This is a genomic window from Burkholderia stagnalis, assembly GCF_039848545.1.
Classification (GTDB): domain Bacteria; phylum Pseudomonadota; class Gammaproteobacteria; order Burkholderiales; family Burkholderiaceae; genus Burkholderia; species Burkholderia stagnalis.
In genome coordinates this window covers 797,750-855,420 of sequence record NZ_CP156686.1, presented here as the reverse complement: position 1 = coordinate 855,420, position 57,671 = coordinate 797,750, and the positions used below count along the sequence as shown (strand labels likewise).

Below are 57,671 nucleotides of genomic sequence, written 5' to 3'. Positions count from 1 at the left end.
CGATCGACGGCGGTCATACCTGGAGCACCAGCTTCAGCGCCGTCGAAGGCCTGAACGACGTCCAAGTCCGGCAGACCGATATCGCCAGCAACACGTCCGATCCGACTTCGTTCAGCTTCACGCTCGACACGTCGGCCGCCGCGCCCGGTGTGGCGCTCGCCACCGATTCGGGCAGCAGTGCCTCCGACCACGTCACCAATGTCGGCACGCTGAACCTGACGGGTGTCGAAACCGGCGCGACCGTTGAATACTCGACCGACGGCGGTCATACCTGGAGCACCAGTTTCAGCGCCGTCGAAGGCCTGAACGACGTGCAGGTCCGCCAGACCGATATCGCCGGCAACACGTCCGATCCGACGTCGTTCAGCTTTACGCTCGATACGTCGGCTGCTGCCCCCGGTGTCGCCCTGACCACCGACTCCGGCAGCAGCGCGTCTGATCACGTCACCAATGTCGGCACGCTGAACCTGACGGGCGTCGAAACCGGTGCCACCGTCGAATATTCGACCGATAGCGGTCATACCTGGAATACCAGCTTCAGTGCGGTCGAAGGCGTGAACGACGTACAGGTCCGGCAAACCGACATCGCCGGCAACACGTCCGATCCGACTTCGTTCGGCTTTACGCTCGATACGTCGGCTGCCGCACCGGGCGTGGCCCTGACTACCGATTCCGGCAGCAGCGCGTCCGACCACGTCACCAACGTCGGCACGCTGAACCTGTCCGGTGTCGAAACCGGCGCGGTCGTCGAATATTCGACCGATGGCGGCCACACCTGGAGCACCAGTTTCAATGCAACCGAAGGCCTGAACGACGTGCAGGTCCGCCAGACCGACATCGCCGGCAATACGTCGTCGGCGACGTCGTTCAGCTTCACGCTCGATACCTCGGCGGCTGCGCCGGGTGTCGCGCTGACGGTCGATTCGGGCAGCAGTGCGTCCGACCACATCACCAACGTCGGCACGCTGAACCTGTCCGGTGTCGAAACCGGCGCGGTCGTCGAATATTCGACCGATGGCGGCCACACCTGGAGCACCAGTTTCAATGCAACCGAAGGCCTGAACGACGTGCAGGTCCGGCAGACCGACATCGCCGGCAATACGTCGTCGGCGACGTCGTTCAGCTTCACGCTCGATACCTCGGCGGCTGCGCCGGGTGTCGCGCTGACGGTCGATTCGGGCAGCAGTGCGTCCGACCACATCACCAACGTCGGCACGCTGAACCTGTCCGGTGTCAAAACCGGCGCGGTCGTCGAATATTCGACCGATGGCGGCCACACCTGGAATACCAGCTTCTGCGCCGTCGAAGGCCTGAACGACGTGCAGGTCCGGCAGACCGACATCGCCGGCAATACGTCGTCGGCGACGTCGTTCAGCTTCACGCTCGATACCTCGGCGGCTGCGCCGGGTGTCGCGCTGACGGTCGATTCGGGCAGCAGTGCGTCCGACCACATCACCAACGTCGGCACGCTGAACCTGTCCGGTGTCGAAACCGGCGCGGTCGTCGAATATTCGACCGATGGCGGCCACACCTGGAGCACCAGTTTCAATGCAACCGAAGGCCTGAACGACGTGCAGGTCCGCCAGACCGACATCGCCGGCAACACATCCGATCCGACGTCGTTCAGCTTCACGCTCGACACGTCGGCCGCCGCACCGGGCGTGGCGCTCACCACCGATTCCGGCAGCAGCGCGTCCGATCACATCACCAATGTCGGCACGCTGAACCTGACCGGTGTCGAAACCGGCGCGACCGTCGAATACTCGATCGACGGTGGTCATACCTGGAGCACCAGCTTCAGCGCAACCGAAGGCGTGAACGACGTGCAGGTCCGGCAGACTGATATCGCCGGCAACACGTCCAACCCGACCTCGTTCAGCTTCACGCTCGATACGTCGGCTGCCGCACCCGGTGTCGCACTCACCACCGATTCCGGCAGCAGTGCCTCCGACCACGTCACCAACGTCGGTACGTTGAACCTCACCGGTATCGAAACCGGCGCCACCGTGCAATACAGCGTCGATAACGGTTCGCATTGGAACACCAGCTTCAGCGCGGTCGAAGGATTGAACAATGTGCAGGTCCGGCAGATCGACGTCGCCGGCAATACGTCGTCGGCGACCTCCTTCAGCTTCACGCTCGATACCTCGGCGGCCGCACCCGGTGTCGCCCTGACCACCGACTCCGGCAGCAGTGCGTCCGACCACGTCACTAACGTCGGCACGCTGAACCTCACCGGCATCGAAACCGGCGCCACCGTGCAGTACAGCGTCGATAACGGTGCGCACTGGAGCACCAGTTTCGGTGCCCTGGAGGGCACGAACAACGTGCAGGTCCGGCAGATCGATGTCGCGGGCAATACGTCGGCGGCAACGTCGTTCGGCTTCACGCTCGACACGTCGGCGGCTGCGCCCGGTGTCGCGCTGACCACCGATTCCGGCAGCAGCGCATCCGATCACGTCACCAACGTCGGCACGTTGAGCCTCACCGGCGTCGAGAATGGCGCCACCGTGCAGTACAGCGTCGATAATGGCGGCCATTGGAACACCAGCTTCAGCGCGGTCGAAGGCACAAACAACGTGCAGGTTCGCCAGATCGACGTCGCCGGCAATACCTCGTCGGCGACGTCGTTCAGCTTCACGCTCGATACGTCGGTGGCCGCACCCGGTGTCGCGCTGACCACCGACTCCGGCAGCAGCGCATCCGATCACATCACCAACGTCGGCACGCTGAACCTCACCGGCATCGAAACCGGCGCCACCGTGCAGTACAGCGTCGACAATGGCGGCCATTGGAACACCAGCTTCAGCGCCGTCGAAGGCACGAACAACGTGCAGGTTCGCCAGATCGACGTCGCCGGCAATACCTCGTCGGCGACGTCGTTCAGCTTCACGCTCGACACCTCGGCCGCCGCGCCCGGTGTCGCGCTGACCACCGATTCCGGCAGCAGCGCGTCCGACCACGTCACCAACGTCGGCACGCTGAACCTCACCGGTGTCGAAACCGGCGCCACCGTGCAATACAGCGTCGATAACGGTTCGCATTGGAACACCAGCTTCAGCGCGGTCGAAGGATTGAACAACGTCCAGGTCCGCCAGATCGACGTCGCCGGCAATACGTCGTCGGCGACCTCCTTCAGCTTCACGCTCGACACCTCGGCCGCCGCGCCCGGCGTCGCGCTGACCACCGATTCGGGCAGCAGTGCCTCCGACCACGTCACCAACGTCGGCACACTGAACCTCACCGGCATCGAAACCGGCGCCACCGTGCAATACAGCGTCGACAACGGTGCACACTGGAGCACCAGCTTCGGTGCCCTGGAGGGCACGAACAACGTCCAGGTCCGCCAGATCGACGTGGCAGGCAATACCTCGTCGGCGACGTCGTTCGGCTTCACGCTCGATACGTCGGCTGCCGCACCCGGTGTCGCGCTGACCACCGACTCCGGCAGCAGCGCCTCCGACCACGTCACCAACGTCGGCACGCTGAACCTGTCCGGTGTCGAAACCGGCGCGACCGTGCAGTACAGCGTCGACAATGGCGGCCATTGGAACACCAGTTTCAGCGCCGTCGCAGGCGCGAACAACGTCCAGGTCCGCCAGATCGACGTCGCCGGCAATACGTCGTCGGCGACCTCCTTCAGCTTCACGCTCGACACGTCGGCGGCCGCCCCCGGCGTCGCGCTCACCACCGATTCCGGCAGCAGCGCATCCGATCACATCACCAACGTCGGCACGCTGAACCTCACCGGCATCGAAACCGGCGCCACCGTGCAATACAGCGTCGACAATGGCGGCCATTGGAACACCAGCTTCAGCGCCGTCGAAGGCACGAACAACGTCCAGGTCCGCCAGATCGACGTCGCCGGCAATACCTCGTCGGCGACGTCGTTCAGCTTCACGCTCGATACGTCGGCGGCCGCACCCGGTGTCGCCCTGACCACCGACTCCGGCAGCAGCGCCTCCGACCACGTCACCAACGTCGGCACGCTGAACCTCACCGGCATCGAAACCGGCGCCACCGTGCAATACAGCGTCGACAATGGCGGCCATTGGAACACCAGCTTCAGCGCCGTCGAAGGCACGAACAACGTCCAGGTCCGCCAGATCGACGTGGCGGGCAACATCTCGAACGCGACCAGCTTCAATTTCACGCTCGACACCACCGCCCCGTCCACGCTGTCGTGGCAATACAGCGGGAACACGCTCACAGCCACCACCGACACATCGAACGTCTGGAAAGTGACGGTCCACGACAACACCACCAACGCCGACTACAGCGCAACGCAGCAAAACGCCGGCACCTGGACCTTCACGCAACAGAGCCTCAACCTCAACAAGGACTCCCTCACCGTGACCGAGTGGGACACGGCAGGCAACACGCGATCCTCGACGCACGCGGCGCCCGCCGGCGTCGCCGGATCCGAGATCAATCTGGCGCTGGCCGATCCGTCGGGCCATGCGTCCGACCTCGCGGTGACGATCGCCGGCATCCCGTCCGGCTGGACGCTGAACGCCGGCACCGACCTCGGCAACGGCGCATGGCTCGTCCCGACGAGCGATCTCGGCGCACTCACCGTCACGCCGCCCGCTTCCTTCACGGGCGCCACGGTGCTCACCGTGACCGAAACCTGGACCGCCGCGGACGGCAGCCACCAGGCCGTCACGGTCGCCGACAACGTCGAAGCGTTCGCGGCCAACGCGCCGATCTTCGCGTGGTCGGGCGACGATCAGCTCACGGGATCCGCCGGTCACGACCTGTTCGTGTTCGCGCAGCCGATCGGCCACGACACGCTGCACAATCTCGACCTCGCCGCCGACAAGATCGACCTCGTCGGCTTCACCGGCATCACGAGCTTCAGCGACGTCCAGGCGCACATGACGGACGACGCCAACGGCAACGCGGTGATTGCACTGGGCGACGGCGCGACCATCACGGTGACGGGCGTTCACGCCACCGACCTCACCAGCGACAATTTCGTGTTCGACCAGGAGGCGGTCACGACCAACGCCGGCGTCATGACGGTCAACGACGGCGCGATGCTTCCCGTCGGCGGCACGATCGACAACACGGGCACGATCGCGCTCGGATCGACGGGCGACCTGACCCGGTTCGAGGTGCTCGTCAAGAGCGCGACGCTGGAAGGCGGCGGACACGTGACGCTGTCGGACGACAGCCACAACGTCATCTTCGGCAGCACGCCGGACGCGACGCTCGTCAACGTCGACAACACGATCGCCGGGGCCGGCCAGCTCGGCGCCGGCCAGCTGACGCTCGTCAACGAAGGGACGATCGTCGCCAGCGGCGCCAACGCGCTCGTGATCGACACGGGCGCCCACGCCGTCGTCAATACGGGCACGCTCGAGGCAACGGGCAGCGGCGGCCTCGTGATCGACAGCGCCGTGGCGAACACGGGCAACCTGTGGGCCAACAACGGCAACCTGACGATCCACGGCGACGTGACGGGCGCCGGCAGCGCGACGATCAGCGGCGCCGCGACCCTGGAGTTCGGCGGCGCGTCCGCGGAAAACACGACGTTCGCCGACGGCGCCGCCGGCACGCTCAAGCTGGACCAGTCCGCCGGCTTCACCGGCACGGTCAGCGGCTTCGGCGCGGCCGATACGCTCGATCTCGCGGATGTCCTGTTCAACGACCACACGACGCTCAGCTTCACGGCCAACGACACCGGAACGGGCGGCACGCTGACCGTCAGCGACGGCGCCCACACGGCGCAGGTTGCGCTGCAGGGCAACCTGTCGGCCGGCGGCTTCCAGCTTTCGCACGATCAAGGCAGCGGCACCGTCGTCACTTACACCCCGCCGCCGCTGCCCCACGTCCAGGAGGTCTAGCCGGCCGGAACGCCCCGCGAGCGACGCGTGCACGCGCGATCGAATGCAGCACGCCGTCGCTCGCGGCGGCAGGTCCGACGCATCCTGCGCAGCGCACCGACGCGAATATCTTCACGGGAAATCCGTCGAATGGACTAAGCTGCCAGAAGGCGCAACGTGATTCCGGCGAGCTGCGCCGGCCGCATGATTCCGAGCATCGCGAAATATCCGATCGTGCCTGAGCCGTGCTGCTTGCTGGCAGCCGTCAGGCGACAGGCGACAGGAAACCGAGTCGATGAACCGAAACTGCCCGCTGCTAGCCGTGCTCGCACTCGCGTCGGCGCTTGCCGCCGCCTCGTCGCTCGCCGCCGCGCAAAGTCTCCAGGAAGCAGTCGAGCAAGCGATCAGAACCAACCCCGAAGTCCGCGCCACCACGTATAACCGCGAAGCGGCCGATCAGGGCCTGAAGCAGGCGCGGGCCGGCTACTGGCCGCGCGTGGACGTCGACGCGTCGATCGGCAAGGAGCAGCGCGACGATGTGGAGACCCGCCTGCTCGGCCTGAACCGGACCACGTTCACGCATCGCAACGCCAACGTGACGTTGTCGCAGATGCTGTTCGACGGCTTCGCGGTCAGGAGCGAAGTGGCGCGTCAGCAGGCGCGCATCGACTCGTCCGCCAATCGCGTCGCCTCCACGTCGGAGGACGTGGCGCTGCGCGTGGTGGGCGCCTATCTCGAAGTGCTGCGCCGCCGGGAGACGACGGCCGCCGCCGAGGACAACCTCGAATCCCATCGCCGGATCCACGACCAGATCAAGCTGCGCAGCGACCGCGGCGTCGGGCGCCGCGCCGACCTTTACCAGGCGGAAAGCCGGCTGGCGCTGGCCCAGGACAACTTGCGCACCGAGCAAAGCAGCCTGAAGGATGCCGAAGTGGCTTACGCCCGTCTCGTAGGCTCGGCGCCGGATGCGCTCGTCAAGCCGGTGGCGCCGGAAGGCGCGCTGCCGCCGACCGAACGCCTCGCGCTGGACGCGGCGCTGGCGAACCACCCGTCGCTCGCCGGCGCCGAGGCGGACGTGGCCCAGGCACGCGCGCGGTACGACGGCGCCAAGGCCGCGCTGTGGCCGCGCCTCGACCTGGAGCTCAGCGCGAGCCACGACCGCGACGGCGTGCTCGGGCCGACCAACGACCGCCGCGTGATGCTGCGTCTTCGCTACAACCTGTTCCAAGGGGGCGCCGACAAGGCGCGCATCGGCGAAGCGCACGCGCAGATCCGCGAAGCGGAAGAGGAACGCAACCGCACGCGCCTCGAAATCCAGGAAAGCGTTTCGCATGCGTACAACGCGTACCTCACCGCGCGCGACCGGATGGTCGTGCTCAAGCAGTACGTCGATTCCAGTGCGGCGACGCGCGAAGCGTACATGCTGCAGTTCGGCATCGGGCAGCGCTCGCTGCTCGATCTGCTCAATGCCGAGAACGAGTATTACAGCGCGCGCATCGATTACATCGGCGGCCAGTATGCGGAAGCCGCGAGCGCCTACCGGGTGTTCGCCGGCATGGGACAGTTGCTCGACACGCTGCACGTCGGGCGGCCGGCCGAGGCGTGGGGAGCAGGCAGCGCGCGGCCGGCGGTCGCCTTCAATCGCGGCGCCCAGGACACCGGGAAATGACACTCGCCCGGGCGGCGCGGCTGACCGGACCCGGCGCGCTCATCGGATGAAGGCCTCGGGCATTCGGCCCGCGCGCGCCGCCCGTCACAGCATGCTGCGCGGCCGCACCATCGTGCCGTCGACGAAACGCCGCGCGCGGAACGCGGCGAGGTCGAGCGACGGCGCGCCGGTGTCGACCCATTCGGCGAGCAGCCGGCCGACGATCGGCCCCATCGCGAAGCCGTGACCGCAGAAGCCGGTCGCGATCGCGAGCCCGGCGGGCGTGCCCGGCGCGTCGATCACCGGAATGCCGTCGGGCAGCACGTCGATCAGGCCGGCCCACGCCTCGACGACCTGCGCATCCTTCAGCGCCGGAAAGATCGCCTTCAGCTTCGCGAGCGCGCGCGGCGCGTGCGCGCGGTTCGGCTGCGGCTGCGGATCGCGCGGCTCGATCGGGCCGGGCCCGCCGCCGATGCGCGCGACCAGGTCGCGCCATGCTGCACCATTCAGGTGCAGCCGGAATTTCTCGCGCTGCGACCAGAATTCCGGCCAGAACACGCTCAGCCCACGCAGGTGGCCGAGCGTCAGGTCGACGTCCACCTGCATGTCGTCGGCCAGATTGATCGCGCCGTTGCTGCGCTGGCGGATGCCGAGGCCGTGCCCCCAGATCGTCGACGCGGACACGGGCGGCAGCACGTTGGTGCGCATGCAGGTGCCGCGCACGGCCTGCTGCGGCAGCCGGATCCCGAGCGCGTCGAGCAGCCGGAAGCTCGCCGCGCCGGCCGCGCAGATCACGCGCGACGTGCGGATCGCGCCGCGCTCGGTCATGACGCCGACGACCGCGCCGCCGGCCGTCTCGATCGCCGTCACGCCGCAGCCCTCGAAGAACCGCGCGCCGGCTTCGCGCGCACGCGCGGCGAACGCGGCGGCCACGCGCCGCGGCTCGGCCTGGCCGTCGCTCGCGGTGTAGAGGCCGCCGAGCGCGGGCGCGGCGAGGCCGTTCACGTGCTCGCCGATCTGCGCGGGCGTCAGCGTGCGCGTGTCGAGCCCGTGGTCGCGTGCGACATTCAGCCACGCCTGGAACGACGCCCAGTCCGCTTCGTTGTCCGCAATATAGAGACAGCCGCCCTGACGCCATTCGAGATCGAAACCGAGGGCGGCCTCTAATCCTTCCCAGATCCGCATGCCGGCCATCATCAGCGGCACCTCGGCCGCCTCGCGCCCCTGCTGGCGCACGAAGCCCCACGCGCGCGTGGACTGCTGCCCGGCGAGCCGGGACTTGTCGAGCACGACGGCCTTCAGGCCGCGCAAACCCAGGTAGTACGCGGCTGCGCAGCCCATGATGCCGGCGCCGGCGATCACCACGTCGGCCTCGGCCGGAAAGGCCGCGTCGGCATGCGTAAGCGTGTCGTGAAGCGGGTACGTTGTCGTCATTATTTCTTGTTGGTGAGTAATGCGCGAAACTCGGGATCGCGCCCCGTAACGTTGCGAAACACCTTTCACACAATCGCACCTATCGCAACGAGGAACCGATGCCATTTTGCGGTAAAGTTATCTTTTCCGCGCGTGGCCGGTCGGCTCGCCACCGGACATCGCAACCGATTGTCCGCCGAGTTCCGCCGCAAGGCGTCGTCCTGAACGTCATTCGACCCGATCCGTTCCCGTAGCATGACCACTGAAGCAATCACCACGGATTCCCTCGCGGTTGCCGAGCGCGTGCGCGAGCTGATGACTCGCAACGGCATCGGCAAGCGGCAGCAGACCACCGAGCTGTGCCGTATCCTCGACCTCAGCTTTTCCCAGGGCCACCGCAAGCTGCGCGGCAGCAGCCCGTGGACCCTCTCGCAGATCAAGAAGGTTGCCGAAGCGTACGGCGAGCCCGCCGCGCAGCTGTTCGGCGCGCAGACGCTCGACCCCGGCATGGTCGGCGCGTATTCGCAGGAAGCCGTGCTGTACGCGGGGGTCGCCGAGATCCCGTGCACCGCCTGGATCGGCGCGCCGCTCGAGGCAGGCGCGCGCCCCGAGTTCGTCGCGTACGAGCAGAACGGCCGCTGGCGCGTGCTGCGCCATAGCGGCGTGCTCTACCAGAACGCGTACGACGTGCACAAGATCGAGATCTACCCGCGCCGCGCGGAGAACGACAAGCTGCTCGTCGCCGTGATCGACCCCGATCGCGTCAGCGCAACCGAGCTGTGCCGCTATCTCGAACGGCAGGGTTTTGCGACGGCCGCATTCGACGGCCTCGCCGCCTTCGTCGACGCGCTGCAGGGCCAGGCGTTCGACGCCGTCGTCACCGAATGGCTGTTCGACGACTGCACGGCCGCCACCGCGATCAAGGCGGTGCGCACGTCCGACAACCCGGGCGCGCCGATCTTCGTGCTGACCGGCGACCTGCTCACCGGCCGCGCGAGCGAGGCCGACATCAGCGAAGCGATCCGCGCGTTCGACGCGGTCTGCTACGAAAAGCCCGCACGCATGGCGATCCTCAGCGCGGATCTCGCGAAACGGCTCGCGCGCGGCTGAGCGCCGCGCGCCGCCACGCCTCCACCGCCGGCCCGACTGCCGGCGCGCACGCCGCGGCCACGGCCGCGCACGGGTTCCTCAGTACAATAGCCGCACCCGTTCACGCCCGCCGGCATCCGCCGCGCCCGACGCCATGGCCCGCCTCATCCCCGACGACTGGAAAAGCCTCGCCGCCACCGGTGCGGCCGAACGCGAGCGCGAGACGCTCGCCGCCCTCGAACACGCGCTGCCGGACGACTACACCGTGTACCACGGCGTGCACTGGACCCGCGCCGACCAGGGCTTCTCGGTGTTCGGCGAAGCGGCGTTCGTGGTCGTCAGCCCGGCCGGGCGCATCCTGCTGATCGAACAGAAGGCCGGCTTCCTGCGCGAGACGCCGAAGGGGCTCGTCAAGGTCTACCTGCAGACCGAGCGCAACGTGCCGATCCAGCTCGCGCGCACCCAGGAAACGCTGCACCGCCGCCTGACGGCCGCGCTCGGCGCGGGCGTCTACGGCGTGGATGCGCTGCTCTACTGCCCCGACTACGCGGTCCGCCAGGCCGCGATCGCGGGCGTGCCCGCCGAGCGCATCGTCGACGCGGCGCGCAAGGCGCAGCTCGCGCAGGTGATCCTGCAACTGCTGCCCGCCGACGAGCCGCGCTTTGCGAACGCACCGAAGATCCACCATTTCCTCGCCGACGAACTGGCGCTCGCCCCCGATACGAGCGCGCTCGTCGGGCAGGCCGGCACGCTCGTCACGCGGCTGTCCGGCGGCCTCGCCGCGTGGGCGCGCCAGCTCGAGTTCACGCCGTTCCGGCTGCGCGTGACGGGCACCGCGGGCTCGGGCAAGACGCAGCTCGCGGTGCAGGCGATGCGCGACGCTGTCGCCGCGGGCCGGCGCGTGCTCTACGTGTGTTTCAACCGGCCGCTTGCCGACTACATCGCGCGCATCGCGCCGCCCGGCGCGAAGATCGCGAACTACCACCAGCTGTGCGACTGGGTCGTGCGCGACAGCGGCCATACGCCCGATTTCCAGGCGCCCGACGCGTTCGAGCGGCTCGCGGCGCGCTTCGCCGACACGCCGGTGCCCGAGCGCTGGCGCTTCGACGTGCTGATCGTCGACGAGGGGCAGGATTTTCATCCGTCGTGGGCGGTGGCGCTGGAGCGGCTGCTTGCGCCGGACGGCGCGTGGTGGTGGCTCGAGGATCCGTTGCAGAACCTCTACATGCGCGAGCCGGTCGCGCTGCCGGGCTGGGTCACGCTGAAGGCGCTCACGAACTACCGCAGCCCGCGCGACCTGCTCGACTTCGTGCGCGACGTGGTCGGCCGCGTGGAGCCGCTCGCCGCCGAGCTGCGCTCGGGCAGCCCGTTCGACGGCTCGGATCTCGCGGTGTCCGCGTACGGCGATGCCGACACGCCGCCCGCCGCACTCGCCGACGCCTGCATCGACGCGACCAAGCGCGCGATCACGCACGCGCTGTCGCTCGGGTTCCGCAAGCAGGACATCGCGGTGCTGTCGTATCGCGGCCGCGAAAGCTCGGCGCTCGCGGCGCTCGACCAGCTCGGGCCGCACCGGGTCAAGCGCTTCACCGGCAAGTACGACCTGTTCGGCAACCCGGAATACGTCGACGGCGACGTGCTGCTCGATTCGATCTACCGCTTCAAGGGCCAGTCGGCGCCGTGCGTGATTCTCACCGAGATCGACTTCGACACGCTCGACGCGCGCGCGGCCCGCAAGCTGTTCGTCGGCGCGACCCGCGCGACGATGAAGCTGCTGCTCGTCGCGTCGTCGCGCGCGGCCGGGCAGCTCACGGCGGCGTAACCCGAACGTCCATCCGCCCGGGCCGGTTCCCGCCTGCCCGCGTCAGGCGACGCGGAACGCGCCCACCGCGCGGCGCAGCACGTCGGCCTGCTCCTCGAGCGACGCGGCGGCTGCCGCGGCTTCCTCGACGAGCGCCGCGTTCTGCTGCGACACCTGATCCATCTGCGACACCGCGCGGTTCACTTGCTCGATGCCGTCGCGCTGCTCGTTCGACGCCGCCGCGATCTCGGTCATGATGCTCGTCACGCGCGCGATCGCCTGCTGGATGTCCTGCATCGTCGAGCCGGCCACGCCGACGAGCCGCGAGCCGTTCGCGACGCGCTCGACCGATTCGCCGATCAGCGTGCGGATTTCCTTCGCCGCGGACGCCGAGCGCTGCGCGAGCGTGCGCACCTCGCCCGCGACCACCGCGAAGCCGCGGCCCTGCTCGCCCGCGCGCGCGGCTTCGACGGCCGCGTTCAGCGCGAGGATGTTGGTCTGGAACGCGATGCCCTCGATCGTGCCGATGATGTCGGCGACCTTCTGCGAGCTCTGGTCGATCTCGTTCATCGTGTCGACGACCTCGCCGACCACCGCCGCGCCCTTCGACGCAATGTCGGACGCACTGTCCGCACAGGCCTGCGCCTGGGCCGCGTTGTCGGCGTTCTGCTTCACCGTCGCCGTCAGCTGCTCCATGCTCGCGGCCGTCTGCTCGAGCGCGGCGGCCTGCTCCTCGGTGCGCTGCGACAGGTCGGTGTTGCCCGCGGCGATCTGGTGCGTCGCGGTGACGATCGCCTCGGAACCCTGCGTGACCTGGCGCACCGTGTCAACCAGGCTGCGCTGCATGCCCGTCACGCCCTTCACCAGTTCGGCCATCTCGTCCTGCGACGACCAGCGGACTTCCGACGTGAGGTCGCCGCCCGACAGGCGGCGGAAGTGCCCGAGCAGCCGCTCGACCGGCTGCGAGATCGCGAAATGCAGGCCGATCGCGCAGCCCAGGCACGCGGCGAGGCCGAACGCGATGCCGGCGACCGCGCCGGCGCGCAGCCAGTTGTAATAGGTCTGCGCGGTGTCGAACACTTCCTTGCCGCGCGCGGCCTGGAAATCGTCGAGCGCATTGGTGGCCTGCGTGAGCGCGACCGACAGCGGCGGCGCGACCGTCATCAGCAGCCGGTCGGCCTCGTCGCGGCGGCCGCTGCGGATCGCGTCGGCCATCGGCTTGAGCGCCTGCCCGACCAGCGCCTGGCGCGCGGCGTCCATGCGGCTCGCGAGCGCGGTCTCGTCGCCGTCGTGCGGCATCGCCGCGTACGTGCGCCACTCGGCGTCCGCCTTCGACAGGTAGCCTTCCGCCTTGCTCACGAGATCCGGCACGTCCGGCGCCTCGGGGTGCAGCATCGCGCGGTCGAGCGTCGTGCGCACGAACGTCAGGTTCAGGGTCGCCGCGGCGAGCGCGTTCTTCGCCGCCAGCTGCCGCGAATAGGCCTCCTCGAGCGCGCGGTTCGAGCTCTGCATGCCGGCGAGGCCGATCAGCCCCGAGACGACGAGCAGGCCCGCAACCAGGCCGAGCGTGGAGAAGATCCGCGTCCGGATCGAGAAACGGGAAAACAGGGCATTCAGGTTCATGACGGAACGTGGGCGGTATGAAAAAAGCCGCGGCAAACGGCGCGCGGCACGCTGTATTACGGTTTGCCTGCAAAAAACTTGAGTCCGTCCCTGCTTTTTTGCGTGATCCACGTCAATTTCCGCGTACATCAACCTCCTGTTACGCCTACAACAATTCGAGCATCGGCAGAAATTGACCAGGCAACTTCAAGCCTCTATATTTCCGGACAATTCACTGCCTAAGCAGGCATCTTCCATGCAAACCGAAACCGTTTCGCGCCCGCCGGCCGTCGACGCAGCCCGCCGCGATGCCCCCGTCGGGCTGATCGTCGCCGCGCTGCTGCTCGTGATGCTGCTGTCCGCGCTCGACCAGACCATCGTGTCCACCGCGCTGCCGACGATCGTCGGCGAACTCGGCGGGCTCGACCAGCTGTCTTGGGTCGTCACCGCGTATCTGCTGTCGTCCACCGTCGTGCTGCCGCTGTACGGCAAGCTCGGCGACCTGTACGGCCGCAAGATCGTGCTGCAGGCGGCGATCGTGCTGTTCCTCGCGGGCTCGGCGCTGTGCGGCGTCGCGCAGGACATGACGCAGCTGATCCTGCTGCGCGCGGTGCAGGGGCTCGGCGGCCGCGGCCTGATGGTCGTCACGATGGCCGCGATCGGCGACCTGATCCCGCCCGACGCGCGCGGCCGCTACCAGGGGATGTTCGGCGGCGTGTACGGGCTCGCGACGATCGTCGGGCCGCTGCTCGGCGGCTTCCTGGTCGAGCACCTGTCGTGGCGCTGGATCTTCACCATCAACCTGCCGCTCGGCGCGGTCGCGCTCGCGGTGATCGGCATCGCGTTCAAGCCGCACACCGCGCATGTGAAGCACCGGATCGACTACATGGGCGCCGCGTTCCTCGCGACCGCCCTCACCTGCATCGTCCTGTTTACGAGCGAAGGCGGCTCGCTGCTGCCGTGGTCGTCGCCGCAGTTGTGGATGATGCTCGCGCTCGGCGTCGTGGCGGTCGGCGGCTTCGTGTACGAGGAGCGGCTCGCCGCCGAACCGATCATGCCGCTCGCGCTGTTCCGCCACCGCACCTTCGTGCTGTGCAGCCTGATCGGCTTCGTCGTCGGCATCGCGCTGTTCGGCTCCGTCACGTTCATTCCGCTGTACCTGCAGGTCGTGAAGGGCTCGACGCCGTCGCAGGCCGGCATGCAGCTGCTGCCGATGATGGGCGGGATGCTCGCGATGTCGGTCGTGAGCGGCCGCCTGATCTCGCGGTTCGGCAAGTACCGCGTGTTCCCGATCGCGGGCACGCTGGCCGGCGGCATCGCGATGGCGCTGCTGGCGACGCTGACGCTCGACACGCCGCTGCACACGATGTACGGCTACATGGCGCTGCTCGGCATCGGGCTCGGCATGGTGATGCCGGTGCTCACGCTCGCGGTGCAGAACACGATCGCGTTCCGCCACATGGGCGTCGCGACGTCCGGCGTCACGCTGTTCCGCTCGATCGGCGGCTCGCTCGGCGTCGCGGCGTTCGGCGCGCTGTTCTCGAACGGCCTGCAGTCGCGGCTCGTGCAGGCGCTGCCGGCGGGCAACGAGCTGCCGCGCGCACTCAGCCCGGCCGCCGTGCACCAGTTGCCGGACGCGGTGCGGCATGCGTACCTGGATGCGTTCGCGGGGTCGCTGCACGTCGTGTATCTGGCGGCGGCGAGCACGATCGCGATCGCGTTCGTGCTCGCGTGGTTCGTCGAGGACGCGCCGCTGCGCAAGGGCGCTTGACGGCGCAGGCGGGCGGCGACTCGACCGGCCCGCCGCCTGACGGACCCTGCACAGCTCCCCATCCCATTGCGGCCTGCCTCCGGGTCACGGCACCAGCACCACCGCCCCCGTCGTCGCGCGCGCTTCCAGCATCCGGTGCGCATCGGCTACTCGATCGAGCGGCAGCCGCGCGCCGATCTCGACGTGCATCCCGCCCGCCAGCCGCTCAAGGGTCACGCGCGCGGCTTCCCGGTAGCCGCCGACGTCGCGCGCGATGAACCCGAGCACGCTCGGCCGGGCCAGCGCGATCGAGCGCGCCGGCCCGAGCTCGTCGAGATCGATCGTCTGCCGCGCGCCGACCGCGGCCACCTGCCCGATGCTCGCCACCATCCCGTACGGCTTGACCGCGCCGAGCGTGCGGGTCAGCACATCGCCGCCGATCCCGTCGATCGCGTAATCGACGCCCGCGCCGCCGCCGAACGCGCGCGCCGCCGCGACAAAATCTTCCTCGCGATACGCGACTACCGCCTCCGCGCCATGCGCCCGGACGAGCGCGCCCTTCGCCGCCGATCCGACCGTGCCGATCACCCGCGCGCCGAGCGCGCGCGCCCATTGCGTGGCCAGCAACCCGACGCCGCCGGCCGCCGCGTGCACGAGCACCGTGTCGCCCGGGCGGACCTGCCGGACCCGATGCAGCAGCATGTAGACCGTGATCCCTTTCAGCAACCCGGCAGCGGCCGCATCGTCGCTCAGCCCGTCGGGCACCGGCAGCACGCGCGCGGCCGGCAACGTGCGCAGGGTCGCGTAGCTGCCGGTCGGCAACCCGGCATAAGCGACGCGCTGGCCCGGCGCGAGATCCGTCACGCCGGGCCCGACCGCGTCGATCACGCCGGCCGCCTCGACACCGAGCGCGTCCGGCAGCGCGGGCAGCGGATGCGCGCCGGTCCGGAAATAGATGTCGACGAAGTTCACGCCGACGGCCGTCTGGCGAATCCGCACCTCGCCAACGCCGGGCGGCGCGACGGGCGCATCCACGCGGCGCAGCACGCCGGCATCGCCGTATTGATCGATCCCGATCCGGATGGCGGTGGCAGTTTGGGTCATGACGGTCCTCGCAGTCGAATGAAGTGACACGATGATCCCATCGTGCATAATCGATCGGAATTCACGATTTCCGCCCACTGACTGTGCAAAATTCGACAGATGACGGCGCCACGCCGGCGCCCGCGATGAGCTGGGACGACATCCGCTACTTCCTCGCGGTGATGCGCGGCGGCAGCCTGTCGGCCGCCGCGCGCGCGCTGCGGGTCCAGCATTCGACGGTCGCGCGGCGCATCGATGCGCTGGAGGACGCGCTCGGCATCCGGCTGTTCGACCGCCTGCCGCGCGGCTGGCCGCCGACCGACGAGGGCCTGCGGCTCGCCGACCATGCCGCGCACATCGAAGCAGGCACGCAGGCGTTCGCGCGCGCCGCGCAAGGCGCGGCCGATCTCGACGGCGTCGTGCGCGTGTCGGCGTCGCCGGTGTTCGCGAGCCACTTCCTCGCGCCGCGCCTGGCGCGCGCGCTGCGCGCATGGCCGCGGCTGCGGATCGACCTGCTCGGCGAGATGCACGCGGCCAACCTGTATGCGCGCGAAGCCGATCTCGCGGTGCGCCTGTCGCGGCCAAGCGAGCCGGGGCTCGCCGCGCGCCGGCTCGGCACGATGCGCTTCGTGCTGTGCGCGACGCCCGAATGGGCAGCCGCGCCGCCCGACGCATGGCAGTTCCTCGGCTACGACGACGCGCTCGCGCAAACCCCGCAGCAGCAATGGCTCGCCCGCTTCGCGGCCGGGCGCCGCTTCGCGTTCGTCGCGAACGATCTGGCCGCGCTGCATCGCGCATGCGTGGCCGGCGCGGGCGTCGCGCTGCTGCCGCGGTTTCTCGTGGATGATCCGGCGATCGATTCCGTGACGGCGGCGCGTCACCCGCCGGAGGAGTGTGAATCCGGGCGACCGCCCGTCGCCGATGCCGCCCGCGCCTTCGCCACCACAGACGCAGCCGCGCCTACCCGCACCGGGCCAGCATCCACGCCGCTCGTCGAACTGACCTCCGCGCCGCGCTGCGACATCGAGCGCGAGATCTGGCTCGTCGTGCACCCCGACGTGCGCCGGTCGCCGCGCGTGCAGCGCGTCGCGGACGCGATCGCCGATGCGGTGCGCGCGGCGGACGGGCGGCTCTGACGCCCCGGCCCCGTCGGAACTGCTGCTGCAGCCCGGCCGTGATCCCCAGCTGGTTCCGCCCCATGTCGACCGTCCCGCCGGCAGCGACCGCCGTGGCGGCCGTCGCGCTGCGCCCCATCCAGCCGACCGACGTATGGACGCGCGTCCGCTTGGACAGAGGATGGTCGGCACGCCCGCCCAGCAGGGCCGCGTTCGCGTCGGCGCTGCAGACGGCGCACACCTTGCGCGGCGAACGATGCCGCATTGCCGCGCGCGATCGGCCGCCGGCCGCGCACGGGCGCCCCGCCGATGCACCGCTCACGACGGTTGCGCATGCGACGCCTGCCGCTCGCCGGCCGCAGCCGCGGCCGGGAGACCGTGATGCGACGCCGAGCGCCGATGGTCGATCAGGCCGACCGCGACAGCCGCCGCCAGCGCGGGCAGCCCGATCGCCATGAAGTTCTGTTCCAGCGGCAGCTCGATGCCGACCAGCGCGCCGATGACGATCGGCGCCAGGATCGCGCCGGCGCGGCCGACGCCCAGCGTCCAGCCGATGCCGGTCGAGCGGATCGCCATCGGATAGAACTGCCCTGCATACGCGCAATTGACGATCTGCGTGCCGATGGTCGTCGCGCCCGCAAGCCCGACCAGCACGAACAGCAGCGCGGTCGGCACCTTGTAGCCGAGCAGCGTGATCGACGCCGCGGCGAGCAGATACATCGACACGAGCACCGTCTTGATCGGAAAGCGATCGGCCAGCCAGCCGCCGCCGATCGCGCCGACCATCGCACCGGCATTCAGCACCAGCACGAACGTCAACGCGGAGCCGAGGCTGTAGCCCGCGCCCGCCATCAGCCGGGTCAGCCACGAGCTGAGCGCATACACCATGAACAGGCACATGAAGCAGGCGATCCAGAACATGACCGTGCTGAATCCGCGACCGTCGTCGAACAGCTGGCGAACCGGCGCGTTGCCCGCGTTGTCCTCGCGCGGCACGACATAGCAGTCGCCTGGTTGCGGCCGGTACGCCGGATCGAGCCGGCGCGCGATGCGCGCGAGTTCGTCCGTCCTGCCGCGCCGGATCAGGAACGGCAGCGATTCCGGCATCCATTTCACGAGCAGCGGCACGAGCAGCACCGGCGCGCCCGCGGCGACGAACACGGACTGCCATCCGTACGCCTCGATCATCCCCTTGCCCATCACGGCCGCCAGCATGCCGCCGACCGAATAGCCGCTGAACATGAGCGTCACCAGCGTGCTGCGCACGCGCCGCGGCGCGTATTCGGTCATCTGGGCGATCACGTTCGGCATCACGCCGCCGATGCCGATGCCCGCCAGGAAGCGGGCGGCGCCGAACAGTGCGGGCGTGGGCGCCAGCCCGGCCGCCGCGGTAAACACGCTGAACAGCGTCAGGCAGGCCGCGATGGCCCAACGGCGCCCGATCCGCTCGGCGACGGTCCCGAACACGATATTGCCGAACATCATGCCGAACAGCGCCGAGCTGACCATGAAGCCGGCCTGCGCGGGATTGACGCCCATCTCCTTCATGATCGCCGGCAGCGCGATGCCGGCCACCGCCAGGTCGTAGCCGTCGAACACGATGATCAGCGCGCACCAGAACAGCACGACGCCGTGCAGCGGGCCCAGCCGCGCGTTATCCGAGAGCGCCTGCAGGTCGATTTGACGCATGGAGCTTCCTTCCTTTTCCAGTGGGGATTCAGGACCGGCGACAACCGTCGCATCGCGCGCGCTCGAACCAGCACGACCGCTCAGCCGGTCTATTTAGTAGATGTACGAAATATCGTCGCGAAATGCGCCGCTTTCCGTCCAGATGCCGGCGCAGTGTAGGAAGCCACAATGATTCCCACTAGCCGGAATTTGCAGGCCGCGCACGATTTTGATCCGTTTTTTCTCGCGCCGCGCGCTATCCGGATTTTTCCCGAGCGGGAATGGGACTATCCGATTCTTGCAATATGTTGCGATACTTTAGACAAGCCTGACGAAGATCAATATGATCCCTTCAGGATATCTCGCACACAAGAGAACCCGATGTGGCACGACGCGCAACCGCAGCCAGCCGGATGCGCGGCACGGAAACGCCACACAGGAGACGCCCCATGCCCCTCACCCCGAATGCGGAAGTGCTGTCCGCGCTGTACCGGAATTGCCTGTTCCGATCCGGCTCGCGCATGGATGCGCACGAGCAGGTCTCGGTGGAGCTGGCCGAGCATGCGCTGCGCTGGCAGCGCGGCGTGCCCGACGCGGCGCTGTTCAAGGGGCAACTGAATCATCTGAGCGTCTACGCGCTGCAGTACGGCGCCGAAGTCGAGGTCGCCCCGCGCCCGTTCGACGGCTTTTCGCTCGTACACACGTCGCTCGCGGGCGGCGCCGAAATCGAGTGCGACGGACACGTGATGGACGTGTTCGAAGGACGCACCGCCGTGCTCGCGCCCAGGACGCGCGTGCGCCTGCGCTGGCGGCCCGGCACCCGGCAACTGATCGTCAAGGTGCCCGATGCGCTGATGCGCGCGGTGTCCGGCCGCCCGCCCGACGACGCGGCGCCCGGCCTCGCGCCGGGGTTCCTGTTGCCGAGGGCGCTCGCGTCGCAATGGGATCTGCTTGCGCAGTCGCTGCTCAACGTCCTCGCCGTATCCGGCGACGGCAGCATACGAGCCGAATGGCGCGACCACTTCGAGCGAAGCCTCGCGTTGTTCCTGCTCCTGCATTGCCCGCCGTCGCCCGATGCCGCGCATGCCGGCCCGGCGCCGGAAGCGCGCGGCGCACCGGCGGCATCCGGATCGCGGGGCGGCATCCGGCAGATGGATGCGCTGCTCGAATTCATTCACGCGCGGCTCTGCGCGCCGATCTCGCTCGAAGATCTCGCCCGGGCGGCCGGCGTCAGCCTGCGGACGCTGAACGTGCTGTGCCGCCGCTACCACGGCGCGACCCCGATGGAACTGCTGCGCAACATCCGGCTCGACGCCGCGCGCGTGCAGTTGCTGACCGACCCGATGGCCAGCATCACCGATACGGCGCTGACGTTCGGCTTCGGGCACCTCGGCCGCTTTTCCGCGTATTATTCCGCCCGTTTCAACGAGTTGCCGCGCGACACGCAGAGGAAGCGGCCGCCGGACTGAACGCCGCCGCGACGCCGCGCACGCGGCCGCCGCTTTACGTGCCGGGCGATCGCCCGCATAGTCATGGTTTCCCCGCACCGCCCCTGTCGCCCCGTCATCATGTCCGCCACGCCAGCCGCCTGCGTCGTCCGCGATTCGACCGACACCGATCTCGCCGCCATTCACGCGATCTATGCTCACCATGTCCGCCACAGCGTCGCGTCGTTCGAGGAAACACCGCCCGACGTCGCCGAGCTGCGCGCGCGCCGCAACGCGGTGTTGCACAGCGGGCTGCCGTATCTCGTCGCCGAATGCGGCGGCCGCGTGGCCGGCTATGCGTATGCGACGCCGTACCGCACGCGCAGCGCCTACCGCTTCACGGTCGAAGATTCGATCTACATCGACGATGCGCAGCGCGGGCGCGGCGTCGGCCGCGCGCTGCTCGCGGCCCTGATCGCGCGCTGTGAGGCCGGCCCGTGGCGACAGATGATCGCGGTGATCGCCGACGGCGGCACCGGCGGCTCGACGTCGCTGCATCGCGCGTTCGGCTTCGAGCCGGCCGGCGTGCTGAAGGCGGCCGGTTTCAAGCACGGCCGCTGGATCGACACCGCGCTGCTGCAGCGCCCGCTCGGCGACGGCGCGCGCACGCTCCCCGCCTCGCCCGCGCCTGCCGCGTCGCGCTAGAATGGCCGCATGCCAAAATCGACTCACACCCCACCTGACGAGGCCGTCGCGGAACCTTCCCGCAACGAGTACACGGTCGACGAGCTCGCGCGCGTGTCCGACACGACCGTGCGCAACGTGCGCGCGTACCAGGATCGCGGCCTGCTCGCGCCGCCCGAGAAGCGCGGCCGCGTCGGCATCTACGACGACACGCACGTCGCCCGCCTGAAGCTCATCAACCACCTGCTCGCGCGCGGCTACACGCTGTCGAACATCCAGGACCTGATCATGGCGATCGACGAAGGCCACGACCTTCGCTCGATCCTCGGCCTCGAGAACGCGATCGGCGGCCGCTGGTCGCACGAGCTGCCGAAAACCTACTCGCTCGCCGCACTTGCGCAGATGTTCGGCCCGCAGACGCCCGCGCAGATCACGCGCGTGACCGAGCTCGGCCTGCTCGAGCGGCGCGGCCTGTCGTTCGTCGCGAAGAGCCCCGCGCTGCTCGAGGCGGCGGCGGCGATGACCAGGGAAGGCATCCCGGTGCGCGAACTGCTCGACGTGATCAGCCTCGCGCGGCCGCACTTCGACGCGATCGCGCGGCTGCTGGTCGACCTCGTCGTGAAGCGGCTCGACCGCTACGACGAAGGCACGCTGCCGCCGGCCACCGACGTGCCCGCGCTGGTCGACGCGATCTGGCGCCTGCGCCCGCTCGCGGCCGTGTTCGTCGAAGGCGAGACGAACCGCGCGCTCGAGGCCGCCGCGAGCGCCTACCTCGGCGGCCGCGTCGCGACGATCCTCGACCGCAAGCTCAGCGACGAAGCGGCGCGCCAGTCCGGCGCGCCCGACACGCACAGCGACGGCGACAAAGCATAGGCGCGCCGGCGTCATATTGATATCGGCAATGCTTGGTTTGCCGGCCACACCGCCCATGCGACGATTCTTCCAACCGAGCGGCGCCCGCGCCGCCCGCCCGAAGACGTTTCGCATGGAGTCCGATCGATGTTTCGTTTCACCCGCTGGATCACCCACACCGCCGCGACGACGCTCGTTGCGCTGTCCGCCGCGTCGGCCTTCGCGCAGGGCGGCGCCGACCAGGTCGTGCGCATCGGCTACCAGAAGGCCGGCCTGCTGTCGGTCGTGAAAGCGCAAGGCGCGCTCGAGACCCGGCTCAAGCCGCTCGGCTACCGCGTGCAGTGGTTCGAATTCCCGGCCGGCCCGCAGCTGCTCGAAGCGCTGAACGCGAACAGCATCGACTTCGGCTATACGGGCGCGCCGCCGCCCGTGTTCGCGCAGGCGGCCGGCGTGCGCTTCGTTTACGTCGGCGCGGAGCCGCCAGCGCCGCACAACGAGGCGCTGATCGTCAAGCCCGATTCGCCGATCAAGTCGGTGGCCGACCTGCGCGGCAAGAAGGTCGCGCTGCAGAAGGGGTCCAGCGCGAACTACCTGCTGCTGAAGGCGCTGCAGAAAGCCGGCGTGCGCTACGACGAAATCCGCCCGGTCTACCTGCCGCCCGCCGACGCGCGCGCGGCATTCGAGAGCGGCAACGTCGACGCGTGGGCGATCTGGGATCCGTATTACGCTGCCGCGCAGGATTCGCTGAAGGCGCGCACGCTGTCCGACTACACGGGCCTCACGGCGACCAACAACTTTTACGAGGCCACGCGCGATTTCGCGCAGCGCAACCCGGCGATCGTCGCCGCGATCCTGCAGCAGGCGCGCGCGATCGGGCTGTGGATCAATGGCCATCCGGCCGAGGCCGCCGCGCTGCTCGCGCCGAAGGTCGGGCTTGCGCAGCCGCTCGTCGAGGCATGGATCCGGCGCGTGCCGTTCGGTGCGGTGCCGATCGACGAGAAGATCGTCACGACCCAGCAGGGGGTTGCGGATGCGTTCCACGACGCGAAGCTGATCCCGCAGAAGCTCGTGGTCGGCGACAACGCGTGGACCGACTCGAACGTGTCGGCCGCGCTCGCGGCGAAGTAGGCTTGACTCGATGCGCGCGCATTCGACGCGCGCATCGCTCTAGAAGGATTCGCCGGTTTCCCCACCGCCGTTCTTCCGGATAATGGCCGGCAGCCGCGCCCGCGCAGGCGCGCCGCCGACAACGATATTCCGGAGACACCCGCCTTGATCGCCACGCTTCCCGCCGCCTACCGCCGGCTCTGGCCGCTCGCCGTTGCCGCCGCGCTCGCGTACGGTGCATCGCTCGCCGCCGCCCCCTATCCCGGACAAGCCGTCGCGAAGGCCGCGATGGGCCTGCTGCTGCTCGCGGCCGGCAGCGCGTGCGGCGCTGCGCGCGAACGCGCGTGGCTGTGCGCGGCGCTCGCCACCGCCGTGCTCGGCGACGTGCTGCTCGCGCTGCCCGACTGGCCGCCGTCGTTCGTCGGCGGGCTCGGCGCGTTCCTGCTCACGCACCTGTTCTATAGCGCGATCTTCCTGCGCTGGCGCGCGCGCCCGCACGGCTGGCGCATCGTCGCGCTGATCGGGCTGTGGCTCGCGGCCCCCGCGTTCTACGCGGCGTTTTTCCCGCATCTCGGCGAGCTGGCCGCGCCGGTCGCCGTCTACATGCTCGTGCTGTGCGCGATGGCGAGCTTCGCGCTGGCCGCGCGCACCCGCGGCCCGCTCGTCGCGCTCGGCAGCCTGATCTTCGTCGGCTCCGACACGCTGATCGGCGTCGGCCGCTTCCTCGGCGGGTTCGCCGGCATCGACTACCTGATCTGGGCGTTGTACGCGCTCGCGCAGGTCACGATCGTCGCCGGGGTTTTCCATGAGACGACGGGCCGTTCGATCCGCCCCTGATTCGGTTTCAAACAGGCCGCCGCCCGCCGGCGGCCTGCTCTCGCCACCGCGACCCATGCCCGGCGGCCCTCGCGGCCCTGCCCGGCCACCCCGTTCCAAACCCGCTCCCGCCTTGTCCCACGGGGCTTCCGGCCCTTAGAGTCCACCGTCTAGTCGCTTGCGGTTTCCCGGTTCACCCACTATCGTTACATCAAACAATGTAACATTCAAAAATGAGCCATAGCGGAGACTCCCGGATGAATGCTCGCACTTTGCCTTTCGGCCCCCCTGGTCACGACGGCCCCGACGAATCCGTCGACGTCGCCATCATCGGCACCGGCTTCGCCGGCCTCGGGATGGCCATTCGTCTGCGGCAGACCGGCATGACCGATTTCGTCGTCCTCGAGAAGGCGGCGTCGGTCGGCGGCACCTGGCGCGACAACCACTACCCCGGATGCGCATGCGACGTGCAATCGCACGTGTACTCGTTCTCGTTCGCGCCGAACCCGCGCTGGACGCGCATGTTCGCGCCGCAGCCGGAGATCCGCGCGTATCTCGAGGATTGCGTGCAGCGCTTCGGGATCGGCGCGCACCTGCGCCTGAACCACGAGCTGCAGCGCGCCGAATACGACGAGGCCGCGCAGCGCTGGCGCCTCACGTTCGCGAACGGCAAGCGGCTTGCCGCGCGCGTGCTGGTGTCCGGGATGGGCGGCCTGTCGCGCGCGGCGCTGCCGGCGATCCCGGGCGTCGAGACCTTCAAGGGCCGCGCGTTCCACTCGCAGCAGTGGGACCACGACTATCCGCTCGACGGCAAGCGCGTCGCGGTGATCGGCACCGGCGCGAGCGCGATCCAGTTCGTGCCGCAGATCGCGCCGCGCGTGAAGCAGCTCGCGCTGTTCCAGCGCACGCCGCCGTGGATCATGCCGAAGCCCGACCGCAACCTGACGAAGCTCGAGCAATGGCTGTTCCGCTCGCTGCCGTTCACGCAGAAGCTCGTCCGCAGCGGCATCTACTGGATGCTCGAATCGCGCGTGCTCGGCTTCGCGATCCATCCGTCGCTGATGAAGAACGTGCAGAAACTGGCGCTGCGCCACATCCGCAAGCAGATTCCCGATCCGGTGCTGCGCGATGCCGTGACGCCGAACTACACGCTCGGCTGCAAGCGCGTGCTGATCTCGAACGACTACTACCCGGCGCTGTCGCGCAAGAACGTCGACGTGATCACCACCGGCATCGAGCGCATCGAGGCCGATGCAGTCGTCACGACGGACGGCGTGCGCCACGAAGTCGACTGCCTGATCTACGGCACCGGCTTCCAGGTCGCCGATCCGTTCCCGCGCGGCGCGGTGATCGGCCGCGGCGGCCTCGACATCGTCGATGCGTGGCGCGACGGCGCGCATGCGTATCTCGGCACGACGCTGCCCGGCTACCCGAACTTCTTCATGATCGTCGGCCCGAACACGGGCCTCGGCCACAACTCGATGGTGTTCATGATCGAATCGCAGATCGAATACATCCTCGGCGCGCTGCGCGCGATGGCGCGCGAACGCGCAGACGCGATCGAGGTGCGCCCGCTCGTCGAAGCGCAGTTCAACCACGACCTGCAAGGCCGGCTGAAGAAGGCGATCTGGTCGACGGGCGGCTGCAAGAGCTGGTACCTCGACCCGCGCACGGGCAAGAACACCACGCTGTGGCCGGGCTTCACGTGGCGCTTCCGGCAGGCGACAGCCCATTTCTCGATGGCCGACTATCACGCGTACCACGCGCCCCGCCGCGACGCCGCCGCTGCGCCGGCCACCGCGGCCGCCGCGCCCGCCGCTTCCGCCCCGTCCGTTGAAGCGGCCTGAGACCCGAACAGGAGCCACCGACATGAGAGATTTCACCAACAAGGTCGCCGCGATCACCGGCGCAGGCTCGGGCATGGGCCGCTCACTCGCGCTGCAGCTCGCGCAGGCCGGCTGCCACGTATCGCTCGCCGACAAGAATGCGATCGGCCTCGCCGAAACCGAACGGATCGTGCGCGCGCTCGCGCCGAACGTGCGCGTGACGACGCGCGTGCTGGACGTCGGCGAGCGCGACGCGATGTTCGCGTGGGCCGACGACACCGCGCAGGAACACGGCAAGGTCAACCTCGTCTTCAACAACGCGGGCGTCGCGCTGTCGAGCACGATCGAGGGAATGGAATACAGCGATCTCGAATGGATCGTGAACATCAACTTCTGGGGCGTCGTGCACGGCACGAAGGCGTTCCTGCCGCACCTGAAGGCAGCGGGCGAAGGCCACGTGATCAACACGTCGAGCATCTTCGGGATCTTCGCGCAGCCGGGCATGAGCGGCTACAACGCGACCAAGTACGCGGTGCGCGGCTTCACCGAATCGCTGCGCCAGGAACTCGACATGATGAAGTGCGGCGTGTCGGCAACCTGCGTGCACCCGGGCGGCATCCGCACCAACATCGCGCAGTCGAGCCGCGTCGCGAAGAACATGGTCGGTTTCATGGTCGGGAGCGAACAGCAAGGCAAGGACTCGTTCGAGAAGTTCTTCATCACGACCGCCGACGACGCCGCGCGCGCGATCCTCGCCGGCGTGCGCAAGAACAAGCGCCGCGTGCTGATCGGCCGCGATGCGCGCGCCGCCGACTGGATGGCGCGCATCCTGCCGTGCGCATACCAAGCGCTCGTCGTGCTGGCGAGCCGGCGCGAAGCCGCGAAGGCGTGCCGCCTCTCGGCCCGCACGACGCCCGCGCCGATCCACGCCACGTACAACAATGCAGGTAATCAGGGAGGTGAACAATCATGACGGCCCCGAACATGATGCCCGTGCGGCGCGACATCCGTTTCGCGCTGCCGCCCGAACACGCGCGCGACTGGCATGTCCAGGGCGTGCCCGTCACGCACTTCATGAACGCGCTGTCGCTGCTGTTCCCGGCCGGCGAGCGCTTCTTCATGGATTCGGTGCGCCACTACCGCGACCGCATCGAGGATCCGGAGCTGAAGAAGCAGGTGCTCGGCTTCATCGGCCAGGAGGCGATGCACACGCGCGAGCACATCGAGTACAACGACCTGCTGCAGGCGTCGGGCCTGCCCGCGCACAAGCTCGACAAGCGCCTGTGGACGATCCTCGGCTGGTTCAGGAAGGTGCTGCCGCATTCGATGCAGCTCGCGATCACGATCGCGCTCGAGCACTACACGGCGATCCTCGCGAACCAGCTGCTGTCGGGCCATGAGCACCGGATCGACGGATCGGTCGAGGGCTACCAGCAGATGTGGATGTGGCACGCGATGGAGGAAACTGAGCACAAGGCCGTGTCGTACGACGTGTGGAACGCGGTGATGAAGCCGGGCCTCGGCAGCTACCTGCTGCGCACCGGCACGATGCTGTTCACGACGTTGACGTTCTGGACCATCGTGTTCGACTTCCACGTGCGCCTGATGACGGCGCATCGTCGCCGTCACGGCAAATTCGGCGGCATGTGGCGGCTGGTCAAGTACCTGTACAGCCCGAAGAACGGCGTGTTCCCGAGCATCGCGCGCGAATGGCTCGACTATTTCCGGCCGGGCTTCCATCCGTGGGACCACGACAACCACCAGTATCTGCAGGGGCTCGACACGCTGCTCGCGAACATCGACGCGACCAACGCGCGCTATGCCGCGCAGGCCGCACCGCGCCGCGTGCCGCTGCATCCGGTTCCGCAGGCCTGACGCGATGACGCGCGCCAGCGAGATGCTGACCGTCCAGTCCGGCGACGTGAAGCTCGCCGTCTACGTGAGCGGGCCGCGCCGCGCGCCGCCCGTGATCCTCGTGCACGGCTACCCGGATTCGGCCGCGGTGTGGGCGCCGATTCGCGCGCGGCTCGCCAGGCGCTACCGCGTGATCGCGTACGACGTGCGCGGCGCGGGCGCGTCCGATGCGCCGCGGCGCCGCGCCGACTACACGCTCGCGCGGCTCGCGTTGGACCTGAAGGCCGTCGCCGACGCAACCTGCGGCGAGCGGCCGTTCCATCTCGTCGGCCACGACTGGGGTTCGATCCAGTGCTGGGAGGCGGTGACCGACCCGGCGTGGCGCGGCCGCATCGCGTCGTATACGTCGATCTCGGGGCCCTGCCTCGACCACGTGTTCCGCGCGAAGCTGCGGCTCAGGCAGAGCCTGAAATCGTGGTACATCGCGTTCTTCCACCTGCCGCTCGTGCCGTCGCTGGTCTGGCGGCTCGGCGGCGCCGCACTGTGGCCGCGCTGGCTGCAGCTCACCGAGCGGATCCGCCCGGAGCCCGATCCCGCACAGTTGAAGAACGCGCTGAACGGGATGAAGCTGTATCGCGCCAACTTCGTCGCGCGCGCCCGGCGGCCGCGCGAGCGTCACGCGCAGGCGCCGGTGCAGATCCTCGTGCCGGTGCGCGACCGCTACGTGACGCCGGAGATGACGGTCGGCCTCGACCGCTGGCTCGGCGAACACGTACGCGAGGAAATCGCCGGCGCGCACTGGATCGTGCTGCGCGACCCCGACCTGATCGCGTCGCGGATCGACCGCTTCGCGGCCGCGCACGAGAAGAACGCGGCGCCGCCCGCTCAGCCGAGCGCCGGCAGGCGCCTGAACAACGTCTCGTAGTCGATCACGAGGCCGTCGTCGTCGATCTCCATCTCGGCGGTGAAATCCCGGAAGATGCCTTCGTAGCGGTAGCGCCGGCCCGGTTCGATGCACACGTATGCCTGCTGGACCCGCGACACCTTCAGGTCGGGCGTCGACACGTAGACGACGTCGATCGGCCGCCGCTCGCCGCGCACGAGCCCGAGGCGGCCGATCGGCAGCGAATTCGTGTACGGGGTGGCCGCGATGTCGATGTCGACGCAGCCGTCCAGATCGGGCAGCGCCTGCCCCGCGCCGTCGCGCCAGTGGCCGAGGCCGTCGCCGTGCAGTTCGAGCGTGCCGCCGCCCATCACCTTGAGCACCGCATAGGTCGCGCGCCACTGCGCGTCGCACTCCACCCGGTATGCAAGCCCGTAAGCCTTGCCGTACCGCTGGCCGACCACGGCGCTCTCCACGACGATCCCGCCGTCGCCGCGTTCGAACGTCAGATGTTCGATGCCGTCGCCTTCCAGCGACGCCCAACGCACTTCACGCATCGTCCTGCCTCCTTCGTTGTTGTCGAATGCCGGGCATCGTCGCACAAATTCCGGGTATCCAACATTCACTATTCCGGTGCATCGCGATCTGCCCTATCCTCGCGGCTCGTCCTGTCTCGCCGCCGTCATGCCTACCGCCCAACCCGCCTCGCCGCCGATCGACCTGCGCATCCTGCTGCGCAGCATCGGCCAGATCGTGCTGCAGGCGAACGCGCTGACCGGCGCGCTGCTGCTCGCCGCGCTGGCGCTGACCGATGCGCGGCTGGCGTGCGCGGCGCTGCTCGGCGCGGCGGCGGCCAACATGTGCGCGGTGCTGACGGGCGCCGCACGCCGCGACGTCGAGCAAGGGCTGCTCGGGTTCAACGGCGCGCTCGCCGCGCTGGCCGCCGTCACGTTTGCGCCGCCGACGCTCACGGCGGTCGCGCTCGCGCCGCTCGCCGCGATCGGCGCAGCGCTCGTGCAGCGCGCGCTGCGCCGGCCGCTCGAGAAGGCGCGACAATGCCCGTATTCGAGCCCGTGCCTGGCCGTTACCGCGCTGTGGCTGCCGTTTGTCGCGGCGCAGCACACCGCGGAGGCAGGTGCCGCGGCGATGGCGCCGTCGCTGCCCGCGTTCGGCCCGGCGCTGCTCGCCGGCGTCGCGCAAACCACCTTCGCGCAAGGTGCGTGCGCGGGCGCGCTGATGGTGGCCGGCCTCGCGGCCGCCTCGCGCCGCGCGGCCGCGTATGCGCTCGGCGGCGCGCTCGTGTCGACCGCGCTGCTGCTCGCGCTCGGCGCCGGCGCCACGGCGTTCGCCGACGGGCTGCTCGGCTTCAACGGCGCGCTCGCCGCGATCGCGCTGATGCCGCGCGGCGCGCGCGCCGCATGTGCGGCCGCGGTGTTCGCAGCGCTGCTGCAGGCGCTCGCGATGCGCGCGGGCGTCACGGTGCTGACCTTGCCGTTCGTGCTCGCGTCGTGGTGCACGGTGTGGGCCGTGCGCCGCTTCACCCTGGGAGATGCCGATGTCGTCATTCGCTCACCGTCCTGACGCCGTGAAACCGGGCGGCCCGATCTCGGACGCCGAACGCCGGCTGCGCGTCGATCTCGCCGCCGCCTACCGGCTCGTCGCGCTGAACGGCTGGGACGACCTGATCTACACGCACCTGTCCGCGACCGTGCCGGGCGAACCCGGCCACTTCCTGATCAATCCGTTCGGGCTGACGTTCGACGAGGTGTGCGCATCGAACCTGGTGAAGATCGACCTCGCCGGCAACCGGATCGGCGACGGCGAACACGCGGTCAACGTGACCGGCTTCGCGCTGCACGCGGCCGTGCATGCGGCGCGGCCCGACGCGGTGTGCGTGATGCACCTGCACAATACGGCCGGCATCGCGGTGTCGATCCAGCGCGACGGGCTGCTGCCCGCGTCGCAGCATGCGCTGCGCTTTCACGGCGATCTCGCGTATCACGACTACGAGGCGCTCGCGTTCTCGCCGGCCGAAGGCGCGCGGCTGACCGCGAGTCTCGGCGCGAAATCCGCGATGCTGCTGCGCAACCACGGCACGCTGACGGTCGGCCGCACGGTCGCCGAGGCCTATGTGCTGATGGATACGCTGATCAAGGCATGCGACATCCAGGTGCGCGCGCAGTCGGGCGGCGGGCCGCTCGTGCTGCCCGAGCCGGCCGTCGCCGCCCGCACGGCCGAGCAGTTGCGCGATGGCGGCGCGATCGAGGGCGAGCTGGAATGGCCTGCGCTGCTGCGCCGGCTCGACCGGATCGATCGGTCGTATCGCGATTGAGTTTCCTTGAATCCATCTACGGAGAATGTGTCATGCCGACTTTCAATATCCAGCTGTTCGAAGGCCGCACCGTCGAGCAGAAGCGCCGGTTCGTCGAGGCGATCACGCGGGTCACGTGCGAAACGCTCGGCTGCGAGCCGGGTTCGGTGGACATCATCCTCACCGACGTGAAGAAGGAAAACTGGGCGACCGGCGGGACGCTGTGGAGCGAGCGCGAATGAGCCGCTGACGCAACCCGATCGAACCTGCCCCACTGGACGGGACGCATCGCGTCCCTGATCCGCCCGCCCGCTCTCCCTCGCTTCGCCTCCCCATCCGCAAGTCAGCCGACGCATGATGCGCCGGCTGGCGTCTTTGCTACCAAACGCCGCACCCTTTATCCCGGAAATTGCCGATTGACATCGATCAAAATCGATATCGACGCCCGGCGCACAATTGCATCGAAATATCGCTTGTTCATTCAATTCCGAATAAGGATAAAGAGGAAAAACGGCCCGACAGCCCGCCATCCACCACGCCATTGGTCCACACGCGATTTTCATTTCGACTTTCCGGCCTTCAATCTCCCATTCAATGATCGAAATCGATTCAATTCGTCTTCAAGCAGAAATCCGGGAGCGGCAATGAGAATTCTCGTTGACAACATCAATCCGGAAACCACGCCGAACGAGCTTCGGGACTTTCTCTGCAAATACACCGGGGAAACCTTCACGCACATCCGGCTCATCGGGCAAGCGGGCCCGCGGCCCGGCGCACTGATCGACGTCGAAGGCGCCAACCGGGGTGCGCTCGCGGAAATCCGGCGGCGCCTGAACGGCATGTACTGGAAGCGGCGCCGGATCGGCATCTGGCTCTTTGCGTTCTGGGACCGCAGCGACGCCGCCGACGCCCGGCGTCAACGGGAAGGCCGGAGCGGACAACCGCCCGAACGATCGACGACGACGCTGCGCCGATAACCGCCGGCCCCCGGCAGCAAGCAAACAGCAAGCCACAGCCCCCGCGCTTTCCGCCCCGGCGGACGCGCGACGGCCCCGTGCGCGCCGCGATTTCGCGCACCCTCAACTGCAAGGAAACCTCATGGCTGAACTGATTCAAACCGATGCAGCGCAAACCGCCACGCACAAGCTGCAGCTTGGCGCGCTGACCGCCCTCGTCGTCGGCTCGATGATCGGCGGCGGCATCTTCTCGCTGCCGCAGAACATGGCCGCCGCCGCCGACGCCGGCGCGATCCTGATCGGCTGGGGGATCACCGCGGTCGGCATGCTCGCGCTTGCATTCGTGTTCCAGACGCTCGCGAACCGCAAGCCCCGGCTCGACGGCGGCGTCTACGCGTACGCACAGGCCGGCTTCGGCGACTACATGGGCTTCTCGTCCGCGTGGGGCTACTGGATCAGCGCGTGGGTCGGCAACGTCGGCTACTTCGTGCTGCTCTTCTCGACGCTCGGCTACTTCTTCCCGGTATTCGGCGAAGGCAACACGCGCGCCGCGATCGTGGCCGCGTCGGTGCTCCTGTGGGCCGTGCATTTCCTCGTGCTGCGCGGCATCAAGGAGGCGGCGTTCGTCAATCTCGTCACGACCGTCGCGAAGATCGTCCCGCTCGTGGTGTTCATCCTGGTCGGCTTCTTCGCGTTCCGGCTCGACGTGTTCCGGGCCGACATCTGGGGCCACGCGAACCCGTCGCTCGGCTCGGTGACGAACCAGGTCCGCAACATGATGCTCGCGACCGTCTGGGTGTTCATCGGCATCGAAGGCGCCAGCATCTACTCGGCGCGCGCGGAAAAGCGCAGCGACGTCGGCCGCGCGACCGTGATCGGTTTCGTCGGCGTGCTGCTCGCGCTCGTGCTCGTCAACGTGCTGTCGCTCGGCATCATGACGCAGCCTCAGCTCGCGAAGCTTCAGAACCCGTCGATGGCCGCCGTGCTCGAGCACGTCGTCGGCCATTGGGGCGCCGTCGTCATCAGCGTCGGCCTCGTGGTGTCGCTCGTCGGCGCGCTGCTGTCGTGGGTGCTGCTGTGCGCGGAGATCCTGTTCTCGGCCGCGAAGGACCACACGATGCCCGCGTTCCTGCGCAAGGAGAACGCGAACCATGTGCCGGCCAACGCGCTGTGGCTCACGAACGCGATGGTCCAGGTGTTCCTGGTCATCACGCTGTTCGCGCAGGGCACCTATCTGTCGCTGATCTATCTCGCGACGTCGATGATCCTGATCCCGTACTTCTGGTCGGCCGCCTACGCGCTCCTGCTCGCCGTGCGCGGCGAGACCTACGGGAACGACGCCCGCGCGCGCCGCAAGGACGGCTGCATCGCCGCGCTCGCGGTGACTTACGCGGTGTGGCTGCTGTACGCGGCGGGCGTCAAGTACCTGCTGCTGTCGGCCCTGCTCTACGTGCCGGGCGCGCTGTTCTTCGCGAAAGCGAAGCGCGAACTCGGCAAGCCGGTGTTCACCACCGCCGAAAAACTCGTTTTCGCGGCGGCCGCGGCCGCCGCCGTTCTCGCCGCCTACGCGCTCCATAGCGGGCTCATCTCCCTTTGATCGAAGAGGTAACGAACATGACTCACGCCATTCCTCAAGTCGGCGTCCACTCCGAAGTCGGCAAGCTGCGCAAGGTGATCGTCTGCTCGCCCGGGCTCGCCCATCATCGCCTCACGCCCAGCAATTGCGACGAACTGCTGTTCGACGACGTGATGTGGGTGAACCAGGCCAAGCGCGACCACTTCGACTTCGTGTCGAAGATGCGCGAACGCGGCGTCGACGTGCTCGAGATGCACAACCTGCTGACCGACACCGTCGCCAACCCGGCCGCGCGCAAGTGGATCCTCGATCGCAAGATCACGCCCGACACCGTCGGCATCGGTCTCGCCGACGACGTGCGCGCGTGGCTCGACAGCCTCGCGCCGCGCACGCTCGCCGAGTTCCTGATCGGCGGCGTCGCCGCGAGCGACCTCGCGGGCGGCGGGCAGTCGAAGGCGCTCGCGCTGCTTCTCGACTACCTCGGGCGGTCGTCGTTCGTGCTGCCGCCGCTGCCGAACATGATGTTCACGCGCGACACGTCGTGCTGGATCTACGGCGGCGTCACGCTGAACCCGATGCACTGGCCTGCCCGCCGGCAGGAAACGCTGCTCGTCGCCGCGATCTACAAGTTCCATCCGCAGTTCGCCGACGAGACCTTCGACATCTGGTACGGCGATCCCGACCGCGGCCACGGGATGGCCACGCTCGAAGGCGGCGACGTGATGCCGGTCGGCCGCGGCGTCGTGCTGGTCGGGATGGGCGAACGCACGACGCACCAGGCGATCGGCCAGCTCGCGCAGTCGCTGTTCGCGAAGGGCGCGGCCGAGCGCGTGATCGTCGCCGGCCTGCCGAACGCGCGCGCGTCGATGCATCTCGACACCGTGTTCAGTTTCTGCGACCGCGACCTCGTGACCGTGTTCCCCGACGTCGTGAACCGGATCGTGCCGTTCACGCTGCGCCCGCGCGGCGACAGCCGCAACGGCATCGACATCGAGCGGGAGGACAAGCCGTTCGTCGACGTCGTCGCGCAGGCGCTGGGGCTGAAGGCGCTGCGCGTCGTCGAGACGGGCGGCAACGATTTCGCGGCCGAGCGCGAGCAATGGGATGACGGCAACAACATGATCTGCCTCGAACCGGGCACCGTCGTCGGGTACGACCGCAATACCTATACGAACACGCTGCTGCGCAAGGCGGGGGTCGAGGTGATCACGATCGGCTCCAGCGAGCTTGGCCGCGGCCGCGGCGGCGGCCACTGCATGACCTGCCCGGTCCTGCGCGATCCGGTCGATTTCTGAAACGGCGCACGCACCGCGACGCTACCCCCCGATTTTTCACGGAGATGCCAGATGAGCTTCAACCTGCACAACCGCAATCTGCTGAGCCTGATGCACCACAACGCACGCGAGCTGCGCTACCTGCTCGATCTCGCCCGCGACCTGAAGCGCGCGAAGTACAGCGGCACCGAGCAGCCGCGCCTGATGCGCAAGAACATCGCGCTCATCTTCGAAAAGACCTCGACCCGCACGCGCTGCGCGTTCGAGGTCGCCGCGTACGACCAGGGCGCAAACGTCACGTACATCGACCCGACGTCGTCGCAGATCGGCCACAAGGAGAGCATGAAGGACACCGCACGCGTGCTCGGCCGGATGTATGACGCAATCGAGTACCGCGGCTTCAGCCAGGAGATCGTCGAGGACCTGGCGCGCCATGCGGGCGTCCCCGTCTTCAACGGGCTCACCGACGAATACCATCCGACGCAGATGCTCGCCGACGTGATGACGATGCGCGAGCACAGCGACAAACCCTTGCACGACATCAGCTACGCGTATCTCGGCGACGCCCGCAACAACATGGGCAATTCGCTGCTCCTGATCGGCGCGAAGCTCGGGATGGACGTGCGGATCGGCGCGCCGAAGTCGCTATGGCCCGCCGCGGACCTGATCGCGCAATGCGAGGCGTTCGCGGCCGAAAGCGGCGCGCGGATCCTGTTGACCGAGGATCCGCACGCGGCGGTCAGCAACGTCGACTTCATTCACACCGACGTGTGGGTGTCGATGGGCGAACCCGTCGAAGCATGGGACGAGCGGATCGACGCGCTGCTGCCTTATCAGGTCAACCGCACGCTGATCGAATCGACGGGCAATCCGCGCACGCGCTTCATGCACTGCCTGCCGGCCTTCCACAACAGCGACACGAAGGTCGGCAAGCAGATCGCCGAACGCTATCCGCATCTGAAGGACGGCATCGAAGTCACCGACGAGGTATTCGAATCGCCGCGCTGCATCGCGTTCGAACAGGCCGAAAACCGCATGCATACGATCAAGGCCGTGCTCGTATCGACGCTCGGCGGTATCTGACGCGCCGGCGCGCGCAACCGGATGGCGCGGCGCAGCGCCGTCCGCACTTTCAAGGAGAAACACGATGCGTATCGTCATCGCATTGGGCGGCAACGCGCTCTTGCAGCGCAATCAGCCGATGACCGAGGCCCAGCAGCGGCAGAACGTGAAGACCGCCGTCGCCGAGATCGCCCGGATCGCCCCCGGCAACGAACTCGTGATCGCGCACGGCAACGGGCCGCAGGTCGGGCTGCTCGCGCTGCAGGGCGCGGCCTACGCGCCGGTCGAGCCCTACCCGCTCGACGTGCTCGGCGCGCAAACGGAAGGGATGATCGGCTACCTGATCGAGCAGGAGCTCGGCAACCTGCTGCCCGCCGACGCGCCGTTCGCCACGCTGCTGACGCAAGTCGAGGTGGATCCGGCCGATCCGGCATTCGAGCGGCCGACCAAGCCGATCGGCCCCGTCTATTCGCGCGACGAGGCCGAACGGCTCGCGCAGGAAAAGGGCTGGCGCATCGCGCCCGACGGCGACGCGTTCCGCCGGGTCGTGCCGAGCCCGCGACCGCGCCGCATCTTCGAGATTCGTCCGATCAAATGGCTGCTCGAAAAAGGCGCGATCGTGATCTGCGCGGGCGGCGGCGGCATCCCGACGCGCTACGACGCGAACGGCAAGCTCGCGGGCGTCGAAGCCGTGATCGACAAGGATCTGTGCGCGTCGCTGCTGGCGCGCGAATTGCACGCGGACTTGCTGCTGATCGTGACCGACGTCGACGGCGTGTACCGCGACTGGCGCCAGCCGACGCAGGCGCTGATCGAAGCCGCACATCCGGACGCGCTCGAACGGCTCGGCTTCGCGGCCGGCTCGATGGGGCCGAAGGTGCAGGCCGCGATCGAATTCGCGCGGCAGACGGGGCGTGACGCGGCGATCGGCTCGCTCGCCGACATCGCCGCGATCGCCGCGGGCCGGGCGGGCACCCGCGTCAGCATGCAGGTGGACGGCATCCGTTGCAGGAAACCGCAATAGCGGAAGCACGCGGCGCGGACGCGGCGTTGTGCACCCGCACATCGCTTTGCCGCGCATTCGGCGCATAATGGCCCACTGACGATGCAGTCGATGGCCACCCGACGAGGAGAACGCGCCATGGAAGCGAAGAACGAAGAAGTCGTCGCACACCTGCTCTCCGATGTCGTCGAATTCGCGCGCGGGCGATTGCCCGAAGCCGCGTTCCAGATCGTCGAACCTTTCCTGCGCCACTACTACGATTTCGCCGATGCCGACGACCTGCAAAGCCGCGGCATCGCCGACCTCTACGGCGCCGCGATGGCGCACTGGCAGACCGCGCAGAAATTCGTCCCCGGCAGCGAGCGGCTGCGCGTCTACAACCCGATCCTCGAGCAGCACGGCTGGCACTCCGATCACACGGTGATCGAGATCGTCAACGACGACATGCCGTTCCTCGTCGATTCGGTGACGATGGCCGTCAACCGTCTCGGCCTCGCGCTGCATTCCGGCATGCACCCCGTGTTCCGCATCTGGCGCGGCAAGCACGGCGGCATCGAGCGCGTCGACGTGGGCGGCGCCGCGACCGACGACACGCACTCGCAGCTCACGTCGTTCATCCACTTCGAGGTCGATCGCTGCGACGCCGCGACGCTCGACACATTGCGCAACGACATCGCGCGGGTGCTCGGCGACGTGCGCGCGTCGGTCGAGGACTGGCCGAAGATCGTCGACATCGCGCGCAGCACGATCAAGGACCTGAAGGGGCGCGAGACCACCGCCGAGGACATCGAGGCGCGCGCGTTCCTCGAATGGATGGTGGCCGACCATTTCACGTTCCTCGGGCAGCGCGACTACGCGCTCGTGTCGCACGGCTCGGGCTTCGCGCTGCGCGGCGTCGAAGGCACGGGCTTCGGCCTCCTGCGCGAAACGCTGCGCGCGCCGGGCACGCCGGACCTGACGCCGCTGCCGCCCGCCGCCGCGGAGATCATCCACGGCAGCTGGCCGATCTTCCTGACCAAGGCGAACTCGCGCGCGACCGTGCACCGGCCCGGCTATCTCGACTATGTCGGCGTCAAGCTGGTCGGCCCCGACGGCAAGGTCAGCGGCGAGCGGCGCTTCATCGGGCTGTACACGTCGACCGCCTACTCCGTGTCCTGCTCGGAAATCCCGATCGTGCGCCGCAAATGCGCGAACATCGTGCGGCGCGCGGGCTTCTTGCCGAAGGGCCATCTCGGCAAGTCGCTCGTGACCGTGCTCGAAACCTACCCGCGCGACGAGCTGTTCCAGGCCGACGAAGACCAGCTGTACGACATCGCGCTCGGCGTGCTGCGCCTGCAGGAGCACCAGCGCACGCGCCTGTTCGTGCGGCGCGATCGCTTCGACCGCTTCGTGTCGTGCCTCGTCTACGTGCCGCGCGACAAGTACACCACCGACCTGCGGCGGCGCATCGCACGCCTGCTGGTCGACGCGTTCAAGGGCGTCAACGTCGAGTTCACGCCGCTGCTGTCGGAATCCGCGATCGCGCGGATTCATTTCGTCGTCCATGCGGAGCCGGGCACGATGCCCGACGTCGACACGCGCGAGCTCGAAACGCGGCTCGTGCAGGTCACGCGCCGCTGGCAGGACGACCTGTCCGACGCACTGCTCGACGCGTTCGGCGAGGAGCAAGGCAACCGCCTGCTGCAGCGCTACGCGGATTCGTTCCCGGCCGGCTACCGCGACGACTACCCGGCGCGCACCGCGGTGCGCGACATCGAGCTGATCGAGCGCGTGAAAGGCACCGAACGGCTCGCGATGAACCTGTACCGGCCGATCGAGGCCGACGCGCGCGCGTTCCGCTTCAAGGTCTATCGTTCCGGCGATCCGATCGCGCTGTCGCGCAGCCTGCCGATGCTCGAGCATCTCGGCGTGCGCGTCGACGAGGAGCGGCCGTACCGGATCCAGACGCAGGACGCCGCGCCCGCGTGGGTGCACGATTTCGGGCTCGAGCTCGTGGACGACACGGAATTCGACATCGAACGCGTGAAGGGGCTGTTCGAAGACGCATTCGACCAGATCTGGGGCGGCCGCATCGAGAACGACGATTTCAACCGGCTCGTGCTGCGCGCGCACCTGAGCGCGCGCGAGGTCACGATCCTGCGCGCATACGCGAAATACCTGCGGCAGGTCGGCTCGACGTTCAGCGACGCGTACATCGAGCGCGCGCTGACCGGCAATCCGGCGATCGCGCGGCAACTCGTCGACCTGTTCGTCGTGCGCTTCGACCCGCGCACCGGCGATACGCGCGACGCGCAGGCCGAGCGGTTGCTGAAGGCGATCGAGAGCGCGCTCGACCAGGTGCCGAACCTCGACGAGGACCGCATCCTGCGGCAATTCCTCGGCGTGATCAATGCGACGGAACGCACGAACTACTACCAGCACGATCAACACGATCAGCACGACGGGCACGGCGAACCGAAGCCGTACCTGTCGTTCAAGTTCAATCCCGCGAAGGTGCCCGGGCTGCCCGAGCCGAAGCCGATGTTCGAGATCTGGGTGTACTCGCCGCGCGTCGAGGGCGTGCACCTGCGCGGCGGACGCGTCGCGCGCGGCGGGCTGCGCTGGTCCGACCGCCGCGAGGATTTCCGCACCGAGGTGCTCGGCCTGATGAAGGCGCAGATGGTGAAGAACGTCGTGATCGTGCCGGTCGGCTCGAAAGGCGGCTTCGTCGTGAAGAACCCGCCGCCGCCGAGCGATCGCGAAGCGTGGATGCGCGAAGGCATCGCGTGCTACCAGACGTTCCTGCGCGGGCTGCTCGACCTGACCGACAACCTCGCCGGCAACGCGATCGTGCCGCCGCCGGACGTCGTGCGGCACGATCCGGACGATCCGTACCTGGTCGTCGCGGCCGACAAGGGCACGGCCACCTTCTCCGACTACGCGAACGCGATCTCGCACGCATACGGTTTCTGGCTCGACGACGCGTTCGCGTCCGGCGGCTCGGTCGGCTACGACCACAAGAAGATGGCGATCACCGCGCGCGGCGCGTGGGAATCGGTGAAGCGCCACTTCCGCGAGATGGGCGTCGATACGCAGACGACGGACTTCACGGTGGTCGGCGTCGGCGACATGTCGGGCGACGTGTTCGGCAACGGCATGCTGCTGTCGCCGCACATCCGGCTGGTCGCGGCGTTCGACCACCGGCACGTGTTCCTCGATCCGAATCCCGATCCGGCCGCGAGCTTCGCGGAGCGCGCGCGGCTGTTCGCACTCGAGCGCTCGAGCTGGGCCGACTATGACTCGGCAGTCATCTCGGCGGGCGGCGGCGTGTATCCGCGCACCGCGAAGACGATCCCGCTGTCGGCCGCGGTGCAGGCCGCGCTCGGCATCGATGCGGCCACGCTCGCGCCGAACGAGCTGATCCGCGCGATCCTGCAGGCGCCGGTCGACCTGCTGTACAACGGCGGCATCGGCACCTACGTGAAGGCGGCCCGCGAGACCAACGCGCAGGTGGGCGACCGCGCGAACGACGCGGTGCGCGTGAACGGCGCGGAGCTGCGCTGCAAGGTGATCGGCGAAGGCGGCAACCTCGGCTTCACGCAGTTCGGGCGCATCGAGTTCGCGCAGCACGGCGGGCGCATCAACACCGACGCGATCGACAACTCGGCCGGCGTCGATTGTTCGGATCACGAAGTCAACATCAAGATCCTGCTCGGGCTGGTGGTGTCGGATGGCGAGATGACCGAGAAGCAGCGCAACGCGCTGCTCGCGGAGATGACCGACGAGGTCGGGCTGCTCGTGCTGCGCGACAACTACTACCAGACCCAGGCGCTGTCGATCGCGGGCCGCTATACGGTCGAGCTGCTCGATGCGGAAGCGCGCCTGATGCGCTGGCTCGAGCGCGCGGGGCGCCTGAACCGCGTGATCGAGTTCCTGCCGACCGACGACGAGATCGCCGAGCGGCAGGCCGCCAGGCTCGGCCTCACGTCGCCGGAACGCGCGGTGCTGCTCGCGTACAGCAAGATGTGGCTGTACGACGCGCTGCTCGAATCGGACGTGCCGGAAGACCCGCTGGTCGCCGGGATGCTGGTCGACTATTTCCCGAAGCCGCTGCAACAGCGCTTCAGCGAACCGATGCGCCGCCATCCGCTGCGCCGCGAGATCCTCGCCACGCACCTGACCAACGGGCTCGTGAACCGGGTCGGCTGCGCGTTCGTGCACCGGCTGATGGAGGAGACCGACGCGAAGCCCGGCGACATCGTGCGCGCGTGCATCATGGCGCGCGACGTGTTCGATCTCGATGCGGTGTGGCGCGACATCGACGCGCTCGACAACCGGGTGGCCGACGACGTGCAGGCGCGCATGTTCGTCGATGTCGCGCGGCTGCTCGAACGCGCGGCGCTGTGGTTCCTGCGGCACCTGCAGGCGGGCGCGGTCGGCGACGGCGGCGTCGGCGAGCTGCTCGCGCGCTGCCGCGACGCCGCCGAGCGGCTCGCGCCGCAGCTGCCGTCGCTGCTGCCGGCCGCCGATCTCGACGCGCTGTCCGAGCGGCAGCGCGCGCTGACCGAGGCCGGCGTCGACAGCGCGCTCGCGGCGCGGGTCGCGAGCGGCGACATCTCGGCCGCGCTGCTCGACATCGCCGAGGTGGCCGCGACCTGCAATCGCAGCCTCGAGCACGTCGCGGGCGTGTACTTCGCGCTCGGCACGCAGCTCAACTACGGCTGGATCAGCGAACGCGCGGCCGCACTGCCGACACCCACGCACTGGGACATGATGGCGCGCGCGGCGGCGCTCGCGGAAGTCGCGCGCCTGAAGCGCACGCTGACGACGAGCGCGCTTGCCGAAGCGGCCGACTCGGCCACGCCGGAGACGATCGTCGACGCGTGGCGCGGGCGGCGCGAAGCCGCGCTCGAACGCTATGCGCAGCTGCTCGCGGATTTGCGTGCGACCGGCGGCGCGAGCCTGTCGGTGCTGCTCGTGATCGTGCGGGAAATGGCGGTGCTGGAACGGGCGTGACGGGAGCGCGCGGGCTGCCCGTGAAGCGACGGGCCCCGCGCCGTCAGCGTGCGTTCGCGCCCGCCGCCGATTCCCGGCTGTTGCCGCCGAGCACGGCGGTGCGCGCCACGGCCCGCGCAAACAGCGCGTCGAGATCGAAGCCGGTCGTGTCGATGCCGATCGTGTCGCGCAGGCACGCGCCCCATGCGGCCGCGTCGTCGAACGTGACCGTCTGCCCCACCCCGCTCGCATCGCGCAGCGTCAACCCGGTGTTGAACATCGACGCGCGGCGATCGGGCAGCACGCGGCACGCGATCACGTCGTTGACGAACAGCGAATCGGGGTGCGTCGACGTGAACCAGTTCGCGGCCTCGTAATCGATCCACTCGGCGCGCTTCAGCGAGAACCGATAAGTCGTCTGCCAGCCGTCCGGCGTCTCGCACTGCATGTCGAGCTCGCCGTCGACCGGCGCGTCGATCACGCGAAACGCGCCGTGCGGCGTGAGCTGGCGCTCGCCGGGCGCGTAGCGCACCGGCGCGGTCAGCGTCGCGGTGCCGAAGCCGATATCCGCGAACCAGGCCGTGCCGTCGAGATCGACGCGCAGCAGCATGTGCGTCTGCGCGGTGATCTCGTCCGGCGCGCGCATCCAGCGCACCCGCGCGATCAGCGGCGTGACGCGAAAGCCGATCTGCGTGAGCGCGGCGTAGAACAGCTTGTTCAGCTCGAAGCAGTAGCCGCCGCGCCGCCGGTCGAGCACTTTCGCGACCAGCGCGGGCAGGTCCAGCGCGACGCGCGCGCCGGTCAGCGGCGTGAGGTTTTCGAACGGAATCGCCTGCGGATGCAGCAGGTGAAGGCGGCGCAGCACGTCGAGGGTCGGCGCGACGGGGCCGTCGTAGCCGATGCGCGCGAAATAACGGGAGAGGTCGAACGAGTCAGTCATGAGCCGGCACGGTAGCAAGGACGCCACACGATAGCACCGGCTGAAATCCCCTGGGTGCGCAAGGTCATCGCAATGGATGACCCCGCACCCTGCGGGACGCCGAAAGCGGCTGCGTTACGGCAGCAGCTTGAGCGCCGACGACGCGACCGACGGCACCGAGATGCCCTGGCTCGTCGCGAACTGGACGGCCTGGCTGAGCGTCGTCGCGAGCGACTGGAGCTGGCCCGGCGCGCTTTGCGCGATATACGACGCGGCCTGCATGTTCTGCGGATTCAGGCCCGCTTGCAGCAGCGCGGCGGGGCTCGTCGAGCCGAGGCCGCCGAGCCCCGACTGAAGTTGCGAATACTGCGTGAGCCCCTGGCCGAGCGACGCGAGGCCGTTGCTGAACGCCTGCTTGTCGACCGGGCCGTGCGTGCCGCCGCCGGACGCGAACGCCTGCCCGAGCGCCTGCGACACCGACTGCTGCGCGCCGCCCATCTGCGACAGCGCGGCGGGCGTCAGCGCGTTGCCGCCGCTGCCCAGCAGGCTCGCCGCCTGCTGCGCCTGGCCGGCCGCGCCGGTGAGCCCCATCGCCGACGCGAGCGCCGACTGCCCGGTCAGCACCTGCTGATTCGCGCCGACGTACGCCTGCAGCAGTTGCGCGACCGCGCCCTGCGCCGGCGCCGCCGCGGCCTGCTGCTGCCCGCCGCCGAGCAGCGACGCGCCCAGCGACTGAAGGTCGAGCTGCGCATGCGCGGCGCCGCTCAGCAGCGCACCGCAAACGAGGCCCGCCTGGGCGATGCGCTTGCCCGTCGCGCGAATCGTGTTCATGTGTTGTTCTCCGTGCCGGAATGATGAGGCGAACATTTTCGAAGCGCGCCGCGCGCCGCCGCAACGATTGATACACATCGATACGAAATCGCCCGCCCCGCCCGCTTGCAATTCCGCCGCGATCCCCGGCCGGCCCGCGCATTCATGCGCATCCGCTGCGCGATATCAAGCGCGCCGCATCATTCGTTCCTTTTTCGCGTCAATCGTCTGAAATTCCCCGTGCCGCGATTGACGAGGCCGGCCGCGTTTTTTACGATTCGCCCGCCTTGCCTTCAACTGCCGCGCTGGGCCATAGCGCGGCCAACCTGTCGCCTCGCTTACAAGGATCGTCATGCCGCTCGCTTCGCCGCATTCCGCCACGCCCCGCGCGACCGCGCGCAAGCTGCGCCGCCTGTCCGCCGCCGCTGTCGCATGCGCGACGCTGCTCGGCGCCGGCGCCGCCGTCGCGCAGGACGCGCCCGCCGCGGACCCGGCCGCGCCCGCCGCCGACAGCCTGTGGACACGCGACACGCTGCTCGGCGACATCGGCGGCATCCGCCCGTGGCTCGGCAAGTACGGCGTCACGTTCGGCCTGACCGAATCGAGCGAACTGCTCGCGAACCTGCGCGGCGGCCTCGACCGCGGCGTCGCGTATCACGGGCTGACGACGATGACGCTCGGCGTCGATACCGACAAGGCGTTCGGCTGGAAAGGCGGCAGCTTCAACGCGAGCGCGCTGCAGATCCACGGCCGCCAGTTCAGCCCGAACTATCTCGGCACGCTGAACACCGCGAGCGGGATCGAAGCCGAGAGCACGACGCGGCTGTGGGAGCTCTGGTATCAGCAGTCGCTGCTCGACGAGCGCGTCGACGTGCGGGTCGGCCAGCAGGCGATCGACCAGGAATTCATGACGAGCGCCTACTCGGCGGCCTTCATCAACACGATGTTCGGCTGGCCCGCGCTGCCGTCCTACGACCTGCCGAGCGGCGGCCCCGCGTATCCGCTGTCCGCGCTCGGCGTGCGGGTGCGGGCGAAGCTCACGCCGTCGCTGACCGCGCTCGCCGGCGTGTACGACGGCGATCCGCTCGGCAACAACCCGAACAACCGCAGCGGCACCAACTTCAACCTGCACGACGGCGCGCTGTTCATCGGCGAGCTGCAATACGCGATCAACCAGGAAGGCAGCACGGGCGGCACCAAGACGCCCGGCGGCCTGCCCGGCACCTACAAGCTCGGCGTCTGGTATCACAGCGGCAGTTTCGCGGACCAGCGCGACGACACCACTGGCCTGTCGCTCGCGAACCCCGATTCGAGCGGCGTCGGCCGGCCGCATCGCGGCGACTACAGCGTCTATGCGGTGGCGGACCAGATGGTGTGGCGCGCGGGCCCCGACAGCCCGCACAGCCTCGGCGTGTTCGCGCGCGTGATGGCCGCGCCGGGCGACCGCAACCTCGTCAGCGCGGCGGCCAACGTCGGCGTCGTGCTGAAGGCGCCGTTCGCGGGCCGCGACAACGACAGCGCGGGCCTCGCGCTCACCTACATCAAGGTCGGCCGCCACGTGCGCGCGCTCGACGAGGACGCGCGCGCGTTCGGCGGCGGCGGCCCGTACGGCGTGCGCGGCAGCGAAGCGGCGCTCGAGGCGATGTACAACTACCAGGTCGCGCCGTGGTGGCAGATCCAGGCCGACGCGCAGTACACGTTCAACGCGGGCGCCGGCCAGAACCCGAGCGACCCGCGCGCGCCGCTGCGCAACACGTTCGTGCTCGGGCTGCGGACCAACGTCACGTTCTGAGGGTGCGCCGGGCCGTCAGCGCGCGGCGCGCGACATGACGGGCCGCGCTTTCATCCTGCGGCGCGCAGCAGCCGGGCCGCCATCCGGCGCTCGCCGCGCTACACCGCACTACACCGCCATCCACGCCGGCAGCCGCGTGCCGACCCAGTCGGCCGCCTGCTCGTACCCGCGCGCGAGCTGCAGCACCGCGAGGTCCGCGCGCGGCCGGCCGATCAGCTGCATCCCCATCGGCAGCCCGGCCGCGTTGAAGCCGACCGGCACGTTGATCACCGGGCAACCGGCGAGCGTCCATGGCACGACCGTTTCCATCCAGCGGTGATAGGTGTCCATCGGGCGGCCCGCGATCTGCTGCGGCCAGCGCGCGTCGACGTCGAACGGAAACACCTGCGCGGTCGGCGCGGCGATGAAGTCGTAGCGCTCGAAGAAGCCGAGCAGCGCGTGGTGCCATGCGGTGCGCTCGACGCTCGCGTCGAAGATCGCCTGCCCCGGCAGCGCCAGCAAACCCTCGACCTCGTAGATCGCCTCGGGCTTCAGCAGCGCGCGCCGCGCCGGATCGCGGTAATGCGCGAGCAGCCCGCCGCCCGACAGGAAGTGCCGGTGCGCGAGCCAGATCCGCCAGATCCGTTCCGGCGCGAACGCCGGCAGCGCGGCATCGACGTCGCAGCCGATCTCGCGCAGCGTCGCGAGCCCGGCCTCGCACTGCGCGAGCACGCCCGGCTCGGTCGCCAGATAGCCGTTCCAGTCGCCGACCCACGCGACGCGCTTGCCGCGCAGGTCCGCGTCGAGCGGCTGCGCGAACACGGCAGGATCCTCCGCGAGCGACAGCGGGTCGTGCGGGTCGTAGCCGGCCTGGATCGCGAGCAGGTTCGCGACGTCGCCGACGGTGCGCCCCATCGGCCCTTCGATGCCGAGCTGCTGCACGAACACGTCGACGCCCGGCCAGCGCGGCACGCGGCCCTGCGACGGCCGCATGCCGTAGATGTTGCAGAACGCCGCCGGATTGCGCAGCGAGCCGCCGAAATCGCTGCCGTCCGCCACCGGCAGCATCCGCGCCGCGAGCGCGGCCGCGGTGCCGCCGCTGCTGCCGCCGGCGCTCTTGGTCAGGTCGTACGGGTTGCGGGTCGCGCCGTAGACCTCGTTGAACGTATGCGAACCGAGCCCGAATTCCGGCGTATTGGTCTTGCCGACGAAGATCGCGCCCGCGGCGCGCAGCCGCGCGACGCCGACCGAATCGGCCTGCGGCACGTTGGCGCGGAAGATCGGCGAGCCGAACGTGGTGACGAGCCCCTTCGTCATCGCCAGATCCTTCGGCGCCTGCGGGATGCCGTGCAGCCAGCCGTGATGCTCGCCGCGCGCGAGCGCCGCATCCTTCTGCGCGGCCTCGGCCACGAGCACGTCGCGCTCGCGCAGCGCGACGATCGCGTTCACCGCGCCGTTCACGCGCTCGATGTGGTCGAGGTACGCGTTCATCGTCTCGACACACGACACGGCCTTGCGGCGAATCGCCGACGCGAGCTCCGTGGCGGACAGGCGCACGATCGGATCGACGGGAATGGAGGCGGGAGCGGAAAGCGACGGGGCGCCGTGCGGCATGCGAGGTCTCCTGGGATGCGGACGGGGATGGCGGATGTCGCGGCAGGCGCCGCGCCGCCGTTTGACGTTCTACTCTACGCGACGCGCCGCCCGCGACCTCCGATTTTTTCCGTGTGGATTCAGTGGGGATTCGACTGAATCGCGGCAAACCCGCCGCCCGCCCGATGAAAACGTTTATGCGCATAAACGTAAATTTCTTATATTTCTTATTAGCGGCATGCGCGCGGCCGGACGCGTATACGACATGTTTACGCGCCCGCCCGATCTCTTTAGATCATTCCGGCCGGACGCGCGCTACGCTGAAAGCATCTCGTTACTGGAGCATCCTCCATGCTCAAGCTGCTGGTTCCGGTCGGCCACTCGTCCCGCTCGCTGCAGGCGGTTCGCCATGCGACCTTTCTCTACCGGGAACGGTGCGCGTCGGAGATCGTGCTGATCAACGTCCAGCCGCCGCTCGAGGCAACCCGGCTCGAGGCCTATCATCCGCTGTCGCGCCTGCGCGATATCGAGCGGCATTTCTCGGAAGGCGAACTCGCGAAGGCCGAACGGGTGCTGCGCGATGCCGGCGTCGCGTACAGCGTCGTGATGAAGGTCGGGCCGGTGGCGGATACGATCGCGGCCACGGCCGCCGAGACCGGCTGCGACGAGATCGTCGTCGTCGCGCCGCGGCACGATCCGCTGCACAGCCTGCTGTCGCTGTTCCGGCGCAGCGTGCTCGACCGGCTCGTGCGGATTTCGACGATTCCGGTCACTGCGGTGCAGTAAGCGCCAGGCCATCACCCGCGCGGCGGCGGCCGCGCTCAGCGCGCGTAGTAGTCCAGTTCCTGGATCCGCGCGCGAATCGCATCCACGTTGAGCGCCTCGATATCGACGCTCGCGATCGAGCCGCGGTCGGCGCGCCACGGGCCGTTATCGGCCTTGCGCTGCGCGTCGCGGTAGGCGAGCCACTGGCGCTGCGCCTGGCGGATCAGCTCGCGCGTCTGCGGATCGGCGCTGCGCATCACGCGCTGATAGACCTCGTTCATGCGCTTGTCGTACGCCACGTATGCCTGATGCGAGCATGCGATCATGCCCGACGTCGTCTGCCCCGCCGGCGCGGCAAGGCACGCGTTGGCCTGCGCCTCGATCGGATCGACCTTCTGCTGCGCCGATGCAATCGGCATCGCAAGGGCCATCAGGACCACCAACCCGGCTGTTCGCGTCATCGTCCGCCTCCATCCGTTGATCGGCGTTCATCCGCCATCGAGCATGGTGCGCGCATTCGGGCGCACCGTGTCGGCCGAATTTCGTAGAGGGGCCCGGACCGATCCTCAATGGCCTGCAACGTTGCGCGACGCAACCAGAAACGCGCCGAGCACCAGCAGGCCCGCGCCGGCCAGCGCCTGCAGGCTGGGCTGCTGCGGCTGCGCCCGGGCGGCATCCATCAGCAACCCGGACACGAGCTGGCTCGCAACCACGACCGCGATGGTGGTCGCGGCGCCGAACCGCTGATAGCCGGTCAGGCTCGCGAACACGAAGAACGACCCGAGCAGCCCCGGCAGCAGGCTCCAGGCCCGGAACGACCGCGCGATCTCGCCGAACCCCGCCGCGCCGGACCGCGCGAACAGCAGCGCCGCCAGCAGCACGAGACCGACCACCGAATTCATCACCAGCGCGATCAGCACCGTGGACGACGACGCCGTGATGCGTGCCATCAGCGCATTCTGCGCGACGATCGCCGCGCCGGCGCCGACCAGCAGGCCGAACGACAGGAGCAGCATCATGGCGCCGGCGCGGCGTCGGGCGTCGGCCGCGCATCGAGCCTGAGCTGCATGAACGCGAGATCGAGCCACTGGCCGAACTTCATGCCGACTTCCTTCAGGTGCCCGACGTGCTCGAAGCCGAGCTTGTCGTGCAGCCGGATCGACCCGGCGTTGTTCGCCTCGATGCCGGCCACCATCACATGCTTGCCGATGGCCCGCGCGCGGCCGATCAGCGCCTGCATCAGCGCCAGGCCGATGCCGTTGCCGCGCTGGTCGCCGCGGACGTAGACCGAATGCTCGACCGTATGGCGGTAGCCGTCGAAGGCCCGCCAGTCGCCGAACGACGCATAACCGAGCACGGCGCCGCCCGCGTCGACCGCGACGAGCACCGGGTAGCCGGCCTTCTGCCGATCGCCGAGCCATGCCGTACGATTCGCGGCATCGACCGTCAAGTCGTTCCAGATCGCAGTCGTATGCGCGACGGCATCGTTGTAGATGGCCGTGATACCTTCCACGTCATCCGGACCCGCATCGCGAATTACCATATCAGCCTCATCGATAGTCCACTATAGTAAAACAAGTGTACACCATGTTAGACAACGTAGATCAGCGTGTCGGCGCGCGCATTCGAACCGAGCGCGAGAACCGCGGCTGGTCGCTGACCAATCTTGCCGAGAAGTCCGGCGTGTCGCGGGCGATGATTCACAAGATCGAGCGCGGCGAGAGCAGCCCGACCGCGTCGCTGCTGGCGAAGCTGGCGGGCGCGTTCGGCTTGACCATGTCGGCGCTGCTGGCGCTCGCGGAACTCGAGGAAGGCCGCCTGCTGCGCGCGGCGGACCAGCCGCTGTGGATCGATCCGCAAAGCGGATATGTGCGGCGTCACGTGTCGCCGAAGTCCGCGTCGCCGCTGAACCTCGTCGAGATCGACCTGCCGCCGGCGACGGAAATCCCGATGCCGGCGTCGGCCTACCTGCATGCGCGGCAATTGATCTGGATGCTGGATGGGGAGCTGGTGTTCATCGAGGGCGGCACGCGCCATGAACTGGCGGTCGGCGACTGCCTCGAACTCGGGCCGCCGAGCGACTGCGTGTTCAGGAATGAAAGCGCGCGAAGCTGCAAATACGCGGTGATTCTTGTGCAGCGGGCTTGATTGTCTCGTCGCAAAGCGCCGGCTAATCGCGACGACCTCTGCCGAGATACGCAGCGACCGCATCCGTCACCGCGAAGCCGCTCAATTCCTCCGGCGAAGCCAGATGCGCGGCGACGATCTCGCGATGATCCAGCCGCAGCTCGGGCATGCTGTCGAGGTGCAGTTCGAAGAAGTGCACCCGGTCTCTTCGCCCGTCCCAGATGCCGCTGACGCTGCCGGCGGGGATCAACGGGTGCGACGAGAGACCGATCTCCTCGTCCATTTCGCGCTGCGCCGCTATCTCGGGCGACTCGCCGGGCCCGACACCGCCGCCGGGAAAATTCCATTCGGCCCGGTACGATGACTTCAGCAGCAACAGCGACCGCCCGACGTAGACGGCGACCAGCGCGCCCTCATGGCTGGGCCGTCGAAGGCGCCACCAGACGCGAGCGAGCCGGAATCCGATGCGAAGCGCCATGCGCCAGCCAGCGTCGATGAACCTGGCAGATCGCGTTCGCTCAAGGCTCGGCATGAGGTCTCTCCTTTCCTTTCATGATGAACTGACGTTTCGGGTCATACGGGTTTGTCGCGCCTGTCGTCGCGACCGGGCGACACGGTAACACCGCAGTCGACACTCGGTACACCTGAATCAGTGCGACGACACATACGCAGCGTCCGCAAATGCGGCCGGAATCGCGAAGCGCTCGCGCATGCGCTTCGCCTCCGCCGCCGGCGTCGAGCCGAACAGACGCTTGAATTCCCGGCTGAACTGCGACGGGCTCGCGTAACCCACCGCGTGGCCCGCCGCCTCCGCGCTCAGGCCCTGGCGCACCATCAGCAGGCGCGCCTGATGCAGGCGCGTCGACTTCACGTACTGCATCGGCGACACCTGCGTGATCGCCTTGAAGTGGCTGTGGAAGCTCGGCACGCTCATGCCCGCTTCCCCGGCCAATTGCGCGACGTCGAGCGGCTGCGCGTAGTCGGCGTGGATCAGGCGCAGCGATTTGCCGATCCGGCCGAACTGCCCGCGCATCGCCAGCGCGGCGCGCATCGCGTCGCCCTGCGCGCCGGTGAGAACCCGGAAATACAGTTCGCGCAGCAGCGCCGGCCCCAGCACCGCGGCTTCGAGCGGCCGATGCAGCGCCTCGACGAAGCGCAGCACCGATGCCTGCATCGCGTCGTCCATCGGCGTCGACATCATGCTCTTCGGCGCTTGCATGCGCTCCGTTGCGCCCTCGCGGTCGATCTGTGCCGCGAGTTCGGCAGCCATCGTGAAATCGAGGTGCAGATACAGCGCGAGCAGCGGATGCGCCGGCGTGGCGTCGGTTTCCATCGTGAACGGCACGGGCACGGACACGGCCAGGTAGTGATGCGCGTCGTACAGGTAGCGCTGGCCGCCGAAGTAGCCGCGCTTGCTGCCCTGGCAAACGATCACGATGCCGGGATCGTACAGGACCGGCGTGCGCGACAGCGCGCGGTTCGAACGCAGCACGCGCACGCTCGGCAGTGCCGTCAGGTTGTAGCCCTCGTCGGGGGCCAAGGCGCGCAGCAGCGCGACCATGCGTTTCCGGCTGCGGGAAAGCGGCTCCGGGGGGCGCGTTGCCGCGCGCTTGGTGCTCATAGTTTTATGCAAGAAGATCAGCGGAATGCGGCTGTTTCGGCGTCGTTTGCAAGACTAACATGCAGACTCCAAACGACATTCGGGAGAGGCTCCGATGGCATCCAGCAAGATCCTGCTCATCACCGGCGTCAGCAGCGGCTTCGGGCGTGCGCTCGCGCAAGAGGCGCTGGCGGTGGGTTACACGGTAGTCGGCACGGTGAGAAGCGAACAGGCAAGGCGTGAATTCGAAGCGCTGCACGCGTATGGCGCGGTTGGGCGGGTGCTCGACGTGACCGACTTCGACGCGATCGACGGCGTCGTATCAGATATCGAGGCGAGCGTCGGGCCTATCGACGTGCTGGTCAACAATGCCGGCTACGGCCATGAAGGCGTGATGGAGGAAGCGCCGCTGTCGGAAATGCGTCGGCAGTTCGACGTGAACGTGTTTGGCGCGGTCGCGATGATCAAGGCTACGCTGCCCTTCATGCGCAAACGTCGGCGCGGGCACATCCTGAACATCACGTCGATGGGCGGCCACATCACGATGCCGGGGATCGCGTATTACTGTGGGAGCAAGTTTGCGCTGGAAGGAATTTCCGAAGCGCTCGGGAAAGAGCTCGGGCCTTTCGGTATCGCCGTGACCGCCGTCGCGCCGGGTTCGTTTCGCACCGATTGGGCCGGCCGGTCGATGGCGCGCACGCCCCGCTCGATCGCGGATTACGACGCGCTCTTCGCCCCGATCCGGAAAGCGCGCGAGGAGAAAAGCGGCAAGCAATTGGGCGATCCCGTGAAAGCCGCGCGGGCGATGCTCGCGGCGATCGCAGCGGAACGGCCGCCGGCTCATCTCTTGTTGGGGAGTGACGCGCTCAGGCTCGTGCGGGACAAGTTGTCGGCGCTGGAGGGGGAAATCCGGGCGTGGGAGGCGGTAACGGTTTCGACGGATGGTTGAAGGCCGGCGGGACGGTGACGCTGGCAAGAACGGCATGCCGCTTTGTCGCGCCTCGAAGGCACGATGCATGGCCACGATACGATGGCGCCATTTTGACCTGCCAGATCCACTGGCAGCGCACCGTCCAGCGTGTACCCGCGACGAACGCCGTCGGGTATTGCTTCTCACTGCGACGAAATGTCAGCGCTGTTATGGTTCCTTGGTTCCATTCGCACGAGGGAGCGTTACTGAAAAGGTGGTCTCCGTGCCGTCGGACCGCGCTTCGATGACGCCGTGGTGGGACTTGGCGATTTCGCTGGCAATATACAGCCCCAGCCCGAGACTCGCCGCCCGCTCGTGTTTGCCCTGATGGTCTGCCCCTCGCGTCAGCGGATTGAAGATGTCTGCCAGCAGGGTGCTGTCGATGGCAGGTCCGCGATTGCTGACGTCGATCCGGACATGCGTTACGTCGCCTGTTACCGTCACTCGCACAGGCGTATCTTGCGCACCATACTTGATGGCGTTGAGAACCATGTTTCCGATCATTTGCTGCACGCGCCGGCCGTCCCAGACCCCCTGTGAATCACCGCCAACGTGTAACTCGATCTGCCTGTCAGGATGAATTGCACGCAGCTCGTCCACCTCATCAGCAAGCACATCCGCCAGATTGATGCTCGTAGGGATGACCTTGATGCCCAATCCCAGGTTGGTCCGGTTGAAATCGGTCAGGTCATCGAGCAACGCCTGCATCCGCGCTCCGCTCCGTATCATGCGGGCCGCGGCTCGCGATACCTGTTCCCCGTCATTCAGGGCCGCCAGATACGAAGCGGTCGCCACGATCGCCTGAAGAGGGCCGCGCATGTCGTGCCCCAGCATGCCAAGCAGGAGGTTACGGCTCTGCTCGACCTGCGCACTGAAAAAGCCGACCGATTCGGCAATTGCCTGATCGATCGCTTCGTTAAAACGAATGACGTCGTCCAGTTCAGGCGCCGAGGGTGCGCAGTCGTCCATCCACAAGCGCAGCACGCTTGCGCGCAAGGCACGATATTCGGCGGCGAGCTGGTTGATATCGAAACCGGCCCTTGCTCTCAACAGCGCATGCGTTTGCGCGGCGGTTTCGGTCGCGTCGATCTGACTGGAGCCGCGCCCCAGGGATTTTTCGCGTTGGGCTTCCCTGGTCTGCGAAGTCCGCAGGTCCTTTACCACCGCGAGAAGAATCTGCTGCGCGTGGTCGCGCAATGCCAGCGATTGCATGTTTGCTGCCGCCGGCAGCAGGGTGGCGGCGAACGCCTCCCATTGCACCAGGATCGGCTCCATGTCTCGCACGATAAAGTCAGCAAGGAGCATGCAGGCATCTCCAAAGCGTAAACAGGGTCACAAAGTGCGATCAACCGACCCATGTTACGCGTATTTGGGGCGAACGCCGATCGGAACGAACCCGACCGAGGGCGAATACCATCGTCAGGTCAAGACGCAGGAGACCGGGATCTTGGGGCGGTCAACCGGAAACAGCCGTTCGCGCGACATAGCCGACCGTCTCAAATTGGCCGAACACCGCAGTCGGCCCCGCGCTTCCCGGCGATCCTCGATCAACCCAAGAAAAACGGCCCGGACATCGTCCGGGCCGCATCGCGTTCAGGCATCCCGCACCACCGACACCTACGCCTCCAGCGCCTCCAGCACCTTCCCCTTCGTCTCGATCCCGACGAAATGCACGGTGACGGCTGCGATCAGCGGCACCGCGCCGAGCAGGTAGAACGCGGGGCTCAAATCCCCGCCGATGATCGCGTGCGGCACCACCATCGGCGCAACGAACGACGCGATCTTCAGCCACGCGCTGCCGAGGCCGCAGCCCGACGCGCGGATGCTGGTCGGATACTGCTCCGGCGTATAAACATAAGCGGTGATGAACCCCGACGCCATCAGCCCGAGCGACAGCGAGCAGAACGTCGCGACGACGTACACCGACGCCGCGTGATAAACCCCCGCCAACGCCAGCGACACCGCGCACAGCACGAACGACCACACGATCACCGGCTTGCGGCCGAGCTTGTCGACCAGCAGCGCGGACACGAGCGACCCGAGCACACCCATCACCGAGCCGATCACCGCAAGGTTCAGCGCGAGCTGCAGCGGCGCGTGATAGAAGTTCTTGTAGATCGTCGGCAGCCACGTCGACAGCCCGTACTGGATGAAGCCGCAGGTCGCCCACAGGGTCGCCACTGCAAGCGTGCGCTTCCGATACGCGGCGCTGAACAAATCCACCATCCGGCGCTTCGGGTGCTGCCGCACGATCTCGTCGAATTCAGCGGCCTGCGTGACCGGCGGCAGCGTGCCCTTCACCGACGCCTCGAACACACCCAGCGCCTGCCCCGCTTCCGGCAGCCGCCCGCGCGACGCGAGCCAGCGCGGCGATTCCGGCACGATGCGCGTCAGCACGAGCGCGAGCAGCAGCGGCATCCCGCCGATGAAGTACATCACCTCCCAGCCGAGGCGCGGCACGAGCCACGCGCCGAGCGCCATCGACGCGAGCAGGCCGATCGGGAACACGATCTCGTACAGCAGCACGAAGCGGCCGCGGCCGTGCGCGCGCGTGATCTCGTTGATGTAGGTCGCCGCCACCGGCAGCTCGCCGCCGAGGCCGAGCCCCTGCAGGATGCGCAGCAGCACGAACACCTCGAAGGTCGGCGCGAACCCGCACGCGATGCTGGTGACGCCGATCACGGCCGAACTCCACGCGATCGCCTTCACGCGGCCGTGCTTCTCCGCGAGCGCGGGAAACAGGAACGCGCCGATCAGCTGGCCGATCGCGCCGGACGCGATCAGCATGCCGATCTGCGTCGGCGACAGCCCCCACTTGTGGATCAGCAGCGGCAGCGTCGCCGCGATCGTGATCACGTCGAAGCCGTCGAAGAAGGTCGCGGTGCCGATCAGCACGCGCGCGCGGATCTGCATCGCGTTGGCGGGCAGCCGTTCGAGCCGCGCGATGATCGCGCCGGGCGTCGCGGCAGCGGCGTCCATCGTGGCCCGACCGGCCACGACGTTGTCGAAAGTGCTCATGCGGGGTGTCTCCTTTGTCTCGTCGCCCGGTCAGGCCAGTGCCTTGCTCGTGTCTGCCAGGGCTTCCGTATCCACTGCCCGGCCCTGGTTCATCCACTTGCGCGCGAGCTTCAGCTCGCGCGCGTTGTTGACGGCGATGACACCTCTCACATGCCCGTCGCCCACGAAAAACAGCGTTGCGCGCCGCGCGGCGAGTTCGCCGCGCACGACGAGCTGCGCATCGGCCGGCAGATCGCCGAGGATCTGCAGGTTCACGTCGTACTGATCGGACCAGAACCACGGAATTTCCGCGTACGGCGCGCGCACGCCGAGCACCGCCTTCGCGGCCGCGATCGCCTGGTTCTGCGCGTTCGCCCACGATTCGAGCCGCACGCGGCGCTTGAGCCAGCCGTTGTGATGATTCGCGACGTCGCCGCACGCGAACACGGCCGGGTCGCTCGTCATGCCGAACTCGTCGACGACGATGCCGTCGTCCACCGCGAGGCCCGCATCGCTCGCGAGCGACGCGTTCAGCGCGAGGCCGATGCCGGCCACCGCGAAATCGGCGTCGATCGTCGTGCCGTCGGCGAGCGTCGCGCGCACCTTCGACGCGTCGTCGGGCTGCCCATCCAGCGACACGAGCGATGCGCCGAGGCGCACGTCGACGCCATTCGAGCAATGCAGGTCGAGCAGGAAATCCGACACGAGCTGCGGCACCGAGCGCCCGCACAGGCGCGGCGCGCCTTCGACCACGATGGCCTCGACGCCGAGCTTGCGCGCGGTCGCCGCGACTTCGAGGCCGATCCAGCCGCCGCCGATCACGAGCACGCGCCGGCTCGCACGCAGCTTCTCGCCGAGCGCGGCCGCTTCGTCGAGCGTGCGCAGGTAATGCAGGTTGGAAGTCCTCACCAGCGATGCCGGCAAGCGGCGCGACGTGCCGCCGGTGGCGATCACCAGGCGGTCGTATTCGACCTCGCGGCCGCTCTCGGTGCGCACGACGCGGCGTGCACGGTCGATCGACGCCGCGCGTTCCGGCTGCCACGCCTCGACGTTCAGCGAATCGAACTCCTCCGGATGCACGACGCGCACCGTCTCGATGTGCGCGTCGCCGGCGAGCACCGCCTTCGACAGCGGCGGGCGCTCGTACGGCAGGTGCGGCTCGTCGGCGATCATCACGAGGCGGCCCGCGAAGCCTTCCGCGCGCAGCGTCTTGAGCACCCAGCCGGCGGCCTGGCCGCCGCCGATCACGACGACGGTCTGCACCGCGCCCGCTTCGTTGGTTGCGTCGGTCATGATTTGCGCTCCGTCATGAACTTGCCTTCCGGCGCCTTCGCGTGCTTCTGGCGCCGCGTGTTGCCGTCGAGGCCGCCGTCGACCGCCCATTCGGCGAACACGGTCGGGCCCGGCTCGAATTCGCGCGGCTGCCAGTCGGGCGTCAGCACGTCTTCATCCGCGTAGTACTCGATCAGGCCGCCGGCCGGGTTCTGGAAATACCAGAAATACGCGGACGACACCGGATGCCGGCCCGGCCCGAGCTGGGTTTCCCAGCCGCAGCGGTCGATGTGCATGCCGCCGCCGAACACCTCGTGAATGTCGCGCACGGTGAATGCGACGTGGTTCAGCCCACGCTTGCCATTCGGCAGCGCCAGCAGGAACAGGTCGTGATGGCCGCCGTGCGGCGCGCAGCGCATGAACGCGCCGCGGCCCGGGTAACGGTCCGACGTCTCGAAGCCGAGCAGCGCGTGATAGAACGTCTCCTGCGCGTCGAGCGCGTTCGTGAAGAACACGACGTGGCCGACCTCGACCGGCTCCGCGCGCGCATAGATCGTGCTCGGCGTATCGACGCGCAGCGTCTCGCCCCACACGTTCGACAGCGAGCCCTTCACGTCGAGCGCGCGCTTGCGCGTCACCTCGATGCGGATCGCCATCCCGTTCGGATCGATGCAGCCGACCGCATCGTCGTGCGCGTAGTAGCCGGGCTGGCCGGCGAGCTTGCCGCGCAGCGCGTCGAGTTCCGCGGGCGTCGCGACGCCCCACGTCACTTCGCGCAGCGTCGGGCCGGCCTCGAACGCGGGCGGCAGCGCCGGATCGTCGGCCTTGACGAGCAGCACGGTGCAGCCGTTCATCGTCTCGAAACGCGCGCGCGTGTCGTCGTGCGCGACTTCCTTGAGCCCCCAGTCGGCGAAGAAGCGCCGGCAGGTCGCCAGGTCGTCGACGCCGTACGTGATCTGCTCGATACCCAAAATGCTCATTGCGTCATTCCCCTTCGCTCAGTTCGCCCACGGCAGCGGCGCGTCGTTCAAGCCCCAGTAGAGGCTCTTCTGCTGCATGTACTCGCGGATGCCGAGACGCCCCTTCTCGCGGCCCATCCCGCTCTCCTTCCAGCCCGAGAACGGCGTGGAGATCGAGAACAGCTTGTACGTGTTGATCCACACGGTGCCCGTTTCGAGCGCGCGCGCGGTGCGCCACGCGCGCTTGTAGTCGCGCGTCCAGATGCCGGCGGCGAGGCCGAACACG

46 protein-coding genes (2 of these 46 running past the window's edge) are annotated in these 57,671 nt (G+C 68.6%); 28 read left to right on the top strand and 18 right to left on the bottom strand.

What is annotated here, in order from left to right:
• On the top strand, nucleotides 1-5,849 hold the 3' portion of the coding sequence (locus ABFO07_RS20685) for a beta strand repeat-containing protein (protein ID WP_347469501.1). The gene continues 2,836 nt to the left of window position 1, outside the view; the window shows 5,849 of its 8,685 coding nt (coding positions 2,837-8,685); the start codon falls outside the window, past its left edge; its stop codon occupies nucleotides 5,847-5,849.
• A 274-nt stretch (nucleotides 5,850-6,123) separates the two neighbouring features.
• On the top strand, nucleotides 6,124-7,497 hold the full coding sequence (locus ABFO07_RS20680) for a TolC family outer membrane protein (RefSeq protein ID WP_347469500.1): 1,374 nt from the start codon (nucleotides 6,124-6,126) through the stop codon (nucleotides 7,495-7,497).
• 84 nt (nucleotides 7,498-7,581) lie between these two features.
• On the opposite strand, the gene ABFO07_RS20675 is transcribed toward ABFO07_RS20680, so the two are convergent.
• Nucleotides 7,582-8,910, bottom strand: coding sequence for an NAD(P)/FAD-dependent oxidoreductase (locus ABFO07_RS20675; RefSeq protein WP_059905937.1), 1,329 nt, complete (start codon nucleotides 8,908-8,910; stop codon nucleotides 7,582-7,584).
• Between the two features lie 234 nt (nucleotides 8,911-9,144).
• On the opposite strand from ABFO07_RS20675, the gene ABFO07_RS20670 reads away from it, so the two are divergent.
• Entirely contained in the window at nucleotides 9,145-9,999 is an 855-nt protein-coding gene (locus ABFO07_RS20670) for a helix-turn-helix domain-containing protein (protein ID WP_059562852.1), read from the top strand.
• Between the two features lie 133 nt (nucleotides 10,000-10,132).
• Entirely contained in the window at nucleotides 10,133-11,800 is a 1,668-nt protein-coding gene (locus ABFO07_RS20665; protein ID WP_059960306.1) for an ATP-binding domain-containing protein, read from the top strand.
• Between the two features lie 42 nt (nucleotides 11,801-11,842).
• Here the strand turns inward: ABFO07_RS20665 and ABFO07_RS20660 are convergent, their stop codons facing one another.
• On the bottom strand, nucleotides 11,843-13,402 hold the full coding sequence (locus ABFO07_RS20660; RefSeq protein WP_059884166.1) for a methyl-accepting chemotaxis protein: 1,560 nt from the start codon (nucleotides 13,400-13,402) through the stop codon (nucleotides 11,843-11,845).
• A 235-nt stretch (nucleotides 13,403-13,637) separates the two neighbouring features.
• Between ABFO07_RS20660 and ABFO07_RS20655 the strand changes: the two genes are divergently transcribed.
• On the top strand, nucleotides 13,638-15,152 hold the full coding sequence (locus ABFO07_RS20655) for an MDR family MFS transporter (RefSeq protein ID WP_347469499.1): 1,515 nt from the start codon (nucleotides 13,638-13,640) through the stop codon (nucleotides 15,150-15,152).
• Between the two features lie 84 nt (nucleotides 15,153-15,236).
• Here ABFO07_RS20655 and ABFO07_RS20650 read toward each other — a convergent pair whose 3' ends face one another.
• Nucleotides 15,237-16,235 (bottom strand): quinone oxidoreductase family protein, encoded by a 999-nt coding sequence (locus ABFO07_RS20650; protein ID WP_347469498.1) that lies wholly within the window; start codon nucleotides 16,233-16,235, stop codon nucleotides 15,237-15,239.
• A 125-nt stretch (nucleotides 16,236-16,360) separates the two neighbouring features.
• Here ABFO07_RS20650 and ABFO07_RS20645 point away from each other — a divergent pair, with 125 nt between their 5' ends.
• Nucleotides 16,361-17,350 carry a LysR family transcriptional regulator gene (locus ABFO07_RS20645; protein WP_347469497.1) on the top strand — a complete coding sequence of 330 codons (990 nt, stop codon included), beginning with the start codon at nucleotides 16,361-16,363 and terminating at the stop codon, nucleotides 17,348-17,350.
• 297 nt (nucleotides 17,351-17,647) lie between these two features.
• Here the strand turns inward: ABFO07_RS20645 and ABFO07_RS20640 are convergent, their stop codons facing one another.
• A complete protein-coding gene (locus tag ABFO07_RS20640) occupies nucleotides 17,648-19,018 on the bottom strand; it encodes an MFS transporter (RefSeq protein ID WP_124596854.1) in 1,371 nt (456 codons plus the stop codon).
• Nucleotides 19,019-19,446: 428 nt separating this feature from the next.
• Here ABFO07_RS20640 and ABFO07_RS20635 point away from each other — a divergent pair, with 428 nt between their 5' ends.
• From ABFO07_RS20635 to ABFO07_RS20595, 9 genes are all read left to right on the top strand, one after another.
• Nucleotides 19,447-20,466 (top strand): AraC family transcriptional regulator, encoded by a 1,020-nt coding sequence (locus ABFO07_RS20635; protein WP_060015813.1) that lies wholly within the window; start codon nucleotides 19,447-19,449, stop codon nucleotides 20,464-20,466.
• Between the two features lie 99 nt (nucleotides 20,467-20,565).
• Nucleotides 20,566-21,129 carry a GNAT family N-acetyltransferase gene (locus ABFO07_RS20630; RefSeq protein WP_059892028.1) on the top strand — a complete coding sequence of 188 codons (564 nt, stop codon included), beginning with the start codon at nucleotides 20,566-20,568 and terminating at the stop codon, nucleotides 21,127-21,129.
• 9 nt (nucleotides 21,130-21,138) lie between these two features.
• Nucleotides 21,139-21,981 (top strand): MerR family transcriptional regulator, encoded by an 843-nt coding sequence (locus ABFO07_RS20625; protein ID WP_347469496.1) that lies wholly within the window; start codon nucleotides 21,139-21,141, stop codon nucleotides 21,979-21,981.
• A 126-nt stretch (nucleotides 21,982-22,107) separates the two neighbouring features.
• Nucleotides 22,108-23,088 carry an aliphatic sulfonate ABC transporter substrate-binding protein gene (locus ABFO07_RS20620; protein WP_347469495.1) on the top strand — a complete coding sequence of 327 codons (981 nt, stop codon included), beginning with the start codon at nucleotides 22,108-22,110 and terminating at the stop codon, nucleotides 23,086-23,088.
• 144 nt (nucleotides 23,089-23,232) lie between these two features.
• Nucleotides 23,233-23,904 (top strand): lysoplasmalogenase, encoded by a 672-nt coding sequence (locus ABFO07_RS20615; protein ID WP_124517269.1) that lies wholly within the window; start codon nucleotides 23,233-23,235, stop codon nucleotides 23,902-23,904.
• Nucleotides 23,905-24,140: 236 nt separating this feature from the next.
• Nucleotides 24,141-25,730, top strand: coding sequence for a flavin-containing monooxygenase (locus ABFO07_RS20610; RefSeq protein WP_347469494.1), 1,590 nt, complete (start codon nucleotides 24,141-24,143; stop codon nucleotides 25,728-25,730).
• Nucleotides 25,731-25,752: 22 nt separating this feature from the next.
• Nucleotides 25,753-26,682 carry an SDR family NAD(P)-dependent oxidoreductase gene (locus ABFO07_RS20605; protein WP_347469493.1) on the top strand — a complete coding sequence of 310 codons (930 nt, stop codon included), beginning with the start codon at nucleotides 25,753-25,755 and terminating at the stop codon, nucleotides 26,680-26,682.
• A complete protein-coding gene (locus ABFO07_RS20600; protein ID WP_124596858.1) occupies nucleotides 26,679-27,584 on the top strand; it encodes a metal-dependent hydrolase in 906 nt (301 codons plus the stop codon). Before ABFO07_RS20605 ends, ABFO07_RS20600 begins: the two co-directional genes overlap by 4 nt.
• 4 nt (nucleotides 27,585-27,588) lie before the next feature.
• Nucleotides 27,589-28,488 carry an alpha/beta fold hydrolase gene (locus tag ABFO07_RS20595; RefSeq protein WP_059805075.1) on the top strand — a complete coding sequence of 300 codons (900 nt, stop codon included), beginning with the start codon at nucleotides 27,589-27,591 and terminating at the stop codon, nucleotides 28,486-28,488.
• On the opposite strand, the gene ABFO07_RS20590 is transcribed toward ABFO07_RS20595, so the two are convergent.
• Nucleotides 28,449-29,003: a putative glycolipid-binding domain-containing protein gene (locus tag ABFO07_RS20590; RefSeq protein ID WP_059905949.1), complete on the bottom strand. Its 555-nt coding sequence runs from the start codon at nucleotides 29,001-29,003 to the stop codon at nucleotides 28,449-28,451. The two genes, ABFO07_RS20595 and ABFO07_RS20590, sit on opposite strands and share 40 nt — an antisense overlap.
• A gap of 127 nt (nucleotides 29,004-29,130) precedes the next feature.
• Between ABFO07_RS20590 and ABFO07_RS20585 the strand changes: the two genes are divergently transcribed.
• From ABFO07_RS20585 to ABFO07_RS20545, 9 genes are all read left to right on the top strand, one after another.
• A complete protein-coding gene (locus ABFO07_RS20585) occupies nucleotides 29,131-30,027 on the top strand; it encodes an urea transporter (protein ID WP_124491242.1) in 897 nt (298 codons plus the stop codon).
• Entirely contained in the window at nucleotides 30,002-30,778 is a 777-nt protein-coding gene (locus ABFO07_RS20580; protein WP_059805069.1) for a class II aldolase/adducin family protein, read from the top strand. Before ABFO07_RS20585 ends, ABFO07_RS20580 begins: the two co-directional genes overlap by 26 nt.
• A gap of 32 nt (nucleotides 30,779-30,810) precedes the next feature.
• Nucleotides 30,811-30,999 (top strand): 4-oxalocrotonate tautomerase, encoded by a 189-nt coding sequence (locus ABFO07_RS20575; RefSeq protein ID WP_059562869.1) that lies wholly within the window; start codon nucleotides 30,811-30,813, stop codon nucleotides 30,997-30,999.
• A 402-nt stretch (nucleotides 31,000-31,401) separates the two neighbouring features.
• A complete protein-coding gene (locus ABFO07_RS20570) occupies nucleotides 31,402-31,734 on the top strand; it encodes an RNA recognition motif domain-containing protein (RefSeq protein ID WP_059562870.1) in 333 nt (110 codons plus the stop codon).
• Nucleotides 31,735-31,855: 121 nt separating this feature from the next.
• Entirely contained in the window at nucleotides 31,856-33,310 is a 1,455-nt protein-coding gene (arcD, locus tag ABFO07_RS20565) for an arginine-ornithine antiporter (RefSeq protein WP_059562871.1), read from the top strand.
• A 17-nt stretch (nucleotides 33,311-33,327) separates the two neighbouring features.
• Nucleotides 33,328-34,584: an arginine deiminase gene (gene arcA, locus ABFO07_RS20560; RefSeq protein ID WP_059804955.1), complete on the top strand. Its 1,257-nt coding sequence runs from the start codon at nucleotides 33,328-33,330 to the stop codon at nucleotides 34,582-34,584.
• Between the two features lie 51 nt (nucleotides 34,585-34,635).
• Complete coding sequence (locus ABFO07_RS20555; RefSeq protein WP_059562873.1) at nucleotides 34,636-35,646, top strand: ornithine carbamoyltransferase; 1,011 nt, start codon at nucleotides 34,636-34,638, stop codon at nucleotides 35,644-35,646.
• 64 nt (nucleotides 35,647-35,710) lie between these two features.
• The gene (gene arcC, locus ABFO07_RS20550) at nucleotides 35,711-36,649 is read left to right on the top strand and encodes a carbamate kinase (protein WP_059562874.1); all 939 of its coding nucleotides are present in this window, start codon (nucleotides 35,711-35,713) and stop codon (nucleotides 36,647-36,649) included.
• Between the two features lie 117 nt (nucleotides 36,650-36,766).
• Nucleotides 36,767-41,623: an NAD-glutamate dehydrogenase gene (locus ABFO07_RS20545; RefSeq protein ID WP_059884152.1), complete on the top strand. Its 4,857-nt coding sequence runs from the start codon at nucleotides 36,767-36,769 to the stop codon at nucleotides 41,621-41,623.
• Nucleotides 41,624-41,666: 43 nt separating this feature from the next.
• Here ABFO07_RS20545 and ABFO07_RS20540 read toward each other — a convergent pair whose 3' ends face one another.
• Together ABFO07_RS20540 and ABFO07_RS20535 are read right to left on the bottom strand one after the other, a co-directional pair.
• Nucleotides 41,667-42,542, bottom strand: a complete 876-nt coding sequence (locus ABFO07_RS20540) for an arylamine N-acetyltransferase family protein (RefSeq protein ID WP_347469492.1) — start codon at nucleotides 42,540-42,542, stop codon at nucleotides 41,667-41,669.
• Nucleotides 42,543-42,656: 114 nt separating this feature from the next.
• Complete coding sequence (locus ABFO07_RS20535; protein ID WP_347469491.1) at nucleotides 42,657-43,352, bottom strand: hypothetical protein; 696 nt, start codon at nucleotides 43,350-43,352, stop codon at nucleotides 42,657-42,659.
• A 331-nt stretch (nucleotides 43,353-43,683) separates the two neighbouring features.
• On the opposite strand from ABFO07_RS20535, the gene ABFO07_RS20530 reads away from it, so the two are divergent.
• Complete coding sequence (locus ABFO07_RS20530) at nucleotides 43,684-45,123, top strand: carbohydrate porin (protein WP_347469490.1); 1,440 nt, start codon at nucleotides 43,684-43,686, stop codon at nucleotides 45,121-45,123.
• A gap of 108 nt (nucleotides 45,124-45,231) precedes the next feature.
• On the opposite strand, the gene ABFO07_RS20525 is transcribed toward ABFO07_RS20530, so the two are convergent.
• Nucleotides 45,232-46,716 (bottom strand): amidase, encoded by a 1,485-nt coding sequence (locus ABFO07_RS20525; RefSeq protein WP_347469489.1) that lies wholly within the window; start codon nucleotides 46,714-46,716, stop codon nucleotides 45,232-45,234.
• 330 nt (nucleotides 46,717-47,046) lie between these two features.
• Here ABFO07_RS20525 and ABFO07_RS20520 point away from each other — a divergent pair, with 330 nt between their 5' ends.
• On the top strand, nucleotides 47,047-47,481 hold the full coding sequence (locus ABFO07_RS20520) for a universal stress protein (RefSeq protein WP_017329052.1): 435 nt from the start codon (nucleotides 47,047-47,049) through the stop codon (nucleotides 47,479-47,481).
• Nucleotides 47,482-47,516: 35 nt separating this feature from the next.
• Here the strand turns inward: ABFO07_RS20520 and ABFO07_RS20515 are convergent, their stop codons facing one another.
• The 3 genes from ABFO07_RS20515 to ABFO07_RS20505 all read right to left on the bottom strand — a co-directional run bounded on the left by ABFO07_RS20515 (nucleotide 47,517) and on the right by ABFO07_RS20505 (nucleotide 49,003).
• On the bottom strand, nucleotides 47,517-47,921 hold the full coding sequence (locus tag ABFO07_RS20515; protein ID WP_230941924.1) for a lysozyme inhibitor LprI family protein: 405 nt from the start codon (nucleotides 47,919-47,921) through the stop codon (nucleotides 47,517-47,519).
• A 105-nt stretch (nucleotides 47,922-48,026) separates the two neighbouring features.
• On the bottom strand, nucleotides 48,027-48,479 hold the full coding sequence (locus ABFO07_RS20510) for a DMT family transporter (RefSeq protein ID WP_060351649.1): 453 nt from the start codon (nucleotides 48,477-48,479) through the stop codon (nucleotides 48,027-48,029).
• The gene (locus ABFO07_RS20505) at nucleotides 48,476-49,003 is read right to left on the bottom strand and encodes a GNAT family N-acetyltransferase (protein WP_060015770.1); all 528 of its coding nucleotides are present in this window, start codon (nucleotides 49,001-49,003) and stop codon (nucleotides 48,476-48,478) included. The genes ABFO07_RS20510 and ABFO07_RS20505 overlap by 4 nt, the downstream gene beginning before the upstream one ends.
• A 35-nt stretch (nucleotides 49,004-49,038) precedes the next feature.
• On the opposite strand from ABFO07_RS20505, the gene ABFO07_RS20500 reads away from it, so the two are divergent.
• The gene (locus ABFO07_RS20500; RefSeq protein WP_124481161.1) at nucleotides 49,039-49,608 is read left to right on the top strand and encodes a helix-turn-helix domain-containing protein; all 570 of its coding nucleotides are present in this window, start codon (nucleotides 49,039-49,041) and stop codon (nucleotides 49,606-49,608) included.
• Between the two features lie 22 nt (nucleotides 49,609-49,630).
• Here the strand turns inward: ABFO07_RS20500 and ABFO07_RS20495 are convergent, their stop codons facing one another.
• Both ABFO07_RS20495 and ABFO07_RS20490 read right to left on the bottom strand, forming a co-directional pair.
• Nucleotides 49,631-50,119, bottom strand: coding sequence for an NUDIX hydrolase (locus tag ABFO07_RS20495; RefSeq protein ID WP_347469488.1), 489 nt, complete (start codon nucleotides 50,117-50,119; stop codon nucleotides 49,631-49,633).
• A gap of 117 nt (nucleotides 50,120-50,236) precedes the next feature.
• Nucleotides 50,237-51,208, bottom strand: coding sequence for an AraC family transcriptional regulator (locus ABFO07_RS20490; protein ID WP_059884144.1), 972 nt, complete (start codon nucleotides 51,206-51,208; stop codon nucleotides 50,237-50,239).
• Between the two features lie 94 nt (nucleotides 51,209-51,302).
• Here ABFO07_RS20490 and ABFO07_RS20485 point away from each other — a divergent pair, with 94 nt between their 5' ends.
• On the top strand, nucleotides 51,303-52,136 hold the full coding sequence (locus tag ABFO07_RS20485; RefSeq protein ID WP_322229655.1) for an oxidoreductase: 834 nt from the start codon (nucleotides 51,303-51,305) through the stop codon (nucleotides 52,134-52,136).
• Between the two features lie 189 nt (nucleotides 52,137-52,325).
• Here the strand turns inward: ABFO07_RS20485 and ABFO07_RS20480 are convergent, their stop codons facing one another.
• From ABFO07_RS20480 to ABFO07_RS20460, 5 genes are all read right to left on the bottom strand, one after another.
• Complete coding sequence (locus ABFO07_RS20480; RefSeq protein WP_322229653.1) at nucleotides 52,326-53,462, bottom strand: sensor histidine kinase; 1,137 nt, start codon at nucleotides 53,460-53,462, stop codon at nucleotides 52,326-52,328.
• 312 nt (nucleotides 53,463-53,774) lie between these two features.
• Entirely contained in the window at nucleotides 53,775-55,175 is a 1,401-nt protein-coding gene (locus tag ABFO07_RS20475) for an MFS transporter (RefSeq protein ID WP_059986751.1), read from the bottom strand.
• A gap of 30 nt (nucleotides 55,176-55,205) precedes the next feature.
• Nucleotides 55,206-56,447, bottom strand: coding sequence for an NAD(P)/FAD-dependent oxidoreductase (locus ABFO07_RS20470; RefSeq protein ID WP_059884140.1), 1,242 nt, complete (start codon nucleotides 56,445-56,447; stop codon nucleotides 55,206-55,208).
• The gene (locus ABFO07_RS20465) at nucleotides 56,444-57,406 is read right to left on the bottom strand and encodes a VOC family protein (protein ID WP_059562889.1); all 963 of its coding nucleotides are present in this window, start codon (nucleotides 57,404-57,406) and stop codon (nucleotides 56,444-56,446) included. The genes ABFO07_RS20470 and ABFO07_RS20465 overlap by 4 nt, the downstream gene beginning before the upstream one ends.
• A gap of 18 nt (nucleotides 57,407-57,424) precedes the next feature.
• Nucleotides 57,425-57,671, bottom strand: the end of a protein-coding gene (locus ABFO07_RS20460; protein WP_124596868.1) for an aldehyde dehydrogenase. The gene runs 1,244 nt beyond the window's last position; only the last 247 of its 1,491 coding nucleotides appear in the window; its start codon lies off the right edge, out of view; its stop codon occupies nucleotides 57,425-57,427.

Coding starts and splice junctions, on each gene's coding strand:
- ABFO07_RS20465 (WP_059562889.1), bottom strand. CDS start 57,406: ATGAGCATTTTGGGTATCGAGCAGATCACGTACGGCGTCGACGACCTG.
- ABFO07_RS20675 (WP_059905937.1), bottom strand. CDS start 8,910: ATGACGACAACGTACCCGCTTCACGACACGCTTACGCATGCCGACGCG.
- ABFO07_RS20605 (WP_347469493.1), top strand. CDS start 25,753: ATGAGAGATTTCACCAACAAGGTCGCCGCGATCACCGGCGCAGGCTCG.
- ABFO07_RS20555 (WP_059562873.1), top strand. CDS start 34,636: ATGAGCTTCAACCTGCACAACCGCAATCTGCTGAGCCTGATGCACCAC.
- ABFO07_RS20525 (WP_347469489.1), bottom strand. CDS start 46,716: ATGCCGCACGGCGCCCCGTCGCTTTCCGCTCCCGCCTCCATTCCCGTC.
- ABFO07_RS20510 (WP_060351649.1), bottom strand. CDS start 48,479: ATGATGCTGCTCCTGTCGTTCGGCCTGCTGGTCGGCGCCGGCGCGGCG.
- ABFO07_RS20530 (WP_347469490.1), top strand. CDS start 43,684: ATGCCGCTCGCTTCGCCGCATTCCGCCACGCCCCGCGCGACCGCGCGC.
- ABFO07_RS20680 (WP_347469500.1), top strand. CDS start 6,124: ATGAACCGAAACTGCCCGCTGCTAGCCGTGCTCGCACTCGCGTCGGCG.
- ABFO07_RS20585 (WP_124491242.1), top strand. CDS start 29,131: ATGCCTACCGCCCAACCCGCCTCGCCGCCGATCGACCTGCGCATCCTG.
- ABFO07_RS20535 (WP_347469491.1), bottom strand. CDS start 43,352: ATGAACACGATTCGCGCGACGGGCAAGCGCATCGCCCAGGCGGGCCTC.
- ABFO07_RS20540 (WP_347469492.1), bottom strand. CDS start 42,542: ATGACTGACTCGTTCGACCTCTCCCGTTATTTCGCGCGCATCGGCTAC.
- ABFO07_RS20480 (WP_322229653.1), bottom strand. CDS start 53,462: ATGCTCCTTGCTGACTTTATCGTGCGAGACATGGAGCCGATCCTGGTG.
- ABFO07_RS20670 (WP_059562852.1), top strand. CDS start 9,145: ATGACCACTGAAGCAATCACCACGGATTCCCTCGCGGTTGCCGAGCGC.
- ABFO07_RS20625 (WP_347469496.1), top strand. CDS start 21,139: ATGCCAAAATCGACTCACACCCCACCTGACGAGGCCGTCGCGGAACCT.
- ABFO07_RS20475 (WP_059986751.1), bottom strand. CDS start 55,175: ATGAGCACTTTCGACAACGTCGTGGCCGGTCGGGCCACGATGGACGCC.
- ABFO07_RS20645 (WP_347469497.1), top strand. CDS start 16,361: ATGAGCTGGGACGACATCCGCTACTTCCTCGCGGTGATGCGCGGCGGC.
- ABFO07_RS20610 (WP_347469494.1), top strand. CDS start 24,141: ATGAATGCTCGCACTTTGCCTTTCGGCCCCCCTGGTCACGACGGCCCC.
- ABFO07_RS20580 (WP_059805069.1), top strand. CDS start 30,002: ATGTCGTCATTCGCTCACCGTCCTGACGCCGTGAAACCGGGCGGCCCG.
- ABFO07_RS20600 (WP_124596858.1), top strand. CDS start 26,679: ATGACGGCCCCGAACATGATGCCCGTGCGGCGCGACATCCGTTTCGCG.
- ABFO07_RS20635 (WP_060015813.1), top strand. CDS start 19,447: ATGCCCCTCACCCCGAATGCGGAAGTGCTGTCCGCGCTGTACCGGAAT.
- ABFO07_RS20630 (WP_059892028.1), top strand. CDS start 20,566: ATGTCCGCCACGCCAGCCGCCTGCGTCGTCCGCGATTCGACCGACACC.
- arcA (WP_059804955.1), top strand. CDS start 33,328: ATGACTCACGCCATTCCTCAAGTCGGCGTCCACTCCGAAGTCGGCAAG.
- ABFO07_RS20545 (WP_059884152.1), top strand. CDS start 36,767: ATGGAAGCGAAGAACGAAGAAGTCGTCGCACACCTGCTCTCCGATGTC.
- ABFO07_RS20640 (WP_124596854.1), bottom strand. CDS start 19,018: ATGCGTCAAATCGACCTGCAGGCGCTCTCGGATAACGCGCGGCTGGGC.
- arcD (WP_059562871.1), top strand. CDS start 31,856: ATGGCTGAACTGATTCAAACCGATGCAGCGCAAACCGCCACGCACAAG.
- ABFO07_RS20495 (WP_347469488.1), bottom strand. CDS start 50,119: ATGCCGAGCCTTGAGCGAACGCGATCTGCCAGGTTCATCGACGCTGGC.
- ABFO07_RS20470 (WP_059884140.1), bottom strand. CDS start 56,447: ATGACCGACGCAACCAACGAAGCGGGCGCGGTGCAGACCGTCGTCGTG.
- ABFO07_RS20650 (WP_347469498.1), bottom strand. CDS start 16,235: ATGACCCAAACTGCCACCGCCATCCGGATCGGGATCGATCAATACGGC.
- ABFO07_RS20520 (WP_017329052.1), top strand. CDS start 47,047: ATGCTCAAGCTGCTGGTTCCGGTCGGCCACTCGTCCCGCTCGCTGCAG.
- ABFO07_RS20655 (WP_347469499.1), top strand. CDS start 13,638: ATGCAAACCGAAACCGTTTCGCGCCCGCCGGCCGTCGACGCAGCCCGC.
- ABFO07_RS20590 (WP_059905949.1), bottom strand. CDS start 29,003: ATGCGTGAAGTGCGTTGGGCGTCGCTGGAAGGCGACGGCATCGAACAT.
- ABFO07_RS20570 (WP_059562870.1), top strand. CDS start 31,402: ATGAGAATTCTCGTTGACAACATCAATCCGGAAACCACGCCGAACGAG.
- ABFO07_RS20505 (WP_060015770.1), bottom strand. CDS start 49,003: ATGGTAATTCGCGATGCGGGTCCGGATGACGTGGAAGGTATCACGGCC.
- ABFO07_RS20665 (WP_059960306.1), top strand. CDS start 10,133: ATGGCCCGCCTCATCCCCGACGACTGGAAAAGCCTCGCCGCCACCGGT.
- ABFO07_RS20515 (WP_230941924.1), bottom strand. CDS start 47,921: ATGACGCGAACAGCCGGGTTGGTGGTCCTGATGGCCCTTGCGATGCCG.
- arcC (WP_059562874.1), top strand. CDS start 35,711: ATGCGTATCGTCATCGCATTGGGCGGCAACGCGCTCTTGCAGCGCAAT.
- ABFO07_RS20660 (WP_059884166.1), bottom strand. CDS start 13,402: ATGAACCTGAATGCCCTGTTTTCCCGTTTCTCGATCCGGACGCGGATC.
- ABFO07_RS20595 (WP_059805075.1), top strand. CDS start 27,589: ATGACGCGCGCCAGCGAGATGCTGACCGTCCAGTCCGGCGACGTGAAG.
- ABFO07_RS20575 (WP_059562869.1), top strand. CDS start 30,811: ATGCCGACTTTCAATATCCAGCTGTTCGAAGGCCGCACCGTCGAGCAG.
- ABFO07_RS20485 (WP_322229655.1), top strand. CDS start 51,303: ATGGCATCCAGCAAGATCCTGCTCATCACCGGCGTCAGCAGCGGCTTC.
- ABFO07_RS20490 (WP_059884144.1), bottom strand. CDS start 51,208: ATGAGCACCAAGCGCGCGGCAACGCGCCCCCCGGAGCCGCTTTCCCGC.
- ABFO07_RS20620 (WP_347469495.1), top strand. CDS start 22,108: ATGTTTCGTTTCACCCGCTGGATCACCCACACCGCCGCGACGACGCTC.